The organism is Muricoccus nepalensis, from assembly GCF_006438825.1.
Classification (GTDB): domain Bacteria; phylum Pseudomonadota; class Alphaproteobacteria; order Acetobacterales; family Acetobacteraceae; genus Roseomonas; species Roseomonas nepalensis.
This window is the reverse complement of sequence record NZ_RCZP01000014.1, coordinates 55310-111123: the sequence shown is the minus strand read 5'-3', so window position 1 is coordinate 111123 and position 55814 is coordinate 55310. Positions and strand designations below refer to the sequence as shown.

Here is a 55814-nt window from a genome sequence, read left to right as displayed (position 1 = left end):
GCGCGTGCGGGCGTCGCGGTCCGCGCGGCCGACGCGGCGCATCTCGAGGCCGAAGGCCACGTTCTCGGCGACGCTCATGTGCGGGAACAGCGCGTAGGACTGGAACACCATCCCGGTGTCGCGCGCGTGGGGCGGCGCCCGCGTGACGTCCTTGCCCGCGATCAGCACCCGACCCGCGCTCGGCGGCACGAAGCCCGCGACCATGCGCAGCGTGGTGGTCTTGCCGCAGCCGGAGGGGCCGAGCAGCGCCACCATCTGGCCCTGCGGCACCTCGAGGTCGACGCGCTCGACCGCGACGGAGGCCCCGAAGCGCTTGCCGAGCGCGTCCAGCACGAGCTCGCCCATCAGCCCGCCCCTCCCCTCGCCCGCGCCGCCCTCATACCGTCCTCGCGATCGAGACGAAGCGGTCGGTGACGAGCATGAGCACGCCGACGAGCAGGATCTGCACGGTGGCGACCGCCGCCAGCGTTGGGTCCACCCGGAACTCGAGGTAGTTGAGCATCGCCACCGGGAGGGTCGTCCGGCCCGGCCCGACCAGCAAGAGGCTCAGCTCGAGATTCTCGAAGCTCTGGATGAAGGAGAAGAGGCAGGCGGCGATGATGCCGGGCCGCATCGCCGGCAGCGTGACGCGGCGGAACACCGTGAGCGGGCGCGCCCCGAGATTGGCCGCGGCCTCCTCCGCCGCGCGGTCCATGCCCTGCAGGCTGGCCGTCACAAGGCGCACGGTCCAGGGGATGGTGAGCAGGACATGCGCGGCGACCAGCCCCTCGAGGGTGGAGGTGATGTCCCGGTCGAGCCAGAACTCCGCGCGGAGGTAGAACATGTAGAGCGCGGTTCCCGCGACCACGCCCGGCACGGCGAGTGGCCCGAGCAGCAGCGTGGACAGCGCCGACCCGCCGCGCGGCCGCCCGCGCACGAGGGCGAAGGCGGCGGCCGTGCCGAGCGGCACGCCGACTGCCGCGGCGAGCAGGGCGACCTGCAGGCTCGTGCCGAAGCCGCGCGCGAATTCCTGCCGCTCCCAGGCGTTCACGTACCAGGCCAGGGTGAGGCCGGAGGGCGGGAAGGAGACGATCTCCTGGCGGAAGAGGCTGATGACCATGACCGTCAGCACCGGCGCCAGCATCAGCGCGAAGGCGGCGAGGACGAGGGCGCGGAAGGCCAAGCGGCCGGGCGAGGGCAGGATCAGCGGGCGCTCCACTTCATCGGTGACGGCTTGCCAGGCCGGAGCGCCGCCGTGCCCTCCCGCCGGCGGGGCGAGGGTTGCGGCGTCTCGTCGGTGTTCCGGCCCGTGATTCTCATGCCGCCCGCGTTGTAATCCCGGCGCGCGCCGGGTTCCAACCTCCCCTCGGTCCGTGGCCGCGCGCGGCGCCGGGCGCGCGCGCCGCCCGGGGGAGAATTTCGATCACGAAAACGCTATACATCGCGCGGAGGCCTCAGTATTTCAGCGGCCTGGTTGCTGAAGAAGCGCGCCTCGGTGCCGAGCGCTCGTCCGTTGTCAGCCCAAGTGAGGACGGAGACGTGTCAGCCTCGTTCGCCAGGGCCGGTGCCTTCCACCGTGGGTTGCAGACCTGTTCCGGCGCGGGCGTGGTGCGCCCCGACGGCTGGCGATGAGCGCGAATCCGTTGCTGCGGACGGGCGGGGTGCGGCGCGCCGCCGACGGGGCCGACGGCCCGGCCGCGGGGGCGCGGTCGCCGGGCGTCCGGCGGGCCCGCGTCCCCCGGGTGCGGCTCGCCTCGCTCCTGTTCCTGCTCGTTCTCGCCGTCCTGGTCCCGGCGCTCAGCCTGGGCGCGCTCGCGAGCTGGCACGCGGTCAAGGGGCAGCGCGCCGCGGCGGAGGGGCGGCTGAGCGACACGGCGCGCGCCCTCGCGCTCGCGCTCGACCGCGAGCTCGCCGGGCAGGCGGCGGCGCTCGTCTCCTTCGCGGCCTCCCCCGCCTTCGGGCCGGACCCCGCGGCGGGCAACTTCGCGGAGCTCGACCGGCACGCGCGCAACATCGCGCAGCGCATGAACCTGCCGATGTTCGTGGCCGAGCGCGGCGGGCGGATGATCCTCAACACCCGGCTGCCGCGCGGCGCCCCGCTGCCGAGCACCGGCGCGCCGGAGATGGTCGAGCAGGTCTTCGCCACCACCCGGCCCGCCGTCAGCAACCTCATGATCGGCGCCATCTCCGGGATGAAGCTCGTCTCGGTCGCGGCGCCGGTGACGGACGCGACGGGGCGCGTGGTCCTGGCGGTCGGCGGCGCGCTGCCGTCCGAGCGGCTGCGCGACCTGCTGATCGCGCAGCGCCTGCCCGCGGGCACCTTCGCGACCGTCTCCGACGCGCTGAACCTCGTCGTCGCCCGCTCAGACGACCAGCACGACGCGACGGTCGGCCAGCCCCTCGGCGCCGAGGGCGTGCGGGCCATGGAGGGCCATGGCGAGGGCATCTACCGGGCGCCCTCGGCCGACGGCGCGCTTCGCGTCCTCGCCTTCCACAAGCTGTCGGCGGCGCCGGGCTGGACCGTGTCCGTCGCGCAGCCCGCGGCGGCCTTCGACGCGGCCTGGCAGGCGCCGCTCGTCACGCTCGCCGTCGGCGGCACGGCGGCCCTGCTGCTGTCGGGCGTGCTCGCGCTGCTGGCCGCGCGCGGCATCCTCGTGCCGGTGGGCCGGCTGAACCGCTACGCGGCCGCGCTCGCGCGCGGGGACGCCACGGGCTCGGCCGCGACCATCCCGGAGGCCGGCATCGCGGAGCTGGAGACGCTGCGGCGCGGCTTCGCCGAGGCCGAGAGCGCCCTCGCCGCGCGCGAGACGGAGTTCCGGTCCCTCGTTCAGGCGAGCCCCATCGGCATCATCCGGTCGGACCTGGCCGGTGGCGTCCACGCGGCGAACGACGCCTTCCTCCAGATGGTCAGCCTCACGCGCGGGGAGCTGGAGGGCGGGCGGATCCGCTGGGACGAGATCACGCGGAAGGAGGACATGCCGGCGGACGAGCGCGCGATCGCCGAGGCGCTGGCGGACCCCGCCGGCCAGTGCCGGCCCTACGAGAAGGAGTACCTCCGGCCCGACGGCACGCGGGTGCCCGTGCTGCTCTCCTTCGTCATCCTCGACCGCGCGCGGGGCGAGACCGCCTGCTTCGTCGTGGACCTCACGGAGGTGCGGCGCGGCGAGGCGGCGCTCGGCGAGAGCGAGGCGCGGCTCCGCCTGGCGCAGGAGGCGGGGGGCGTCGGTGTCTGGGAGCGCGACCTCGCCACCGGCGAGCGCCGCTGGTCGCCCGGCACCTTCAAACTCTGGGGAGTCCCGCCGGAGGAGGTCGCGGCCGATGGCCGGCAGAGCTTCGACACCATTATGGACCGGGTGCATCCCGAGGACCGGGAGCGGCTCGCGGCCCATGCCGAGGCGGGCTCCGGGATCGTCGGGCCGCTGCCGGGCATCGAGTTCCGCGTGGGGACGGGGGAGGAGGCCCGCTGGATCGCTTCCGCCGGCGAGGGCGTCGCCGGCCCGGACGGGCGCCCCGTCCTGCAGCGCGGGGTGATGCGCGACGTCACCGCCCGCCGCCGGGCCGCGGTCGCGCTGTCGCGCCAGGCCGAGCGCCAGGCGCTCCTGCTGGAGGCGTCGAGCATCATCCTCGAGCCGCACCCGCGCACCGACGCCGCGCTGACGGAACGCCTCTTCGCGATGGTGGCGCCGCATCTCGGGGCCGACATCTGCTTCAACTACGCCGTCGAGGAGGAGGACGCGGGGCTGCGCCTGGTCGCGGCGCCCGGCCTTCCCGGGCGCTTCCTCGAGGCCTCGCGCCGGCTGCCCTTCGGCGGGTCCTTCTGCGGGGAGGTGGCGGCGCAGGGCGGGCCGGTCACGGCCGACGCCCAGCGGATCGCGGCCGACCCGCTCGGGAACTTCATCCGGCCCATCGGCATCACCGCCTACGCGGGCAGCCCGCTGATCGGCGCGGACGGGCGCCTGATCGGCACCCTCTCCTTCGCGAGCACCCGGCGCGAGGCCTTCGAGCCCGAGGACGTGGAGCTCCTGCACACCCTCGCGCACCTCGTCGCCCTCGCCTGGCAGCGCCGGCGGGCCGAGGCCGCGCTGGCGGCGAGCGAGGCCTTCGGCCGCAGCATCCTCGCCGGCACCTCGGACTGCATCGTCGTGCTCGACGCCGAGGCCCGCATCGCCTTCATGAACGAGGCGGGGCGCTGCCAGAAGGAGATCGACGACCTCTCGACCATCCTGGGCGAGCCCGTTGACGTCCTCTGGCCCGCGGAGTCCCAGGCGGCCGTCGCGGCCGCGATCGCGGAGGCGCGGGCCGGACGCGCGGGCCGCTACACCGCCTTCGGCCCGACGGCGAAGGGCGCCCCGAAGTGGTGGGACGTGACCGTCACCCCGCTGCCGGGCACCGGGGAGGCCGCGCCCCGGCTGCTCTCCGTCGCGCGCGACGTGACGGAGACCCGCCGCGCCGAGATCGCGCTGCGCGAGAGCGAGACGCGCTTCCGCGCCGCGGTGGAGGCGGTGAGCGGCATCGTCTGGACGAACAACGCGGTCGGCCAGATGGAGGGCGAGCAGCCCGCCTGGGCCGCGCTGACCGGCCAGACCCGCGCGGAGTACGAGGGCTACGGCTGGTCGCGCGCCGTGCACCCCGAGGACGCGCAGCCGACGATCGACGCCTGGGAGGCCGCGCTCGCCGCCCGTTCCCTCTTCGTCTTCGAGCACCGGGTCCGCTGCCGGGACGGCGCCTGGCGGCGCTTCGCCGTGCGGGCCGTCCCCGCCTTCGATCCCTCCGGGGAGATCCGCGAATGGGTGGGCGTCCACACCGACGTGACGGACCAGCGCGCGGCCGAGGCCGTCCTCGCGCGCTCGCGCGACGAGCTGGAGGCGCTGGTGCAGGAGCGGACGGCGGCGCTGGCGGACAGCGAGCGGCGCCTCGCCCAGGCCGCGCGGATGGAGGCGCTCGGGCGCCTGGCCGGGGGCATCGCGCACGACTTCAACAACGTCCTGCAGGCGGTGCAGGGCGGCGTCACCCTCGCCTCCCGCCGCCTCGGGCACGACCCGGAGGCGGCGCGCTCCTTCCTGTCGCTCGCCGCGGACGCCGCGGAGCGCGGCGCCTCCGTCACCGGGCGCCTGCTCGCCTTCTCCCGGCACAAGGAGCTCGCGGCGGCCCCGGTGGACCCGCTCGTCCTCCTCTCGGACATGGCGACGATGCTCCGCCCCACGCTCGGCCCCTCCGTGACGCTCCGGACGGTCGCGCCGGCCGCGGTGCCCTGCGCGATGGCCGACGCGGGGCAGCTCGAGGCCGCCCTCGTGAACCTCGTGACGAACGCGCGCGACGCGCTCGCCGGCGGCCAGGGCACGGTCGTCCTCGCGGCCGAGAGCGCGGCGGGCGGGCGCGCGGGCCTGCCGCCGGGCGGCTATGTCCGCCTCTCCGTGACCGACGACGGGGAGGGCATGACCGCCGACGTCCTCGCGCGCGTGACGGAGCCCTTCTTCACGACGAAGCCGAAGGGCAAGGGCACGGGCCTCGGCCTCGCCATGGCCCGCGCCTTCGCCGAGCAGTCCGGCGGCGCGCTGACGATCGAGAGCGTGCGCGGGCGCGGCACCACGGTCGCGCTGCTCCTGCCCGCCGCGGCGGAGCGCGCCGCGGGCGCGCCGGCCCCGGCGGGGACGGCCGTCGGCAGGCGCCGCGGCGCCCTCCTGCGCGTGCTCGTCGTCGACGACGAGGCCGACGTGCGCGCGACTCTGGCGGCGAGCTTCGCCGACGAGGGCCACCTGGTCGCGGAGGCCGAGGACGCGGCCGCCGCCCTCGCCCATCTCGACGCGGGGGGTGCGGTGGACGCGATCGTCACCGACCTCGCGATGCCCGGCGGGCTGGACGGCCTGGCCCTCGTCCACGCGGCGCGCGCCCGGCTGCCCGGCCTGCCCGCCGTGCTGGTGACGGGCCACACCGGCGACGCGGATCCCGCCGACGTCCGGCGGGCGACGGAGGAGGGACCGTTCACGCTCCTGCGCAAGCCGACCTCGCCGGCGGCCATCGAGGCGGCCATGCTCGCCCTCCTCGGCCAGGCGGCGCATCCCGGCGCCTGAGGCCGGGCGGCGCGCCAAGGGAGGGAGCCTCAGGCCGGGGGCGCGTTCTCCCGGCACCAGCGCGCCACCTCCGCGTGGGTGGCGAACCAGCAGCCGCCGCGGGCCTTCGCGTGCTCGACCAGGCGCTCCAGCACCGGCAGGCGGGAGCGGTGGCCGGAGACGTGCGGGTGGAGCGTCAGCAGGAAGAGCCCGCCCTCCTCCCAGGCGCCGTCGAACTCCGCCTTGAAGATCTCGAGCACCGCGGAGGGCGGCGTGTAGGGGCGGAGCGCGCTGAAGCGGACGAAGTTGTAGTAGACGGCGTCGTCGCGGATCCATTCCGGCGGCAGCTCGACGATCCCCGTCGGCTCGCCCTCCGCCACGAGCTCGTAGGGGTCGTCGTCGGCCATGAGGCTGCTGTCGTAGAGCAGGCCGAGCTCGCGGATGATGGGCAGGGTGTCGACGGAAAAGTCCCAGCTCGCCGTGCGGATGCCCACGGGGCGGGTGCCGGCGAGCCGCTCCAGCGTATCGGCCGCGCGGAAGGTGAGGTCGCGCTCGACGCCGGGGGGCAGGCGCGTGTTCGCCTCGTGGATCCAGGAGTGGATGCCGACCTCGTGCCCCGCGCCCGCGACGGCGCGGACCTCCTCGGGGTAGAGGAGGGCCGAGACCGCCGGGTAGAAGAAGCTCGCCGGGATCGCCTCGCGCTCCAGCAGGCGCAGGATGCGGGGCATCGCGCTCCGGTTGCCGTACTGGCCCTGGCTGATGCGCATCGGGCTCTCGTCGGCGTCGCGGAGCGGGATGGTGTCGTGGTCCGCGTCGAAGGAGACTGCGACGGCGCAGCGCGCCCCGCCCGGCCAGGCCCGCGGCGCCAGGCTCCGCCCGGCCCGCGCCCGCCCGACGATGCGGCGCCAGGTGGCCTCGGGCCAGGCCCAGGGCTCGCCCTCGGGATGGGGGGCGTCGGTCATGGCGGTCCTTTCGTCGTCCCCGCCCATCCTCCGGCGCGCCGCGGCCGAAGGCAACACGGCCCGGGCTTCCCAGGCGAGGCTTCCCAGGCCGGGCTTCCCAGGCCGCGCGTTTCCGGCAACCCTGGCGCGGTGGACGGGGGAGAGCGGATGCTGGAGGCGGAGGACGGGCCGATCCTGGTCTGGGGCGCGGGCGCGATCGGCGGGACGGTCGGCGCCTTCCTTCGCCGGGACGGCCTCGACGTCACCTTCGTGGACGTCGTGCCCGAGCACGTCGACGCCATCCGCGACCCGGCGCGCGGCCTGCGGATCACGGGGCCCGTCGCGTCCCTCGCCGTCTCCGCGCCGGCGATGCGGCCCGAGGAGGTGCGGGGGCTCTGGGACCGCGTGCTTCTCTGCGTGAAGGCGCACCACACAGAGGAGGCCTGCCGCGCCCTCGCGCCGCATCTCGCGCCCGGCGGCGTCGTGGTGTCGCTGCAGAACGGGCTCTGCGAGGCGGTGATCGCCGGGATCGTCGGGCGCGAGCGGACGATGGGCGCCTTCGTCAACTTCGGCGCGGACTACATCGAGCCCGGCCACGTCCTCCTCGGCAACCGCGCCGCGGTGGTGCTCGGCGAGCTCGACGGGCGCGAGACGCCGCGGCTGCGCGCGCTGCTCGAGACGCTCCGCCGCTTCGAGCCCGAGGCGATCCTGACTGACGACATCCACGCCTATCTCTGGGGCAAGCTGGCCTATGGGGCGATGCTCTTCGCCCAGGCGCTCGGCCAGTCCAGCATCGCCGACGCCTTCGCCCGGCCCGAGCTGGAGCTGGCCTTCCGGCGCCTGGGCGAGGAGGCGGTCGCGGTCGCCATCGCCGAGGGCGTGGCGCCCCGCGGCTTCAACGGCTTCGACCCCGAGGCCTTCCGCCCGGGCGCGCCGCCCGAGGCCGCGCGCGCCTCCATCGCGGCCATGGAGCGCTTCAACCGCGGCAGCGCGAAGACCCATTCGGGCATCTGGCGCGACCTCGCGGTCCGCCGGCGCCGCACGGAGGTGGACATGCAGGTCCTGCCCGTGATCGCGGCGGGCGAGGCGCACGGCCTCCCCTGCCCCGGCCTCCGCAAGCTCGCCGCGCTGATCCACGAGATCGAGGACGGCCGACGGCCGCTGGACGACGCCAACCTGCTGGAGCTAGTCCCGTGAACCTTCGCTTCGACGACGCCGTGGTGGCGGTGAGCGGCGCGGGGCACGGGCTGGGCCGCTGCATCGCGGAGAGCTTCGCGCGGCTCGGCGCGCGGGTCTGGGGCTGCGGCCCCGACGACGCCTCGATCGCGGAGGCGGCGCGCGCCGGCATCGCCATGGCCGCGGTGGACCTCGCCGACCGCCGCGCCGCGGCCGCCTGGATCGCGCGGGTAGAGCATGAGGCGGGCGGGCCGGTCTCGGTCCTCGTGAACAACGCGGGCGGGGTCGCGGGGCAGGTCTTCCAGCCCGTTGAGACCGTCTCCGACGAGGACTGGGACCGCGTCCTCGCCATCAACCTCAACGCCGCCTTCGCGCTCTGCCGCGCCGCGGCGCCCAGGATGAAGCGCGCCGGGCGCGGGCGCATCGTGAACATCTCCTCGGGCGCGGGGCTCCAGGCGTCGCTCACGGGAATCCAGAGCTACTGCAGCGCGAAGCACGCGGTGGTCGGGCTCACCCGGCAGCTCGCGCACGAGCTCGGCCCGCACGGGATCACGGTCAACAGCGTGGCGCCCGGCTTCATCCCCTCCAACCCCGCCAGCAACGCGCAGTGGGATGGCTACGGCGAGCAGGGGCAGCGCGACCTCGTCGCCCGCATCGCGCTCCGCCGCCTCGGGACGCCGCAGGACATCGCGGACGCGGTGCTGTTCTTCGCGGGGCCGCTTGCGGGCTTCGTCAACGGGCAGGTGCTGTCGGTGGACGGCGGGCGCTAGGCCCAGCCGTTATCGAGGAGGTCGCGCGTCTCCGCCACGGCGACCTCCCAGATTTGGAGCATCTCCTCGTCCGGCCGCTGGTAGAGACCGCCGAAGTTGCCGTCGCCGAGTTGCGCGCGAACGGCGTCGGGCGGCAGGGCGCGGAGGCGGTCGAGGTCCGTCATCGGCTTGCCCTCCGCGGGCGGCGGCGGCGCGCCGGCGAGGCGGGTCCAGGGAAAGTTCTCCATCCAGCTCGCGTGGCTCGCCACGGGGTCGGTGGCGTGGACGGCCGCCAGCGTCCGCGGCGCGCGCCACCAGTCGTGCCAGCGCGCGCGGCAATCCGGGTGCCCGCCCATGAACTCCTGCGTGGCGGCCGCGCCGGGCGCGTTGCCGCCGTGGCCGTTGCAGAGGAGGATGCGCCGGAAGCCCTGCGCGTAGAGCCCATCGAGGATCTCGGTGAGGATGGCGAGGTAGGTCCCGGCCCGCAGGCTCACCGTGCCCGGGTAGGCGGCGAAGGCGGGGGTGATGCCGTAGGCGAGCACGGGGAAGACCGGCACGCCGAGCGGCGCCGCCGCCTCGGCCGCCACGCGCTCGCCGAGGATGCTGTCCACGCTCAGGCTGAGGCCCGCGTGCTGCTCCGTGCTGCCGAGCGGCAGGACGCAACGATCGTCCCGCGCGAGCCAGTCCTCGGCCGCCCGCCAGTCCATCTCCGCGATCCGCATCCCCACCCCTCCCGTTGACGCCTGGCGAAGGCCCTACCTACCCTGCGGCGCCGCATCATCGGCGCGAGGGGGCGGCAGCGCCAGCCGCCTTGCGCGCCGCCCCGTCTCCAGCAAGGGTCGCCCCATGAACCGTCGCCAGCTCCTGTCGGCCAGCACGGCCGCCGCCCTTCTCCCGGGCCACCTCGCCCTCGCCCAGCCCGCCGCGGCCGGGCGGCAGCTCACGGTCGGCGTGCGCACGGGGCCGGAGAGCATCGACCCGCACTGGTCGACGCTCGGCGGCCATATCGAGGCGCTGCGGCACGTCTACGACAGCCTCGTTGCGCAGGACGAGAACCTCGTGCTCAAGCCGGGGCTGGCCACCTCCTGGCGCGCGGTGGACGAGACGACCTGGGAGTTCAAGCTCCGGGATGGCGTCACCTTCCACGACGGCTCGCCCTTCACGGCGGAGGACGTGAAGTTCTCCCTCGAGCGGATCCCGCAGGTGACGGGGCCGATGTCCATGACGCTCTACACCAAGCGCGCGAAGAGCGCGGAGGTGGTGGACCCGCTGACCGTCCGCTTCGTCACCGACGGCCCCGCGCCCACCCTGCCGAACGACTTCGCTCGGCTGATGATCGTCTCCCGCAAGATCGGCCCCGCGCCGCGGAACGAGGAGTTCAACGCCGGCACGGCCGCCATCGGCACCGGCCCCTTCCGCTACGTCCGCTGGGAGCCGCGCGGGGACCTCGTGCTGGAGCGCTTCGACGGCTGGTGGGGCCTGAAGGAGGGCGCGCCGCAGCCCTGGGCGCGGGTGATCCGGCGGGAGATCCCGAACGACGCGGCCCGCATCGCGGCGCTCAAGAGCGGCCAAGTGGACATGATCAACTACGTCCCGGCCACCGACGTCGCCTCCCTCCAGCGCGACCCGACCATGGACGTGGTGGTGGGCGACAGCGTCTACGTCTTCAACGTCTACTTCACCCTCGCCGAGAAGCTGCCGCGCCTGGCGAAGGTGGACGGCCGCGAGATCCCGGCCAACCCCTTCCGCGACCCCCGGGTGCGCGAGGCGATGGACCTCGCCATCGACCGCCGCGCCCTCTCCCGCGTGGTCTTCGAAGGGCTGGCCAAGCCCATGTCGCAGCTCATGCCCGACAGCTTCTTCGGCGCGAGCCCCAACCTGCCGGAGCGCCGGCCCGACCTCGCCCGCGCCCGCGCCCTGCTGGCCGAGGCCGGCTATCCCCGCGGCTTCGAGGTCGACTTCCACGCCACCAGCAACCGCCTGCCCGGCGACAGCGCGCTCTGCGAGGCGCTGGCGCAGCAGTGGTCGCGCGTCGGCGTGAAGGCGAACCCCAACGCGGTGACCGGCACGGTGTTCTTCCCGGCGAGCACGCGCGGCGAGTACAGCCTGCAGATGTCGGGCTGGGGCACGCTGACCGGCGAGGCCGCCTACACCTACGGCGCCATGATCCACGGACCCGATCCCTCGGTCGGGCTCGGCAACTTCAACCGCTCGGGCTACTCTAACCCCGAGGTGAACGCGCTGCTGCTGGACGGATCGCGCACGCTCGACGACGCGAAGCGGCGGGAGATGTTCGCGCGCGCCGCCGAGATCAGCATGCGCGAGCGCCCGATGCTGCCCATCGTCATGCCCCAGACCGTCTGGGCCATGGGCAAGAACAAGCTGTCCTTCACCCCCCGCGTGGACCAGGAGACGCTTGCCCATCTCGTCTCGCCGAAGGGCGCGTGACGGGATTCCTGCTAGGGCGGCTCGCCCAGGCCGTCCTCGTCATGCTCGTGATGTCGGTGCTCGTCTTCCTCGGCGTCTACGCCATCGGCAACCCGATCGACGTCCTCATTGACCCCGCTGCGACGCAGGCCATGCGCGCGGCGATCATCCGGCAATACGGCCTCGACCTGCCGCTGTGGCAGCAGTACGGGCACTTCCTCGGCAACGTGCTGCGGGGGGACTTCGGGAACAGCTTCGTGTTCCGCATCCCCGTCCTCTCGCTCATCCTCTCGCGCCTGCCGGCCACGCTTGAGCTCACGGTCGTGGCGCTGCTCATCGCGGCGGTGCTCGGCCTGCCGCTCGGGCTCTGGGCGGGGTACCGGCCGGACTCACGGCTCAGCAAGGCGATCATGGCCTTCTCCACGCTCGGCTTCTCCGTGCCCACCTTCTGGGTCGGGCTGCTGCTCATCCTCTTCTTTTCGGTCGAGATGCGCTGGCTGCCCTCCGGCGGACGCGGGCCGGCCGGGGCGCTCGGCCTCAGCCTCTGGACGCGGGAGGGCTGGACCTACCTGCTGCTGCCAGCGCTGAACCTATCCCTGTTCAAGCTCGGCCTCCTCATCCGCCTCGTGCGCGCGGGGACCGAGGAGGTGATGGGCAGCGAGCACGTCCGCTTCGCCCGCGCGCAGGGCCTGCCGGAGCGGCAGGTCGTGGGACTCCACGTGCTGAAGAACATCGGCATCCCGATCGTCACCGTGCTCGGCCTCGAGTTCGGCTCCACCATCGCCTTCGCGGTCGTGACGGAGACGGTGTTCAACTGGCCAGGGATGGGCAAGCTCGTCATCGAGAGCATCACCTCCCTCGACCGGCCGGTCATGGTGGCCTACCTCATCCTCGTCGTGCTGCTCTTCGTCATGATCAACCTCGCGGTGGAGCTGACCTACGGCTTCCTCGACCCGCGGGTGCGCACCCGATGAACCGCGAGGCGCTCCTCGACGGCTGGCGGGAGTACCGGCGCTCGCCGACGGCGGTGGTCGCCCTCGCCGTGGTGGTGGTGATCGCGGCCCTCGCGCTCCTCGCGCCCTGGATCGCGCCGCAGGACCCCTACGACCAGTCCGCGCTGGACTTGATGGACGCCAGACTGGAGCCGGGCAGCGTCGGGTCCGGCGAGTACGTGCACCTGCTCGGCACCGACAACGCGGGGCGGGACCTTCTCTCCGCGATCCTCTACGGGCTGCGGCTGAGCCTCTCCATCGCCGTCACGGCGGGGGCCGTCGCGCTGACGCTGGGGACGGCCATCGGCCTCACCGCGGCCTATTACGGCGGGTGGTTCGGCGCGGTGGCGATGCGGATCGTCGACCTGCAGCTCTCCCTGCCCGCCATCCTCCTCGCCCTCGTGCTCGTCGCCATGCTCGGGCAGGGCGTGCCGCAGCTCATGGCGGCGCTGGTGGCCGCGCAATACGCCTACTTCGCCCGCACGGCCTTCGGCGCGGCTTCGGCAGAGCGGCGGAAGGACTATGTCGAGGCCGCGCTCTCCACCCCCCTTTCGGGCCCGCGCGTGCTGCTGCGCCACCTCCTGCCGAACACGCTGCCGCCGCTGATCGTGGTGGTCACGGTGCAGGTCGCGACCGCCATCTCGCTGGAGGCCACGCTGAGCTTCCTCGGCCTCGGCCTGCCGGTCACGCGGCCCTCGCTCGGGCTGCTGATTGCCAACGGCTTCCAGTTCATGCTCTCGGGGCGCTACTGGATCTCGGTCTATCCGGGCATCGCGCTCATGGTGACGGTGCTGGCCATCAACCTCGTCGGCGACCAGCTCCGCCAGGTCATCAACCCGCGGCGGCGCCGGTGACGGAGGCGCCCGCGCTCGAGCTGCGCGACCTCCGCACCGAGTTCCCTGTGCGCGGCGGCGTCCTGCGGGCGGTGGACGGCGTCAGCCTGCGCGTCGAGCGTGGGCGCATCCTCGGCCTGGTGGGCGAGAGCGGTTCCGGCAAGTCGGTGACGGGCTTCTCCATCATCGGCCTCGTGGAGCCGCCCGGCCGCGTGGTGGGGGGAACGGTCCTGCTGGAAGGGCGGGAGATCTCCGGCCTGCCGCCGGCCGCGATGCGTCGCCTGCGGGGCGCGCGCGTGGCGATGGTGTTCCAGGACCCGCTGATGACGCTCAACCCCGTGCTGAAGGTTGGCACGCAGATGGCCGCGGCGGTGCGCGCCCACGACCGCGTCTCGCAGAGGGCCGCGCTCGACCGCGCGCGGGACGCGCTCGCCATTGTCGGCATCCCGAGCCCGGCCGAGCGGCTCGAGGCCTACCCGCATCAGCTCTCGGGCGGGATGCGACAGCGCGTGGCCATCGCGACGGCCCTGCTGCACCGCCCCGCCGCCATCATCGCGGACGAGCCGACCACCGCGCTCGACGTCTCGATCCAGGGGCAGATCCTGGCCGAGGTGCGCCGCCTCGCGGATGAGACCGGCACCGCCTTCCTCTGGATCACGCACGACCTTGCGGTGGTCTCCTCCCTCGCCGACGACGTCTGCGTGATGTACGCGGGGCGCGTGGTGGAGCGCGGGCCGGCGGCGCGCGTGATCGCCGCGCCGCGCCACCCCTACACCGCGGCCCTCATCGGCTCCATGCCCACGGGCCACGAGCCCGGCGCGCGGCTGCCGCAGCTGGTCTCGGGCAGCCCGCCGCGGGAGGCGGACGGCCGCCCCGATCCCGGCTGCTCCTTCCGCACCCGCTGCCCGCGCGCGGCGCCGGACTGCGCGCGGCCGCCGCCGGAGGTCTATTTCGGCGAGGGGCAGCTCGCCCTCTGCCACCACCCGCTCGGCGCCCCATCGTGATGCCGCTTCTCCGCGCGGAGGGCGTCACCAAGCGCTTCGTCCGGCCGGCGACGATCGGCGACCGGCTCGCGGGCCTCCTCGGCCGCGCCGGGCCGCGCGCCGTGCAGGCGGTCACGGCGGTGGACCTGACCATCGCGCGCGGCGAGGTGCTGGGGCTGGTCGGGGAGAGCGGCTGCGGCAAGTCCACGCTGGGCCGGATCGTGGCCGGCATTTACGAGCCGAGCGCGGGCACGGTGCTCTTCGACGGCGCGCCGGTCATGGCGGGGGGTCGCAAGCAAACTTTCCGCGTGCAGATGATCCACCAGGATCCCTTCGCGAGCCTCGATCCCCGCATGCGCGTGGGCGACACGGTCGCCGAGGGCCCGATCGCGCACGGACTCGTGCGGCGCGGCGAGGCCGACGCCTTCGTGGCCGCGATGCTGGAGCGCGTCGGCCTCGACCCCGCGCTGCGGCGCCGCTACCCGCACCAGTTCTCGGGCGGCCAGCGGCAGCGCGTGGCCATCGCCCGCGCCCTCGCCCTCGGCCCCGCCCTCCTCGTGCTCGACGAGCCCGTGGCCTCGCTCGACGTGTCGATCCAGGCGCAGGTGCTCAACCTCTTCGCGGATCTTCGCCGGGACCTCGGGCTGACCGGGCTCTTCATCTCGCACGACCTCGGCGTGGTCAGGCACGTGTCCGACCGCGTGGCCATCATGTATCTCGGCCGCATCGTCGAGCAGGCGCCGGGACGCACGCTCTACGAGGCGCCGGCGCATCCCTACACGCGATCGCTGCTCGACAGCGTGCCCAAGCTCGGGCGCGGGCGCGGCGCCTTCCGGCCGATCGCGGGCGAGATCCCCTCGCCGCTCGACCCGCCGAGCGGCTGCGCCTTCCATCCCCGCTGTCCCTTCGCCGGCCCGCGGTGCCGCGCGGAGATCCCGGCCCTGCTGCCGGTCCTCGAGGGGCAGGTCGCCGCGTGCCACCTCCACCACGGCGGCGTGGGCTGATCGCCGCGCGTCGCGGCCAGGCCCTGCGCGGGCGCCATTAGATCTGGCCGGGCTCCGGCACGAGTGTTAGCGTTTGATCAGGCGCGACGAAGGGCAAGGATCGCGCCGCAGCGGAGGACGTGCATGACGGAGAGCGGAGTTGGCGCCACGCGGCGCCGCGTGGTCGGCGCCCTGGCGAGCGCCTCGGCCCTGGCGGCCACGGGGATGGGCACGGCCCTCGCGCAGCCGGCCCGCCCGGGACCGCCGAGCACGATCACCACGCCGCCGCGCAGCTTCGCCCCCGACGCGCCGCCGACGACCTACTTCACCGACCCGGACGTGCTGAGCGTCGATCCCTCCTTCGACGCCTACGCCCAGCCGAACAGCGCGATCCAGCGACTCTGGACGGGCGCGCTGTGGATGGAGGGGCCGGCCTGGAACGCGCAGGGGCGCTACCTTCTCTGGAGCGACATCCCCAACAACCGCCAGCTCCGCTGGATTGAGGACAACGGGCGCGTCTCGGTCTTCCGCGCGCCCTCCAACAACAGCAACGGCAACACCTTCGACTTTCAGGGCCGCCAGATCTCGTGCGAGCACCTGACGCGCCGCGTCGTGCGCTACGAGCTCGACGGCTCCGTCACCGTGCTGGCGGACACCTTCGAGGGGAAGCGCCTCAACTCGCCCAACGACGCGGTGGCGCATCCCGACGGCAGCGTCTGGTTCACCGACCCGCCCTATGGCGGGCAGCTCTACGAGGGCGCGCCCGACGCCGCGGGCGGGCCGAGCAACGGCGGCGGCCGACTGAACCCGCGCCTCGGCCAGGCGGCCGGCATCGGCGCCGCGCGGCGAGAGCTGCCGACGAACGTCTACCGGCTCGACCCCTCCGGGCGCCTCGACCGCGTGCTCACGGAGGAGCAGGTGCCGGACCCGAACGGCCTTGCCTTCTCGCCGGACTACAAGCGCCTCTACGTCGCGAGCACCGGCAAGGGGCCGGGCGACACCGGTTCCGGCGGCAAGAGCGACATCCACGTCTTCGACGTCGGCGCCGACAACCGCCTCTCCAACGGGACGGTTTTCTCGGATTGCGTCGTGGACGGCGTGAAGTGCGGGCCGGACGGGCTGCGCTGCGACGTGGACGGGAACCTCTGGGCCTCCAGCAACGCGGGCCGCGCGGTCGGCTACAACGGCGTCACCGTCTGGAACCCGCAGGGCAAGCTCATCGGGCGCATCCGGCTGCCGGAGGTCTGCGGCAACCTCTGCTTCGGCGGGCCGAAGCGGAACCGCCTCTTCATGGCGGGCAGCCAGTCGCTCTACGCCGTCTTCGTCAACACGCAGGGCGCCGGCCCGGGCTGAGGCCCGGGCCAGGGCGCGCGGCTAGAGGGTCCAGCCGCCGTCGATGACGATCGCCTGCCCGGTCACGAAGGCGCTCTCGTCGGAGGCGAGGTAAACGGCCAGCGCCGCGATCTCCTCGGGGCTGCCGAGGCGCCCCACGGCCTGGCGGGCAACGAAGGCGGCGCGCGCCGCCTCCACGCTCCCGGCCGAGGCGGCGTTGGCCGCGATCCTCTCCCCGAGCGAGGGGGTGTCGACCGTGCCCGGGCAGATGCAGTTCAGCCGCACGCCGCGCGCGACCACGTCGACGGCCGCCGCCTTGGTCATGCCGACGATGGCCGCCTTCGTCGCGCCGTAGACGAAGCGGTTCGGCGCGGCCTTGGCGAAGCCCGCCGCGCTCGCGATGTTCACCACCGCCCCGCGCCCGCACTCGATCATCCCGGGGAGCGCGGCCGCCATGCCCTTCCAGGTCGAGCGGCAGTTGAGGGCGAAGGCGGCCTCCCACTCCGCGTCCGTGCAGGTGAGCGCCGTGTTCTGGTGCACGACGCCCGCGCAGTTCACGAGGATGTCGAGCGGCCCGCTCCCGGCGATCGCCCGCGCGAAGGCCTCGTCGTCGAGCACGTCGAGGACGCGGGTCTCGCAGCCCTCCAGGCCGGCGAGCCCGCCCGCGTCGCGGTCCGTCGCGACCACGCTGGCCCCCTCGCGCGCGAAGGCGGCGGCGATGGCGCGGCCGATGCCCTGCGCCGCCGCCGTGACGAAGGCGCGCTTCCCCTCCAGCCGGTTCGCCATGGATACTCGCTCCCTCCGTTGCGCAGGCAGTGTCTCACGCCCGCGCCGCGGTCAACAAGCCGCCCCAGGCGGCGCGCCGCTCAGGTCACGGCGCCGATGTGCCAGGGGACGAACTCGTTGTTGCCGTAGTCGAAGCCCTCGCTCAACGTCCTCTGGCCGGAGGCGACGGCCAGGACGAGCTCGAAGATGCGCTCCCCGGCCCGCTCGATGGTTTCCTCGCCCGCGACGATGCCGCCGCAGTCGATGTCCATGTCCTCCTCCATGTGCGCGTACATCTCGGTGTTGGTCGAGATCTTGATGCAGGGCGCGGGCTTGAACCCCGACACCGAGCCGCGCCCCGTGGTGAAGCAGATGACGTTGCAGCCGCCGGCGACCTGGCCCGTGACGGCGACGGGGTCGTAGCCGGGCGTGTCCATGAACACGAAGCCGGAGCGGTCGATCGGCTCGGCGTACTCGAAGACCGCCTCGAGCGGCATGGTCCCCCCCTTGGCGACCGCGCCGAGCGACTTCTCGAGGATCGTCGTGAGCCCCCCGGCCTTGTTGCCGTGGGACGGGTTGTTGTTCAGCTCGGCGCCGTTCTTCGCGGTGTAGTTCCGCCACCACTCGATGCGGTCGAGCAGCTTGCCGGCGACCGCGGGGCTCGTGGCGCGGCGCGTGAGGAGGTGCTCGGCGCCGTAGATCTCGGGCGTCTCGCTCAGCACCGCCGTGCCCCCGTGCCGCACGAGAAGGTCCGCCGCGTGGCCGAGCGCGGGGTTGGCCGAGATGCCGGAATAGCCGTCCGACCCGCCGCACTGCAGGGCGAGCTTCAGCTTCGACAGCGGCTGGGTGGTGCGCGCGACCGCGTTCACGGCCGGCAGCATGGCGCGGATCGCGGCCGACGCCGCCTCGATCGTGCGGCGCGTGCCCCCTTCCCGCTGGATCGTCATCGTCCGTAGGAAGGGCCCCTCCTCCAGCCCGTGGCGCTCGAGGATGGGCCCGATCTGGTTCGTCTCGCAGCCGAGCCCGATCATGAGGATGCCCCCGAAGTTCGGGTTGCGCGCGTAGCCGCCGAGGGTGCGGGTGAGAAGGTCGTAGCCCTCCCCCTTCGTCGTGAGCGCGCAGCCGCCCTCGTGGGTCAGGGCCACCACGCCGTCGACGTTCCCGAAGCCGTCGAGCTCCCCGCCGCGGCTGAAGCGGTCCGCGACGGCGCGCGCGACGGTGGCGGAGCAGTTCACGGAGGTGATGATGCCGATGTAGTTCCGCGTCCCGGCGGAGCCGTCCTCGCGCGCGTAGCCCTCGAAGGTCCGGCGCTCGGACTCGGGCAGGAGCGGCGTCGGGCGCGCGTCCGCGCAGAACTCGTGCACGAGGTCGCCGTCGCGCATGTCCATGTTGTGGAGGTGGACGTGCTCGCCCGGCGCGATGTCGGCGATCGCGACCCCGATGACCTGGCCGTATTTCCGCACGCTCTGGCCGGCGGCGATCGGCGCGACGGCCACCTTGTGCCCGCGCGGGACATCGGTCGCCGCGACCAGCCCGCCATGGCCGAGCGAGGCGCCGACCGCAACGCGGCTGCGGGCCACCGCGACGTTGTCGGCCGCGTTGAGGTGGATCACCGGCGGGGCAAGCGAGGAGGTCAGCATGGGGGGTGCTCCTGGAGCCTCGCCGGCACCCCTTCGTCGGGCCGGGGTCGGAGCGGCGTGGCCCCTGAAGAATGGAGCGCCGGCCGGCGCGGCGCCAGCCCCTCTCCCGTGGACACCGAGAGGCGCAGCAAGATTAACGGCCCTCCATGTTTCCGCCGGTCTTCCCGCAATGACGCCTGGACGCGTGGCCCGGGCCAGGCCGCTTGCAGAACATCCATCCCTGTGATGCACTTTGTTCCAAGGTGGTCGGCAGAACCGCAGGAGGAGAACGTGTTCGTGAATGAGAAGGTGATCTCTAGGCGCGCCCTCGCCATCGGCACCGGGGCGCTGCTCGCCGCCCCGCGCATCGCGTCGGCCGCCGATCCCATCAAGATCGGCTGCGTCTTCCCCTCCACCGGCCCCGCGGCGGAGGCCGGCAGCTTCCAGCTCAACGGCGCCCGGCTGGCCCTGCAGGCCGTGAACGAGAAGGGCGTGCTCGACCGGAAGATGGAGCTGGTCGTGGAGGACGACCAGACCACCAACCCGGGCGCCGTCCTCGCCTTCAGCCGGCTCTCGGCGCAGCGCGACATCGCGGCCTTCATCGGCTCCATCCGCAGCACGCAGGTCGACGCCATGGCGCCCGACGTGCTGAAGGCGGGCAAGCCGATGATGATCGGCGGCACCTCGCCCACCCTCACCCGCATGGGCAACCGCTGGCTCTTCCGCTGCCGGCCGAACGACAACTACTCGGGCAAGGTCATCGCCGAATACGGCGTGACGGACCTGCAGAAGCGGAAATGGGCCGTCGTCTACTCGACCGACGCCTTCGGCAGCAACGGCGCCAAGGCGCTGGAGGAGGCGCTGAAGGCGAAGGGCATCACGCCCGTGCTGATGCAGGGCTACACGAACCAGGCCTCGGACTACACGGCCGTGGTCCTCGCGGTCCGGCAGTCGGGCGCGGACGTGCTCGGCAGCTACTTCACCTTCGAGAACGACCTCGGCATCTTCGCCCGCCAGATCCGCCAGCTCGGCGTCCGCATCCCCTGGATCGGCTCGCCCTCCATCACGAACACGACGGCGCTGAGCCTCGCCGGCCCCGCGCTCTTCGGCACCTTCGGCGTCGCCGACTTCGCGGTGGACGCGACGCCCGCCAGCAAGGACTTCGCCACCCGCTACGAGGCCGCCTACAAGAAGATGGCGGACAACCAGTCCTCCTGGACCTTCGACGCGGTGAACCTCCTCGCCCTCGCGATCAACACCGCCGGCAGCACCGACCCCGAGAAGATCCGCACCGCCCTGCTCGGCATCCGCGGCTACGCGGGTGCGGAGGGCGAGTACAACTTCGACGCGAACGGCGACGGGCTGCGCGGCTACAACATCGTGCGCAACGACGCCGGGAAGATCGTCTTCATCCGCCGGATCGACGTGCAGGAATGAGGGGCGCGCGGGCGGGCCGCACCCGCGTGGACGGAGGGCGGGCCGGTGCTTGAGCTCGTCCCCCAGCTTCTTTTCACCGGCCTCGGCATCGGCGCCATCTACGCGCTCGTGGCCCTCGGCTTCGTGCTGCTCATCCGCGCCGCCAACGTCGTGAATTTTGCCCAGGGCGAGTTCAGCATGCTCGGCGCCTACATGATGGTCGTGCTGCTGAGCATCCTCGGCCTGCCCTACTTCGTGGCCATCCCGCTCGCGGTCGTCGGGATGGCCGCCTTCGGCATCCTCTTCGCGGGCGCGACCTACTGGCCACTCCGACACCGCGGGCAGCTTCCGGTCATCATCAGCACAATCGGCGCGAGCATCTTCCTCTCGAACATCGTGCTCGCGACCTATGGCCCGAGTCCCGAGGTCCTGCCGGGCCTCTTCGACAGCCCGGGCCTCGAGATCGGCGGCGTGTTCATGGACAGCCAGTACCTTGCGATCATCGTGATCACCGCGCTGCTGGTGCTGCTGCAGTTCCTCATCTTCGAGAAGACGCTTCTCGGCAAGAAGCTGCAGGCGACCAGCCAGGACAAGGAGATGGCGAGCCTGCTCGGCATCCCCGTCGCGGTCATGGTGCTCATCACCTTCGGCTACAGCGCGGCGCTCGGGGGCATCGCCGGCGTGCTGGTGGCGCCCATCCTTTTCGTCTCGGTCGGAATGGGGGCGCTCATCTCCCTCAAGGCCTTCGCGGCCAACATCATCGGCGGCTTCGGGAACATCCCCGGCGCCATCCTCGGGGGGCTGGCGCTGGGCGTCGTCGAGACCTTCGGCGCCGCCTTCATCTCGGTGCCCTACAAGGACGCGATCGCCTTCGCCCTCCTCCTCCTGTTCCTCCTGATCCGGCCGCAGGGCTTGTTCGGCGAGAAGATCTCGGAGAAGGCATGAGCAGCACCGCCGAAGCCGCGGCCGCCCCGGCCACCCTCTCGGTGCCGAGCGCGCGGGCCTGGCGGGGGCTTCCCTCCCTCGCCCTCGCGATCGTCGCCGTCCTCGTCGCCTCCTCCTTCGCGCCGACCTCCGGCTACATCCTCAACATGGTCATGCAGGCCGCGACCTACGCGATCGGGGTCGCGGGGCTGGTCGTGGTGCTCGGCTACTGCGGGCAGATCTCGCTCGCGCAGGCGGCCTTCTTCGGCCTCGGCGCCTACGGCGTCGGCATCGGCGCGACGGACTATGGGCTGCCCTTCCTCGTCGCGCTGCTCATCGGCGTGGGCGTCGCCACCGGCTTCGGCATCGCCCTCGGCCTAGCCAGCCTCCGCCTCGGCGGGCACTACCTCGCCATGGTCACGATCAGCTTCCAGCAGATCGTGACGCTGGTGCTCACGAACTGGATCGGCCTCACCCACGGGCCGGACGGCATCAAGTCCATCCCGCGCCCGTCCTTCCCGGGGCTGCACCTCGACCGCGGCGACCACTACCTCGCGCTCTGCCTCGTGGTCCTCATGGTCGTCACCTGGTACGCCTGGCGCCTCAAAACGAGCCGGCTCGGGCGCGCCATGCAGGCGGTGCGCGACAACGAGATCGCGGCCAGCACCTGCGGGATCGACGTCTTCCGCACGAAGGTCCTCGCCTTCGGGATCAGCGCGCTGCTCGGCGGCCTGGGCGGCGGGCTCTTCGCCGGCGCCTTCGCCTATATCAGCCCCGACCAGTTCGCCTTCGGCGAAAGCATCGTGCTGCTGACCATGGCGCTGCTGGGCGGCGTGCAGTCGCCCTTCGGCGCGCTGCTCGGCACGACGCTCCTCGTGCTGCTGCCCGAGTGGCTCCGCTTCCTCAAGAACATCTACCTTGCGGTCTATGGCGCGGCGGTCATCCTCATCATGGTCTTCCTGCCGGACGGCCTCTGGGGCCTCGTCACCAACCGCCTCCGCCGCGCGACCCCGATCGAGGGCACGGTGCCGCCGCTGCCGCTCCTCAGCCAGCGCGCCTCCGCCTCCGGCGAGCCCGCGCTCGAGATCGCGGGGCTGGCCAAGCACTTCGGCGGGCTCAAGGCGCTGGATGGCGTGGACCTGACCGTGCGGCGCGGGGCGGTCCACGCGCTGATCGGGCCGAACGGGTCGGGCAAGACGACCTTCATCAACGTCGCGACCGGCCTCTACCGGCCGACGGCCGGGCGGATCCGCCTCGCTGGGCAGGACCTCACGGCCGCGGCGCCGCACGAGCGCACCCGGCGCGGCCTCGCCCGCACCTTCCAGAACATCCGCGTCTTCCGCGGCATGACGGTGCTCGAGAACGTCATGATCGGCGCGGAGCGGCCGGGGAACGACATCGCCGAGCAGCCGGCGGCGGTGGTCGGCCGCGCCCTGGCCGCGCTCGACTTCGTGGGGCTGCGGGGCGACGCCAACCGCCTCGTCGGCACCCTCTCCTACGGGCACCAGCGCTACGTCGAGATCGCGCGCGCCCTCGCGGGCAACCCCCACGTCCTGCTGCTGGACGAGCCGGCCGCGGGGCTCAACATGACGGAGAAGGGGGAGCTTGGCGCCCTGCTCCGCCGCCTCAAGGGCCATGGACTGACCATCCTCATCGTCGACCACGACATGAACCTCGTGGAGCAGGTGGCGGACCACATCACCGTGCTCAACTTCGGCCGCCGCATCGCCGATGGCAGCCCGCGCGACGTCCTCTCCGACCCGGACGTCATCGCGGCCTATCTGGGGGAGCCGAGAGAGAATGCCCTTGCTTGAGATCGCAGACCTCCGCGCGCGCTACGGCGCGGCGGACGTCCTCAAGGGCCTCAGCCTCACCGTCGCGGAGGGGGAGATCGTCGCGCTCCTCGGCAGCAACGGGGCAGGCAAGAGCACGACGCTCCGCTCCATCAGCGGCCTTGTCCCGAACCTCTCGGGCTCGCTCGTCTTCGACGGCCGGTCGCTCATCGGCCTCAAGCCGGAGGCGATCGTCCGCCTCGGCATCGCGCACGTGCCCGAGGGGCGCCGCGTCTTCCCGGGCCTGACGGTGCGGGAGAACATCCTTCTCGGCGGCAGCAACCGCCGGGGCGTGCCGCGCCGCCAGCTCGAGCGCGAGACGGACGACATGTTCAACTTCTTCCCCGACCTCCGGCGCCTGGAGCACGCGCTCGGCTGGACGCTCTCGGGCGGGCAGCTCCAGATGGTGGCGGTCGCGCGCGGGATGATGGCCAAGCCCCGCATGCTGCTGCTCGACGAGCCGAGCCTCGGCCTCGCCCCGCTCATCGTGCAGCAGGTCTTCCGCATCATCGCCTCGATCCGCGAGCTCGGCACCACCGTGCTGCTGGTCGAGCAGAACGCCCACATGGCGCTCTCCGTCGCGGACCGGGGCTACGTGCTCGAGACCGGCTCGCTCCTCGTCAGCGGCAAGCCGGACGAGCTCTGGAGCAACCCCGAGGTCCGCGCGGCCTATCTCGGCGGGCTCGCCGGGGGCACGGGCGCGACGGCCGAGGCGGAGCGCGCGCAGCCCTGAGGGGGCGCCGGGCGGTGCCCCCTCCCCTTGCCGGTCAGCCCTGGCGGGTTGCCGGCGGGGCCTGCACGGCCACGAAGGCCGGCTGCCCGTCGCGGATCACCCCCAGCGCCACCGCGCCGCCGTTGCTCCGCAGCGCGTCGCGGATCGCGGCGACGGCGGCCGCCGGGTCGCGCACGGGCTTGCCGCCCACGGCCGTGATCACGTCCGCCTCGCGCAGCCCGGCCTCGGCCGCGGGGCTGTCGGGCGCGACGTTGGCGACGACCGCGCCCTCCGTGCCCGGCGGCAGGTCGAGCCCCGCGCGCTGCGCCTCGGCGACGGAGGCGAGGCCGAGGCCCAGCCGCGGGCCGGCCGCCGCTTGCGCGCCCTCCTCGCCGCCGGCCGCGCCCGTCCCGTCGCGCAGCGCCGCGACGCGGACCGGCATCCGCACCTCCTGCCCCTCGCGCCGCGTGGTCAGCACGGTCTCCGCGCCGTTCCGCAGGTCGCCGACGGCGCGCGCCAGGTCGCGCGGGCTGCGGATCGGGGTGTCGCCGAGCCCGGTCACGACGTCGCCGGGGCGAAGGCCCGCGCGGGCGGCGGGGCTGTCGCCCTCCACCTTCGCCACCAGCGCGCCCTCGGCCCGCGGCAGGCGCAGCGCCCGCGCCATGGTGGGGTCGACCGGCTGCGTCGTCGCGCCCAGGAAGCCGCGCTCCACCCGCCCGTGCTCCTTCAGCTGGGCCACGACATGGCCGACGAGGTTGGAGGGGATCGCGAAGCCGATGCCGATCGAGCCGCCGGAGGGGCTGAAGATCGCCGTGTTCACGCCGATGACGGAGCCGTCGAGCGAGAAGAGCGGCCCGCCCGAGTTGCCGCGGTTGATCGGCGCGTCGATCTGCAGGAAGTCGTCGTAGGGCCCGCTGTGGATGTCGCGGCCGCGCGCCGAGACGATGCCGGCCGTCACCGTGCCGCCAAGGCCGTAGGGGTTGCCCACCGCGACCACCCAGTCGCCCGGCCGGGCCGCGTCGGAGTTGCCGAGGTTGAGGAAGGGCAACGGCGCGCCCGCGTCGACGCGCAGCAGGGCGAGGTCCGTCCGCGGGTCGCGCCCGACGATGCGGGCGGGCAGCTCGCGCCCGTCGTCGAGCGTCACCTTCACCTGCGTCGCGCCGTCGACGACGTGGTTGTTGGTGACGATGCTACCCTCCGCGTCCACGATGAAGCCGGAGCCCAGCGCCTGCATCTGCCCGCCGCCCCGCTGCTGCGGGCCGCGCTTCGCGTCGCCCCCGCCCTCGCCGAAATAGCGGCGGAACATGCGGTCCTGCTGGGAGCCGTCGGGGAAGGGCGAGGAGGCGGCCTCGGGCTGCGCGCGCTCGGTCGCGGTGATGGTCACGACGGCCGGGCGGACGCGGGCGACGAGGTCGCCGAAGCCGGGCAGCGCGACGGCGGGGGCGGCGACGGCGGGCTGGCCGGTCGCGGCTCCCTCGGCGAAGGCGGGCACGGGCAGCCAGCCGGCCGCGCCGGAGAGGGCGGTGCCCGCGAGCAGGAAGGCCGCGAGGGCGGCGCCGCGGCGGCGGGAGGGGGTCGACATGGGGCGTGTCTCCAGGAGGGGCGGCGGAGGAGCCCGCCGTTCTCTCCCCAATCTCGGCGCGCGCCCCTGGAGGTTCGCCGACAGGATCATGAAGAAGGTTTCAGAATTGCCGGCCGCTCCCCCGGCGTCAGCGCGAGGGTGGCGCGCAGCCCCTTGCCGCCCGGCCCCTCGCCGAGCGACAGCGCGCCCCCGTGCAGCCCCGCCACCGCCGCGACGAGCGAGAGGCCGAGCCCCGTGCCCGGCGTGCCCCGGCTGCGGTCGAGGCGGTAGAAGCGCCGGACCACCCGCTGCCGCTCCTCGGCCGGGATGCCCGGCCCCTCGTCCTCGACCTCCAGCGCCGCGCCGGGGCGGAGGCGGACGCGGATCCGCCCCTCCCCGTGGGCGAGGCTGTTGTCGAGGAGGTTCGCGACGGCCTGGCGGAGCAGCGGCGCGCTGCCCTCGATGACCTGGCCCGGCGCCACCTCCGCCTCGAGCGCCCGCCCCGCCTCCTCCGCCACGGGCGCGTAGGCCTCGGCCACCGCGGCGACGAGGGCGGAGAGGTCGACCGGCGCGAAGCCCTCCCGCCCCGCCCCGGCCTCGGCCCGCGCGATGCGGAGCAGGGCGGCGAAGGTGGCGAGGATGCCGTCGAGCTCCCCGATCGCGCCCTCCAGCGCTGCCTCGTCCGCGGCCGGGTCGCGCGCCCGCGCCAGCGCCGCCTCCAGCCGCTGGCGGAGGCGCGAGAGGGGCGAGCGGAGGTCGTGCGCGACGTCGTCCGTCACCTGCCGCACCTCGGCCACCAGCGTCTCGATCCGGGCGAGCATGGCGTTGATCGTGACCGCCAGCCGGTCGAACTCATCGCCCCGGCCGCTCTCCGGCAGGCGGCGCGCGAGGTCGCCGGCCATGACCGCGCGCGCGGCGCCGCTGATGCCCGCCAGCCGCCGCTCCAGCCGGCTGGCGAGGAGAAACCCGAGGCCGAGCGCCACCAGCGCCGCGACCCCGCCCGCGACCGGCGGCGTCCAGGCCAGGGCGGTGGCCGCGCGGTCGACCGAGGAGAGGTCGGCCGCGACGATGAGGTTCGCCCCGCCGGGCAGCACCGCGCCGAGCGCCCGCAGCGGCACCTCCCCCTCCCCCTGCCGCCAGGTGGCGAAGCCGCGCAGCACCGTGGGCGCGGCCGGCAGGCGCCCCGCGATGGGCCGGCCGTCCGCCGCCTGCAGCAGCACGAGGAGCGGGCCCGGGCGGCGGGAGGTGATCTCGGCCACCTCCGACAGGCCGCGCAGGCCGAAGGTCTCGTAGTCCCGCAGCAGCCCCTCCGCCTCGGCGGCGAGGACGAGGTCGAGCTGCTGGCGCAGCGCTGCCTGCGCGCGAAGCCAGCCCCAGCCGGCGCCGAGGAGGGAGGTGAGGAGCACCACCACCGCCATGGCGAGGGCGACGCGCGGCGCGAAGCTGCGCAGGCGGATCATCGGGGGGCCGCGCCGCCGGGCGGGGCGGCGGGGCCGAGGACGTAGCCCGCGCCGCGCACCGTGCGGATCATCGGCGCCTCGCCCGCGGCCTCGAGCTTGCGGCGCAGGCGGCTGACATGCACGTCCACCACGTTCGTCGTGGGGTCGAAGGAGAAGTCCCAGACCTTCTCCAGCAGCATGGTGCGCGTCAGCACCGCGCCGGGGTGGCGCATCATGTACTCGAGGAGGCGGAACTCGGTCGGCAGGAGCTCGACCCTGCGCCCGCCGCGCTCGGCCGCGCGCCGGAGCAGGTCGAGCCGGAGGTCGCCGACCGCGAGCTCCCGCTCCTCCGCCTGGGCCGCGGGGCGGCGGGCGAGCGCCCGGATCCGCGCCCGCAGCTCCGAGAAGGCGAAGGGCTTGGCGAGGTAGTCGTCCGCCCCGGCCTCCAGCCCCTCCACCCGCCGGTCGACCTCGCCAAGGGCGGTGAGGAGGAGGACCGGGGTGGTGATGGAGGAGGCGCGGAGCGCGCGCAGGATCGCGAGGCCGTCGGGGCCCGGCAGCATCCGGTCGGTGACGATGACGTCGAAGGGCTCGTTCAGGGCCAGGAAGAGCCCGTCCTTCCCGTTGCGGGCGACGTCCACGACGTGCCCCTCCTCCCCCAGCCCGCCCGCGACGTAGTCGGCGGTCGCGGCGTCGTCCTCGATCAGCAGGATTCGCACCGTGCCCCGTCCCCTCCTTCGCGGGGCCGCGCCGGGCCCCCGTTGCGACCGCCGCTCATCGCCCCCTCCCGCCGCGCCCGGGAAGAAGGTCCCCGGCGCGCGCGCCTGGCAAGCCGTCCCTCGCGCGGGGACGCGCGCTTGCAATCCCGGCCGAAGGTTTACAAAACGCTACCAAAACGACCACACTTTGTCAGAATACCTCACGATTTCGCGAGCTTATGAATTGACAATAGCAATCGGAAAGGAAAAACCTCTTCATAACAACGGGGATTGGGGGATACTTGAAGTGGACACACAACTGGACTGCAGGCCCGACGCGCTTCGGGCCGCGCGGCCGGCTGCCGAGGCGCCGACTCTGCCGCCGCTGCCGGAGGGATGGGTCTGCGGCCGCCGCTGCGACGTCGGCGGGCCGGTCGACCACCCCGTCACCGTTGACCTCGTGCTGATGCACCCGCGGGCGGGCATCGCGCTCATCGACCTGACGGACACCACCCAGGACGCCGAGGGCTTCCTGCGCGAGCGGCTGGAGGAGACGGGCTTCGACCGGATCTTCAACGGCCACCTGCCCATCGTCCACGGCACGCTCCAGCCCGCCGACCTGCCGCGCCTGATCGACCTTCTCGCGGTCGCCTTCGCCGACCTGGCGCCGCTCACCATCGGCGGCGGCGAGGCCTGGGTGCGGACCCTCGAGCGGACGATCGTCCCGGGCGACCGCGTCTGGACCGACAACCTCGAGGGCCGGCCGCGCGGCTGGCGCGCCGACGACGCCGAGGAGTTCGAGGAGATCCCCGCCGAGCCGGCGCCGCCGCGGACGTCGCGCCTGGCCGCCCTCGGCCGCCCGGTCCTGGAGGCGACGGCCGCCCTGCGCGGCGCGCTCCGCACCCCCATCCGCCCCGCGGTGGACCGGGTGACGGTGCGGACGCTGGGCCTGCTGGCCGACGGCATCGACGCCGCCCGGAACGCGGCCGACGGCGCGGGCCACCGCCCCTGGCGCCGCTGGGCCCTCCTGGGCACGGCGGGGCTGGCCGCGCTGGCGCTGGTGACCGCGAACCTGTCCGGCGGCCCCGCCGAGGCGCCCGCCGCCCCGCCGGTCGCCGCCGCGCCCGCCCCGGCGGTGGAGCCGCTCGCCGCCGCCGCGCCGGCGCCGGAGGAGACGATCTCGGCCGCCGGTGCCGCCGGGATCGCGACGGTGGCGGCTCTGGCCGCGGTGCCGGCGGTGCAGGCGATGACCGCGCCCGCGCCCCGCGCCGTCTCCTTCTCGCCGCCCCGGCCGACCGTCGCCGAGGGGCGCCGCGAGGCCCGGCGCGCGCGGCGCTCCGCGGCCCGCCAGGCCCAGGCGCCGGCCCGCACGCCGCCGCGCGAGGCCCGCGGCCGGTAGCCGCGCCCACCGGGCCGGGACCTCAGGACTCCTCGATGGCGTCCACCCGGTCCGGGTAGAAGGCGAGGTGCCCCGCGATGGCGGAGACCGCCGGGAAGGGCGCCTCGTAGCTCCAGACCGCGTCCGCCGCGCGGCGGCCGCCGGCCTTGAGGGAGAAGTAGGAGGCGTCGCCCTTGTAGGGGCAGTGCGTCGTCCGCGCCGACGGCTCGAACAGCGCCATCGCCGCGTCCTCGCGCGGGATGTAGTGGACCGGCGGGAGCGAGGCCTCCCGCAGGGTGAGGGAGCGGGTGGTCTCCGCGACTACCTCGCCGCCGAGAAGGACGCGGAGGCGCCGCGGGTTCGGCGTGATGGTGATCGGGTGGTCGGCGCCCGGGGTCTTCATGGCGGCGGGTCTCCTCCTTGCGCGGTGCGCGGCGGCCGATCATGGGCCGGATCGGCGGCGCTGGCACGCGCCTCCTCCACCCCGTCGTTCCGGGGCGCGTCATCGAGGAAAGTTGACGCGCCCTCCTCGTATCGAAGCGGTAGCGATGCGGCGCCGAGATGGGGAAACGCGACGCATGTCCGGGATGACGCTCTGGGGCTTCGATGGCTCGACTTATGTGCGAACGGTCAAGATGCTCCTTGCCGAGAAGGGCGCCACGGACTTCCGGCAGGAGCCGGTGAACGTGCTGGCGGGCGAGCCGAAGAGCCCCGAGCACCTCGCGCGCCATCCCTTCGGCAAGGTCCCCGTGCTCGACCACGACGGCCTCCGCATCCTCGAGACCTCGGCCATCACGCGCTACCTGAACGACGTCCTGCCGGGCCCCTCGCTCGTGCCCGGGACGCCGAGGGACCGCGCGCGCATGGACATGACGATCGGCCTCGTCGATTCCTACGGCTACGGCGCGCTGGTCGGGGGCGTCGCGGCCTATCACCTCTTCCCGGATTTCGTGGGCGGGAAGAACGAGGAGGCGCGCCGCCAGGGCATCGAGAACGGCCGGAAGGTCCTCGACCACGCGATGCGGACGCGCGGCGATTCGCCGTTCATCGCGGGCGCGCTCAGCCTCGCCGACCTCTACCTCGCGCCCATCCTCTTCTACGTCTCCCTCACCCCCGACAAGGACGCGCTGTTCGGCGGCCCGGGCTTCGCGGAGTGGTGGGAGCGCGTGCAGGCCCTGCCGAGCTACCGCGCGACCCAGCCGAACCTCGGCTAGGGCCGGGAGCGCCCCCGGTGCCGATCCGAAACCGATTGGCGCCGGGCGGCGCGCCGGAATAGGCTCGGCGCGAGAAGAACGGGCGGAGGAAGACGATGACCTGGCCGATCCTGGCGCGCCGCGCCGCGCTGCTCTCGGGGCTCGCGGCCCTCGCTGCGCCGGCGGCCCTCGCGGCCGACCCGCCGGCGCCCCGCCGCGCCTCCTGGACCGCGCGCGACTTCCGCTTCCACACCGGCGAGACGATGCCGGAGCTTCGCCTGCACTACACGACGATCGGCGATCCCTCGGGGCTGCCCGTGCTCGTGCTGCACGGCACCGCGGGCTCGGCGCGCAGCCTCATCACGCCGGGCTTCGCGGGCGTGCTCTTCGGCCCCGGCCAGCCGCTGGACGCGAGCCGCTACTTCATCATCCTGCCGGACGCGCTCGGCGCCGGGGATTCAGCCAAGCCGTCCGACGGGATGCGCGCCGCCTTCCCGCGCTACAACTACGCCGACATGGTGCAGGCGCAGTACCGGCTGGTGACGGAGGGGCTGGGGATCCGCCACCTGCGCGTCGTGCTCGGGAACTCCATGGGCGGCATGCACGCCTGGGTCTGGGCCGTCACCCACCCGGACTTCATGGACGCGGTCGTGCCGCTGGCTTCGCAGCCGACGGAGATGTCGAGCCGCAACTGGATGTTGCGGCGCCTGCTGGTGGAGAGCATCCGGCAGGACCCCGCCTACCGCGACGGGAACTACACGGAGCAGCCGGCCTCGCTGCACCTGGCGAACGTCTTCTACTCCACCGCGACGAACGGCGGCACGCTGAACTACCAGGCGACGGTGCCCACCCGCGCCGCCGCGGACCAGCTCGTGGAGCGGCGCCTCGCCGCGCCCGCGCCGCTCGACGCGAACGACTTCGTCTACCAGTGGGACGCCTCGCGCGACTACAACCCGGCCCCCCAGCTCGAGCGCATCCGCGCGCGCGTGCTGGCCGTGAACGCCGCCGACGACGAGCGCAACCCGCCGGAGACGGGCGTGATGCAGGCGGCCATGGCACGCATCCCCGGCGCCCGCTTCCACCTCATCCCCGCGAGCGAGGAGACCGCGGGGCACGGCACCACCGGCAACGCGCGCTTCTGGAGCGAGGAGCTGCGCGCCTTCCTCGAGGGCCTTCCGCCGCCGCGGGCCGTCGCTCAGTAGGAGCGCGGCAGGCCGAGCACCTTCTCGGCGATGAAGCACATGATGAGCTGCGTGCTGACAGGCGCGATCCGCATGAGCATCGCCTCCCGCATGTAGCGCTCGACGTGGTACTCCTTGGCATAGCCGAAGCCGCCGTGGCTCAGCACCGCGTTCTCGCAGGCGCGGAAGCCGGCCTCGCCCGCGAGGTACTTCGCCGCGTTCGACTCCGCGCCGCAGGGCAGGCCCTGGTCGTAGCGCCAGGCCGCCTGCATCACCATCAGCCGTGCCGCCTCCAGCTCCATCCAGCACTTGGCGAGCGGGTGCTGCACGCCCTGGTTCTGCCCGATGGGCCGGTCGAAGACCACGCGCTCCTTCGCGTAGTCGGCGGCGCGGCGGAGGGCGGCGTGGCCGAGGCCGATGGCGGCGGCGGCGATCAGCACCCGCTCCGGGTTCATCCCGTGCAGGATGGTGCGGAAGCCCTGCCCCTCCTCGCCGATGAGGTCGTCGGCGGGAACCGGGAGGTTGTCGATGAAGAGCTCGTTCGAGTCGACGGCCTTGCGGCCCATCTTCTCGATCTCGCGCACGTCGACGTAGCGCCGGTCGAGGTCGGTGTAGAAGAGGCTCAGCCCCTCCGTCGGCCGCGACACCTCCTCGATCGGCGTCGTGCGCGCGAGGAGGAGGATCTTCTCCGTCACCTGCGCGGTCGAGATCCAGACCTTGCGTCCCGTCACGACGTAGCCGTTGCCCTCGCGGCGCGCGAAGGTCTTCAGCCGCGTGGTGTCGAGGCCGGTGTTCGGCTCGGTCACCCCGAAGCAGGCCTTCTCGCGCCCGGCGATCAGCGGCGGCAGGATGCGACGCTTCTGCTCATCGGTGCCGAAGACGACCACGGGGTTGAGGCCGAAGATGTTCATGTGGATGGCGGAGACGCCGCTCATCCCCGCGCCGGACTCGCTGATCGCCTGCACCATCAGCGCCGCCTCCGCGATGCCGAGGCCGGCGCCGCCGTATTCCTCGGGCATGCAGATGCCGAGCCACCCGGCCTCGGCGATGGCCGCGTGGAAGTCGAGCGGGAACTCGCCGCTGCGGTCGCGCCGGAGCCAGTAGTCGGCGTCGAACCGGGCGCAGACGCGGGCCACGCCGTCGCGGATGGCCTCCTGCTCGGGCGAGAGGGCGAAGTTCATGGCGCTGCCTTGTGCGATGGAGGGGTTGGGGCGCGTCCTGCGGTCAACGGCCCGGCGCGTCCGGCGATCAACGTCCCGGCGCGTCCCGCCATTAGCGTCCCGGCGCGTCCCGCACCATCGGCACGAAGGCCTCGAGCAGCCGCGGCATCTCCTCGGCCGGCACCGGCATCTGGTCGCGCGAGAGGGTCAGGCTGTCGAGGAAGCGGCCGGCACGGGTGTAGAGGGTGATCTCCAGCGCCTCGCCGACCACCTCGGGCCGGCAGACCACCTCCTCGTCCGGCACCTCCCGGCGCGCGGTCTCGACGAAGTCGCGGATCTCCTCGATCCCGCCGGTGTCGATCCCGGCCTCGCCGATGAAGTCGTCGATCTCGGCCACGACCTCGGAGGGCGGCACGAGGGCGAGCGGCACGCAGCCCTCCACCGCCTCGGAGACCGCCATACGCCAGCGGTCGAAGCCGGTGCGGAAGGCCATCTCCTCCGGCGTCTCTTCCTCCGGGCCGTCGGCGTCGTCGCCCTCCGGCGCGGGGGGCAGCCCGTTCGCGGCCAGCTCCTCCCAGCTCGGCAGCGCCCAGTCCACCTGCAGGCCGAGCAGGACGCCGAAGCCCCGCTCCTGCAAGGACGCCGGGTCGGCGGGGGGAAGCTCCGCCGGCTCACGCCCCTCGGCCAGGCTCGCCAGCGCCCGGCGCAGGGCGGTGGCCTCGATCTCCCCGAAGCTGTCTGGGGATCGCCATTCCGGCAGGAAGCGCACCTCCAGCGCCTCGCCCAGCAGGCCTGAGGCGAGGAGGCTGCCGCCCAGCGAGGCCGCGTCCGGCAGGGCGCCGGGCGGGAGCGCCACCGGCAGCGCCACGAGCTCCGCCCAGCCCGAGGGGCCGACCGCCGCCCCTTCGGCGATCTGCAGCAGCTCGAGGTCGAGGTCGTCGGCCGCCTCCTCCCCGTAGCGGTCGGCCACCTTGCGGACGGCGAGCGCCAGCACGCCCTGGCGCCCCTCGGCCAGCAGCCGCTCCGCCATCAGGCGGAAGGCGCGGTCGTCCTCGCCGGCGAAGGCGCGCATCAGCCGCTCGGCCGGCGAGAGCGAGGCGCCGCCGGCCGGGGGCGCCTCCCGCGGCCCTGCCTTGCGCGGGTCGAGGCCGAGCGCCGCCAGCGCGGCCGCGCCGCGGAGAAGCCCGTCGCGGCGGCGCCAGGCGAGGCGGTTCGCGGGGGTGTCGGGGCGGCCGTCCATCCAGCGCCGGAAGCTCGCGCGATCGGCCACCTGCACCAGCACCTCCACGCCCTCCTCCGCCATGGCCGCCGCGACGGCGCGGTTCACGGCGGCAACGGCCGCGAGGTCGGCCTCGCCGGGGCGGAAGGTGTCGAGCGTCTCCGCGTCGGGGTAGTGGGTGATGATCACCGCGGAGAGGTCCGGGGCGAGCTCGCGCGCGAGCGCCTCCGCCGCGGCGGCCTTGGCCCCCGGCCCGTCGGGTCGTCGCGGAGCGGTCACGGCGCGTCCCCGTCCCAGGCCGGGTTGACGAAGGGGGACGGCGCGCCGAGCTGCCGGCGCGCCGCCGCGTATTCCTCCCGCAGCCGGGCGACGAGCGCCCCGGCGGGCTCCACCGATCGCACCGCGCCGATGCCCTGGCCGGAGCCCCAGATGTCCTTCCAGCGCTTCGTCCGGTTGCCGCCGAAGTCCATCGCGGCCGGGTCGTGCGCCGCCAGGTTGTCGGGGTCGAGCCCCGCCCGCACGAGGGAGGGGCGCAGGTAGTTGCCGTGCACGCCCGTGATGAGGTTCGTGTAGACGATGTCCGACGCCCCGTGGTCGACGATCATCCGCTTGTGCCCCTCCTCCGCCCGCGCCTCGGCGGTCGCGATGAAGGCGCTGCCCACGTAGCCGAAATCGGCCCCCATCGCCTCGGCGGCCAGCACCGAGCGGCCGTGGGCGATCGCGCCCGAGAGCGCGAGCGGCCCGTCGAACCATTCGCGGGTCTCGGCGACGAGCGCGAAGGGCGAGAGGCTGCCGGCGTGCCCGCCCGCCCCCGCCGCCACCAGCACAAGCCCGTCCGCACCCTTCTCGACGGCCTTCCGCGCGAAGGTCTGGTTGATGACGTCGTGCAGGACGTGGCCGCCATAGGCGTGCACCGCTTGGTTCACCTCTGGCCGCGCGCCGAGGGAGGTGATGACGATCGGCACGCGGTGGCGCACCACCACGCCGAGGTCGTGCTCCAGCCGGTCGTTGGAGCGGTGGACGATGAGGTTGATGGCGTAGGGCGCGGCGGGGCGGGCGGGGTTGTCGCGGTCGTGCGCCGCCAGCCGCTCCTCGATCTCGCAGAGCCACTCGTCGAGCTGCGACGCGGGGCGGGCGTTGAGCGACGGCATGGCGCCGACGATCCCCGCCCGGCACTGCGCGACGACGAGGTCGGGCACCGAGATGATGAACAGCGGCGAGGCGATCACCGGGAGCGAGAGCCGGCCCCGCAGCCGGTCGCGCAGCGTGGCGGCGGGCGCCGCCGCGGGCGGCCTGTCGAGCGTGGCACCGGCTTCCATCCTGGACCCTCCGTCGGGCCGCCCTCGCGCGGGGCCGCCCCTTCCGGGGCAGCATAGGGCCGGACGCGCCGCGCGTCCCACCCCCGGCGCCGGCCCGCGGGCGCCCTCAAGCTTCCGTGCGGCGGCACGCCGCGGCGCGGGGCCCGGCGGAGGCCGGCGCGCCGGGCGGCGAACTGGGCTAGGCTTCCCCCGTCAGGGAGGATTCGCCCATGCCGGTGTCCGGCACCTTCATCGTCTTCGCCGTCATCCTCGTCCTCGCCCTCGTCACCGCCGCCAAGGGCATCCGCACCGTGCCGCAGGGCGAGGTCTGGACGGTGGAGCGCTTCGGCCGCTTCACCACCCTCCTCCAGCCCGGGCTGAACTTCATCATCCCCTACGTGGACGCCATCGGCCGCCGCATGAACGTGCAGGAGGTCGTGCTCGACATCCCCGAGCAGGTGGTGATCACGCGCGACAACGCCTCGGTCGCGGTGGACGGCATCGTCTACTACCGCGTGATGGAGCCGGCGAAGGCCGCCTACCAGGTCCAGGACCTGCAGCAGGCGCTGACCGCGCTCTCCATGACGAACATCCGCTCCGTCATCGGCGAGATGGACCTCGACCAGACCCTCTCCTCGCGCGAGCGGATCAACACCGCGCTCCTCGTCACGCTCGACGGCGCGACCGAGCCCTGGGGCGTGAAGGTCAGCCGGGTCGAGATCCGCAAGATCGAGCCGCCCGAGAACCTCATCCGCGCCATGAACCTCCAGATGACCGCCGAGCGCGAGCGGCGCGCGACCGTGGTGCAGGCCGAGGGCGCGAAGGCCGCGCTGGTGCTGCAGGCCGAAGGGCGCCGCGAGGCCGCCTTCCGCGACGCCGAGGCGCGCGAGCGCTCCGCCCAGGCGGAAGCGACGGCCACCCGCATGGTCGCGGAGGCCGCGAGCGGCGCGGGCGGCGACGCGCTGCGCTACTTCGTCGCCCAGAGCTACGTCACGGCCTTCCAGGCCATCGCCGCCAGCCCCTCGTCCCGCCTCGTCATCGTGCCGATGGAGGCCGCGGGCCTCGCGGGCGGGGTGACCGCGGCGCTCGAGCTTCTCCGCGACGGCACGGGCGGCGGCATGTCCCCCGGGGTCGCCGCGGGCCGCGCCGCGCCGCCGCCGCCCTCCCGCCCGCCCGGCTTCGCGCCGCCGCCGCCCGCGGGGACGGCCGAGGCGCGCTCGGTGCCGCGCACGGGGGCCGGTCCTTGGACATCTGGCTGATCTGGGTCCTCGCCGGCCTGCTCCTGCTCGGGGCGGAGCTGCTGCTGCCGGGCATCTTCCTTCTCTGGGCGGGGCTGGCGTCCGTCGGCACGGGGCTGGCCTGGCTTGCCCTCGCACCGGGCTTCCCGGCCGCGGTCGTCATCTTCGTCGCCCTGATGGCGGCGGGCGTCGCGCTCGGCCTCCGCCGCCGCGGGGCGGGCGCTTCCTCGCTGAACACCCCGGAGGCCGGGCTGGCCGGGCGGGAGGGACGGGTCCTCGCCGCCGACGAGACGGGGCTCCGCGTGCGGATCGGCGACAGCGACTGGTCCGCCCGCCCCGCCGCCGGCGCGCGGCTCCCGGCCGGCACCGCCGTGCGGGTGGAGGCGGTGGAGGGCACGGTGCTGGTGGTGCGCGCCCTGGACTGAGGCGGCGGCCCGGCCGCGGGCCTCCCCGGCAACCCCCCGCGGCGCCGGGGGTTCGTGGGGGGTGCCCCGCCGAGGAGACGACGCGTGCCCGACGACCCTCACACCCTTCCCGCCGACGAGCCGCTGGGCCGCCTGGAGCCCGTCGCCCATTTCAGCGGCCCCATGCCGACGGGCGTCACCGTCTCGCGCGCCGGGCGGATCTTCGTGAACTTTCCCAAATGGGGCGATGCCGTCGAGTTCACCGTCGCGGAGCTCCGGGACGGCGAGGCCGTGGCCTACCCCGACCTCGCCACCAACGCGCCCGGCGAGGACGACCCCGCCTCCGGCCTCGTCTCCGTGCAGAGCGTGGTGGTGGACCCCGCGGACCGGCTGTGGATCCTCGACACGGGCAGCCCGATGTTCGCGCCGACGCGGCCCGGCGGGCCGAAGCTCGTCTGCGTGGACCTAGCGACGGACCGGGTGGTCAAGCGCATCCTCTTTCCCGCCGACGTCGCGCTGCCCACCACCTACCTCAACGACGTGCGCTTCGACCTCCGCCGCGGGGCGGAGGGGATCGCCTACATCACGGACAGCGCGGATAGCGGGCCGAACGGGATCATCGTGGTCGACCTCGCGACCGGAAACAGCTGGCGCCGCCTGCACGACCACCCCAGCACCAAGGCCGAGCCGCCCGAGCGCTTCCTGCCGGTGGTGGAGGGCCGACCGCTGATGGAGCGCGAGCCGGGCAAGCCGCCGAAGCCCGTCACCATGGGGGCGGACGGCATCGCGCTCTCCGCGGACGGATCGCGCCTCTTCTACTGCCCGCTCGCCAGCCGCCGCCTCTACAGCGTCGCGACCGACGCGCTGGCGGACGCGCATCTGAGCGAGAGCGGCGTCGCCGCGACGGTGCGGGACGAGGGCGACAAGGGCGGCGGCGCGGACGGGCTGGAGGCGGACGCCGAGGGCCGCCTCTACGCCACGAGCTACGAGCACGACGCCGTCCTGCGCCGCTCCGCCGAGGGCGCCTGGGAGACGGTCGCCCACGACCCCCGCCTCCTCTGGCCCGACACCCTGTCCCTCGCGGCGGACGGCTACCTCTACGTCACCGCGAACCAGCTTCACCGCCAGGCGAAGTACCAGGGCGGCGAGGACCGGCGGCACAAGCCCTACACCCTCTTCCGGGTGCGGGTGGACGCGACCCCCGTCTGGCTTCGCTGAGGCGGGCCTCCAACCCTCCGCGCGGCCCCGCGTTGGGAGAGGAGCAAGGAAGGAAGCCGGAGATGACCGCGAGACCGCCGGAGGGACCGAAGGCCGACTTCGACGCGGAGGGCGCCTCCGAGGCCCCGATCCCCCGCCCACCCTCCGCGAAGGAGGTGGACCGCATCAGCGAGGCCCAGGGCCTGATCACCGACGAGTGGACGGGCGAGCCCGGCGACGGCAGCCCCGGCAACGACCCGCCGCCCGCCAAGACCTAGCCGCCCGGGCTTGAAGCCCGCCCTCCGCCGTTTCATATCGCCGCCAGTCCATGACCTGACGACTGGAGGTTGCTTGTGAGCGAGACGGTGGAGCGCCACGAATTCGGCGCCGAGGTCGGGCGCCTGCTGGACCTGGTGGTCCATGCCCTCTACTCCGACCGCGAGATCTTCCTGCGCGAGCTGGTGGCCAACGCGGCCGACGCCGTGGACCGCCGCCGCTTCGAGGCGCTGACCGGCGCCATCCCCGCTGTGCCCGAGGGCGGCGCCGTGCGCGTCGTGCCGGACAAGGAGGCGCGCACCCTCACCATCGCCGACCCCGGCATCGGCATGACGAAGGCCGAGCTCGCGACCAATCTCGGCACCATCGCCCGCTCGGGCACCCGCGCCTTCACGCAGTCCCTCGCGGAGGCGCCAGCCGGCGACCGACCGAGCCTGATCGGCCAGTTCGGCGTCGGCTTCTACTCCGCCTTCATGGTGGCCGACCGCGTCGAGGTCACGTCGCGCAAGGCCGGCGCCGAGGAGGCCTGGAGCTGGGCCTCCGAGGGGCGCGGCGACTTCACCCTCTCCGCCGCCACCCGCGAGGAGCCGGGCACGAGCATCGTCCTGCACCTGAAGGAGGACGCGGCCGACTACCTCGAGCCCTTCCGGCTGAAGTCGATCATCCGCAAGTGGGCGGACCACATCACCATCCCCATCACCGTCGCGCGCGACGGGACGGACGAGCCCGCCAACGAGGGCACGGCCCTCTGGCGGAAGCCGAAGTCCGACATCACGCCCGAGAGCTACACCGAGTTCTACCGCCACCTCGGCCACGTCTTCGACGAGCCCTGGGCGACGCTGCACTGGACCGCCGAGGGCGCGATCGACTTCACCGCCCTTCTCTTTATCCCCGGCATGAAGCCCTTCGAGGCCGTGGAGGGCGAGCGCGAGAGCCGGGTGCGCCTGCACGTCCGCCGCATGTTCATCACCGACGAGGCCGGGCTGCTTCCGAACTGGCTCCGCTTCGTCCACGGCGTGGTGGACACCGAGGACCTGCCGCTGAACGTCTCCCGCGAGATGCTCCAGGCGACCCCCGTCCTCGCCCGCATCCGCCGCGCCGTCACCAACCGCGTGATCTCGGAGCTGAAGACGCGCGCGAAGGAGGCGGAGGACTACGCCAAGTTCTGGGAGAACTTCGGCACCGTCCTGAAGGAGGGGCTCTTCGACAGCCCCGAGCATTCCAAGGACATCGCCCAGCTCCTCCGCTTCCGCTCCTCCGCGGTCGAGGGCTGGACCTCGCTCGCCGACTACGTCTCCCGCATGAAGGAGGGGCAGGAGGCGATCTACGTCCTCGCCGGCGACGCGCCCGAGGCGCTCGCGAAGTCGCCCCAGCTCGAGGGCTTCCGCGCCCGGGGCGTGGAGGTGCTGCTGCTGTCGGACCAGATCGACGCCTTCTGGCCGGAGCGGCTGGACCGCTTCGAGGAGAAGCCGATCCGCAGCGTGACGCAGGGCAACGTGGACCTCTCCAAGGTTGCGGCGCCCGAGGGCGCGCTGGAGGAGGCGGCCGATGTCTCCCGCCTTCTTCCGCTGCTCAAGGACGCGCTGAAGGACCAGGTCTCCGAGGTGCGCGCGACCGACCGGCTCGTCGGCAGCCCCGTGGTCCTCGCCGCCGCGGAAGGCGGGCCGGACCTGCAGATGCAGCGCCTGCTCGCCCGCGCCGGCCGCGGCCTCGGCGCCGGCCTGCCCGTGCTGGAGGTCAACCCGCGCCACCCGCTGGTGCGCGCCCTGGCCACAAAGGCCGCGGGCGACGCCCCGCTCGAGGACGCGGCGGGGCTGCTGCTCGACCTCGCCCGCGTGCAGGACGGCGACAGCCCGCGCGACCCCGCCGCCTTCGCGCGGCGCGTCGCGGAATCCTTCGCCGCCAGCCTCGGCTGAGGCGCATCCCGGGACCGCGGCGCGCCGCGGTCCCGCCATCACGGGGGCACCGCATGGACGACGAGGACGACGCGCCCCCGCCGCCGGGCCTGCCCCGCGGCAAGTTCTACATGACCCCGGCCGGCGAGGCCGCGCTGAAGGCCGAGTACGAGTCCTTCAAGGCGGAGCGCCACCGCGTCGTCGAGATCGTCTCCTGGGCCGCCGGCAACGGCGACCGCAGCGAGAATGCCGACTACAAGGAGGGCAAGCGCCGGTTGCGCGAGATCGACCGGCGCCTCCGCTACCTCGGCCACCGCCTCCAGGCGGCCGAGGTGGTGGACCCGGCCGCGCAGCGGCAGCGCGACCGCGTCTTCTTCGGCGCCACCGTCACCTACCTCAACGAGCGCGACGAGAGCGCCCGCGTGACCATCGTCGGCGAGGACGAGGCGGACATGGCCGCGGGCAAGATCAGCATCGCCTCCCCCATGGCCCTTGCCCTGCTGCGCGCCCGCGTGGGCGACGAGGTGACGGTGCGCACCCCGGCGGGACCCTCCTCGGTCGAGATCACCGCGATCCGCTACCCCGGCTAATCCGCCTCCCAGCCGATCGCGCGGCGGAGGAAGGCCGCGCCCAGCGCCGCGAAGCCCGCGACCTCCGCGTTGTCCTTCCCGTAGCCATGGCCGCCCGCGGCGGGCTCGTGGAAGAGGGCGGGGTAGCCCAGGGCCTGGAGCTTCGCCGCCATCTTGCGGGCGTGGCCGGGGTGCACGCGGTCGTCGCGCCGCGTCGTCGCCAGCAGGATCGGCGGGTAGGCGCGCCCCGGCTCCGCGACGTGGTAGGCGGAGAGGTGCTGGAGGAATTCCCAGTCCTCGGGCCTGTCGGGGTCGCCGTACTCCGCGATCCAGCTCGCCCCCGCCAGCAGCTTGCTGTAGCGGCGCATGTCGATGAGCGGGATCGTGCAGAACAGCGCGCCGAAGCGCTCCGGGTAGCGCGTGAGCATGTTCGCGATCAGCAGCCCGCCGTTCGACCCGCCCTCCGCCGCGATGCGCCCGGGCCGCGTGACGCCGCGGCGCACGAGGTCCGCCGCGACCGCCGCGAAGTCGTCGTGCGACAGGCGCTTCCTCTCGCGCCGCCCCGCCTCGTGCCAGCGCGTGCCGAACTCGCCGCCGCCGCGGATGCTCGCCACCACCGTGGTCCCGCCCCGCTCCAGCCAGAGCTTGCCCTGCATCCCCTGGTAGGTCGGCAGGCGGGAGAGGCGGAACCCGCCATAGCCTGTCATGTGCACCGGCGCCTCGCCGGTCTCCCCGGCCGGCCCGGTCTGGACGTAGGGGATGCGCTCCCCGTCCACCGAGACCGCCTCGTGCCGCGTGACCACGAGCCCCGCCGCGTCATAGGTGGCCGAGGATCGCCGCAGCAGCGCCGGGGTGGAGAGGCCCGTGTCCGTCAGAAGAAGGCTCGGCGGCGTCACCGGGTCCTCGAACTGCGCGAGGAGGCTTCCGTCAGATTCCTCCGCCTCGGTATCGAGCGGCCAGAGATGCGCGACCCCCGTTTCCGGCAGCCCCTGCAACTCGGCGGATGCCCAGTCGCCGGGGGTGATGACGGTGAAGACCGGCCGCAGCTCGTCGAGCACCGAGACGACGAGCCGCCCGTCGCACCAGAAGAAACCCTGCAGTGCCCGCCGCTCGTCGGGCTGGAAGAGGGTGCGGAAGTCCCGCGATCCCGCCAGGAAGTCGTCGAGCCCGATGCCGAGCAGCGTGTCGGCCGCGCGCGTCGCGCCGCCGACGGACCACTCGCCGCGCGGCCGCACCGCCAGCCAGCCGCGCTGCCACCGGAACCCGGCGTCGAGCGGCAGGTCGATCGCGCGCCGCGGCCCCGCGCGGTCGCCGAGATGGACGGTGGTCTCGTAGAAGCCGATCTGGTCGGTGAAGACGAGGCGGCCCGGCGTCTCGCGGTCCACCCCGCCCCAGGCGCCCATGTGCCCGGGGTCGCACTCGAAGAGGACCGGCGCGGCCAGCGGGTCGGTGCCGCGCGACCAGAGCCGGACGGTGCGCGCGTAGCCGGAGCGGGTCGCCATCCCCTCCCCCAGCGCGGAGGAGACCAGCAGCGTGTCCCGGTCCACCCAGTCGGCGCCCCCCTTCGCCTCCGGCAGCACGAAGCCGCCGGGCACGAAGCGGCGCTCGGCGGGGCTGAACTCGCGCAGCACCGTGGCGTCGCCGCCGCCGCGGGAGAGGCTCAGCAGGGCGAGGTCGTGCCCGTCCGGCAGCGTCGTCGCGCCGCCCCAGACCCAGTCCTCCCCCTCCTCCCGGGCCAGGGCGTCGAGGTCGAGCAGCACGTCCCAGTCGGGCGCGGCGCCGCGGTAGGAATCGAGCGTCGTCCGCCGCCAGACGCCGCGCGGCTGCCCCGCGTCCTGCCAGAAGTTGTAGAGCCAGCCGCCGCGCCGGGTGACGAAGGGCAGCTTGTCCGGGCGGTCCAGCACGCGCCGCACGGCGTCCCGCTCGGCCTCGAAGCGGGCATCGGCCAGGCGCGCCAGGGTCGCCGCGTTCTGCGCCTCCACCCAGGCAAGGGCGCGCTCCCCCTCCACCTCCTCCAGCCAGAGCCAGGGGTCGTCGTCCGGCGCGGCGAGGGTGGGGCGGGGGTCGGCGGGATGGGGCATGCGGCACTCCTGGGAGGGGGCGGGCGGGCGGCCCGGCGCGCCCGCCCGGCAACGCGGTCGGCGGAAGGTCAGTCGAGGGTGACCCCGATGGCGCGCACCACCTCCGCCCAGCGGCGGGTCTCGTTCGCGACATAGGCGGCGGCGGCCTCCAGGCTGCCGCCCATGGGGTCGAAGCCCACGGCCTCCAGGCGCCGGCGCGTCTCGGGATCGGCGAGGGCGAGATCGACGTCGGCGTTCGCCTTGGCCAGGATCGCGCCCGGCGTGGCCGCGGGGAAGAACATCGCCGTCCAGGTCACGTCGTCGAAGCCGGGAAAGCCCCGCTCCTCCAGCGTCGGCACCTCCGGCAGGGCGGCGGAGCGGCGCGCGCCGGTCACGGCCAGGCCGCGCACCCCGCCCTGGCGCACCATCTCCATCGCCGCCGGCAGGGCGACGCTGGCCAGCTCGAGCTGCCCGCCGAGCACGGCCGTCAGCGCCGGCCCGGCGCCGGTGAAGGGCACGTGCTGGGCGTCCACCCGCGCCAGCAGGCGGAACAGCCGCTCGGCCGAGAGATGGGGCGTGGTGCCCACCCCCGCGGTGCCGAAGTTGACGGGCTGGCGGCGGGCGAGCGCGACCAGCGCGGCGACATCGGCCGCGGGGGAGTCCGCGCGGACGACGAGGATGTTCGGCGTGGAGGCCATCAGCGCCGCGGGCGCCAGCTCCTCCGGCCGGTAGCCGGCGTTGCGCGTGAGGCTCGGGTTCACCGCGAAGGCGCTGGTGGTGACGAGCGCCGTCGCCCCGTCCGGCCGCGCCCGCGCGACGAGCTGGGCGCCGATGTTGCCCCCGGCGCCCGCGCGGTTCTCGATCACCGCCGCCTGGCCCCAGATCTGGGAGAGGCGGTCGCCCACGATCCGCGCCACGAGGTCCGCCGGCCCCGCGGGCGCGAAGGCGACGGCCAGGCGCACCGGGCGGTCGGGCCAAGCGGCGGGGGCCTGGGCGCGGGCCGCGGCCGGGACCAGCCCGGCGCCCGCCGCGGCCAGGAGGACCCGCCGGCCGGGGCCCTCACCCCGCGGCATGGGGCGTCTCCGTCAGGGCGTCGCGGTTCGCCAGCAGGTGCTCGGCCGCCTCCAGCCGCGTCCCGGTCCAGACGTCGGTCGCGGCCTTCACCCGGCGCATGATCTCGTCGAAGACCCAGGCGCCGGCGGGGCGGCCGTAGACATGGGTGTGGATGGTGACGTCGAGCATCACCGACCGCGTCTCGCGCTCGCGCATGGCGGCGAAGGCGTCCTCGAACTGCTCGAGCATGGCGCGGGCGTTGTTGCCGTAGCGAATGGCGCTCGGCAGGTCGTTCACGTCCATGATGAGGGGGATGGCGACGATCTCCGCGCCGCCCTCCCGCGCGAGGTAGGGCAGGTCGTCGTCGTTGCAGTCGCCGTGGTGGAGGTAGCCGGCCTCCGCGAGCAGGCGGGCGTGGATGGGGCTGCCCGTGCCGCGCGGGCTGATCCAGCCGCGCGGCGCCTCGCCGGTGACGTCGGCGATGAGGCCGGTGGTGCGGCGGATGTTCTCCCGCTGCCCCGCCTCGTCCAGGTAGACGGGGATCACGTCCATCCCGTAGGAGTGCGCGACCACCTCGTGGCCGCCCCGGTGGATGGCGCGCACGGTGTCCGGCCACTTCTCGGCCAGCACCCCGTTGGTCATGACGCTCGTGCGCAGGCCGTTCCGCGCGGCCACCTCCAGCGCCCGCCAGATGCCGCGCGTCGCGCCGTAGAGGCCCCAGCTCGCGGCGTTGGCGTCGAAGAAGCCGGGCCTCAGCGGGTTGCCCATGGGGCCGATGCCCGGCACCTGCCCCTCCGACCAGCCCTCGTAGGCGATGTTGAAGACGATGCCGACGCGCGCACCGCCGGGCCAGCGGAAGGCGGCGCCGGCGCGGAGCGCGGCAGGGGCGGGTTGGTTCACGGTGGCGTCTCCAGGGCGGCGTCCGGGCCGGCGACGCGCCGCGCGACGGCGCGCGTCGGCGGCGTCGCGCGCGCGCTCGTTCTCGTTCAATCGCTTAGCGAGGCTAGGCGCGGGGGCGGGGCGCGGCAAGGCGCGGCGGGCCGGTCGCTCGGCCGTGACCGGGGGCGCCGTCACATTCAGGCGGGGTGCCCCGCCCTCGCCTCCCGCGCGGCGCCCCGGCCCGTTAAGTGCCTCGCGACCCCGCCCCCCGGGCCCGGGGATGCTCCGACCCCCCTCAGAGGCAGCACAGCATGGCAAACCAGACGCGCAGCGGCGCCCCCCCCGGCGGCCGCCCCGCCGCCGCGGGCGGGCCCTCCCCCTCCCCCGCCGCGCCCCCGGGCCTCTTCGGCCTCTCCTGGCCGATCCTGGCCGCGGCCGGCGGCTTCCTCGTCCTGCTCATCCTCGGCTGGTCCATGGCGGTCTCCCGCGGGAACCGGCTGGAGGTGGCCGAGGCCGCGCGGCGGGGGCAGGCGACGCGGCTGGCGGAGCTGGACGGCACCCTGTCGCGCGAGCGCCAGGCGAACGGCGACCTCGCGGCCGTGACCGGGCGTGCCGAGGCCGCCCGGGCCGCCCTCGCCCAGGCGGAGGCCCGCAACCGCGACCTCGCCGCCGCCGCCGAGGGCGCCCAGGCGCGGCTCGCCGAGGTCACCCCCCAGGTCACCGCCGCCGAGGCGCGGCTGGCCGAGCTGGCCGCCGCCGCCCGCGCGACCGAGGGCCAGGTGAACGAGCTCCGGCAGGGCGCGCAGGCCGCGGCCGCCGGGCTCGATCAGGCGCGGGCGGCGGTCGCGGAGGCGGAGGCCGCGCTGGCCCAGCGGCGCGCGGAGGTATCCTCCCTCGCGGCCCAGCAGGAGGCCGCCGCCAACGGGCTCCGCGCCGCCGAGGCCCGCGCGGCCGAGCTGACCGCGACGGCCGAGGCCGCCCAGGGGCGCGTCGCCGCCCTCGTCGCCGAGGCGGGGCGCGCGCAGGAGGGGCTGACGACGAACCAGGCGGCGATCGCGGGGGCCGAGGGCCGCGCCCGCCAGCTCGCCGAGGGCATCGCGGCCGCCGAGGCCGCCCTCGCCGCCCGCCAGAACGACCTCGCCGGGGCGGAGGCGCGGCTGGGCGAGCTGAACCGCACGACCGAGGCCGCGGCCGGGGCGCTGCGCGAGGCCCAGGCGCGCGTCGCCGAGGCCACCGCCGCCGCCACCGCGGCCGAGGGCCGGCTGGGCGAGCTGCGCACCGCCGCCGAGGCGATCGGCCCGGCCGAGGCGCGCTTGGCCGAGCTGAACCGCGGCCTTGAGGAGGCTCGCTCGGCCGCCGAGGCGGCGCGTCAGGAGGCGACCACCCTCGGGGAGCGCGCGGCCGCCCTGCGCAGCCAAGTCAGCGAGGCGGAGGCCGCCCTGGCCGGCCGCCAGCAGGCGCTCGCCGAGGCGGACCGCCGCCTGGCGGGGCTGCGCGAGGCCGCGACGGCCGCGGAGGGCGACCTCGCCGCCCGCCGGAAGGAGGTGGAGGACACCACCGCCCGCAACGCCGAGCTGGGGCGCGGCATCGAGGAGGCGACGGCCCGGCTCCGGGCCCTGGAGGGCCGCTCGACCTCGCTCGAGGCGGATGTCTCGACCGCCACCAGCGGTCTCGAGCGGCTTCGCGCGGAGGCGGCGGGGCTGACGGAGCAGGTGGGCCAGCGGCGGCAGGAGCTGTCGGCGCTGGAGGCCGGGGTGGCCCGGCTCCGGGCCGCCCCGCCGGCGCCCGAGCCGGCCGCGCCCGCTCCGGAGGCGGCGCCCGCCCCCGAGGACGCGCCCGCCCCCGCGGCGCCCCGCTGACGCCGGGCGGGCCGGGGCGGAGGACCCGCCCCGGCCCGCGGCCCGTGCGCAGGGGCAGAAACCAGGATTCGGAGAGGTGAGCACCATGCAGCAGGACCGTTTCCCCGATCTCGTCGCGCGGGCCGGGCGCCTCGGCGCGCGGCTGCGGGAGAGGGGCGAGACCGTGGCGGTCGCGGAGTCCTCAACCGGCGGGCTGATCGCCGCGGCGCTCCTCGCGCAGGCCGGCGCCAGCGCCTACTTCCTCGGCGGGGGCGTGATCTACACGGCCGCGGCGCGCAGTGCCCTGCTCGGGCTCTCGGCCACCGACCTTGAGGGGATGCGCCCCTCCTCGGAAGCCTACGCGCGGCTTCTCGCGGAGCGGGCGCGCGGGCGCCTCGGCGCGGACTGGGGACTGGGCGAGACAGGCGCCGCGGGGCCGGAGGGCAACCGCTACGGCGACCCGCCCGGGCATTGCTGCCTCGCCATTGCCGGCCCGGTGGACCTCGTGCGGACGATCGGCACGGGCGGGGGCAACAGGCTGGCGAACATGCAGGCCTTCGCCGCGGCGGCGCTCGACCTTCTCGGCGAGGCGATCGGCGCGCCGGGCTGCTGAGCGGAGCCGGACGCGGGAACGGGCGGCCGCGGGGCCGCCCGTCGACCTAGCGGCGGCTCAGAGGGGGCCGCTGGGGGTGCTTGACCCGCTTCCCGAGCTCGGCGGGGCCGAGGGGAAGGCGGTGGGAGCGGCCGGCGTCGTCCCGGTTGCCGGCTGCCCCGTGGCTTGCTGGCCTGCGGGACCGCCGGGCGCCTCGCGGCCCGGCTCCGCGGCGCCGAGCCCGCGCCGGGCCTCCTCCGTGACGCCGCGCACCGTGTCCCGGGCCGCCTCCGCCGCGCGGCCGGCGGCGGTGCCGATCACGTCGCCCACGGAATCCGCCGTCAGCCCGTCCTTGCTCAGCTTCTCCTTCGAGATGGCGTAGGTATCGGCCGCGACCGCCTGCGCCCGGCCGATCCCCTGGCCGGCCACCTCCGCCGCCCGCTCCAGGCCCTGCTGGGCCAGGGTGCCGGCGCGGTCGGTCAACTCGTCGCTCGTCCGGCCCATCAGCTCGTCCTCGGTCCGCGTGCGCGGCAGGACCGCGCCCAGGGCGGCGCCGATCGCGAGGCCGAGGGCGCCGAGCAGCAGGGGCTGCTCCTCGGCCATGCGGCTCCAGCCGCGGCGGGCCGAGGAGGCCAGGGCCTCCGTTCCGGCGGAGCCCGTCTCCGCCGCGCGGCCCGCCGTGTCGCGGGCGCGGTGGAGAAGATGGTCCGCCGTGCCCGCGGCGCTCGAGGCGGCGTCCGAGACCCCGCCCGCGAGGCGCGAGGCGGCGTCGGCCGCGCCCGAGGCGGCGCTGGAGACCGCCTCCGCCGCGCGGGAGGCGGCGTCGCGCGCCCGGTCGGCCAGGTCGCCGGCCGTGTCGCCGAGGGAGGCCATGCCCTCGCGCGCGCCTTCCGCCAGGCCCGAGACCCGCGCCCGGCTGCTGGCCCGCGGGGCCCCGGCTCCGGCCCCGTAGTCCGCGGCGGCCGCGTCTTCGGCGGCGGGATAGTCCGTGAAGCGGGCCGCGCGCGGGTCGCCGGCCACGGGCGGCGGCAGGGCGAGCATCTCTCCCCGGCCGGGGGAGGACTTCCGGTCGCCGCCGAGGAGCAGCCAGCCCACGCCGAGACCGACCAGCGCCACCGGCAGGGGGTTGTCCCGCACGGAGGTGCCGAAGTTCCGCATGAAGTCCGCGCCGCCCGAGCCGCGGGCGTAGTCCACGAGCTGGTCCACCATCTGGCCCGGCGACATCCGGTCGCGCAGCGCCTCTATGGTCTCGGTCACCCGGGCGCGGGTCTGCTCGACCTCGCTCTCGATCTCGCTGGCCGACTTGCTGCCGGGATCCATGCTCTTGTCCATGCTCTTGTCCGTGCCGCTCACCGCACCGTCTCCTTCGCCGCCGCCGCGTCGCGCGAGAGCTGGTGGACCGTCCGCTCGGGAGTCAGGTTCCCGGCCTTCAGGGCCTTCAGCCCGCTCTGCAGCATGATGTAGCCGATCAGCGCCACCACCACGGCGACGATGAGGCCCGCCACCGGGGCCGAGAGCCCAAGGGTGACAAGGAAGGCGACCACCGCCTCGAGCAGGATGACGAGGGAGGCGAGGAGCAGCACGCCGCCGACCGCAATGCCGCCGGCCGCGGCCCCGGCCTTGGTCACCTTCTCGCTCATCTCCGCGCGGGCGAGCTGGACCTCCTTGCGGACGAGGGTGGTGGTCTGCTGGACGAGGTCCCCGAGCAGGTCGGGGACCGAGCGGTTGACGTCGGACATCACGCGGTCCTCCCCGTCTCGGTGCCCGCGGAGACCGTGGAGGCGTTGTCGGGCACCGGCGGGATGGTCGCGACCTCCGGGCCGGCGGAGGGATCGACCGGCATGGAGCCCGGCTGCGCGTCGCCCGCCCGGTGCGCGACGGCGCCGCCGAGGCTGGCCGCCGCTATGGTGGCGGGGTGGCTGCGGTGGGACGCCGTGATGGCGGCGCCGACCTCGGGCACCCAGCCCGGCGCGCCACTGGCCGTGGTGTGGCTAGGGCCGTTGTCCGCGACCGCGGGATGGTGGGGGTTCACGTCCGGAAGGGTCATGCGGCCCGTGCCGGGGAGCGTCCCGCGCGCCGCCGTGTCCTGGCCGGCACCGGCGGGTGACGCCTCCGCCGAGCTCTTGGCGAAGCGCGAGATGGCGAAGCCGGCGACGAGGGCGGCCCCGAAGAAGGCGCCGGGCTGGCGGCGCGCGAAGCCGCCGATCTCGTTGATCAGGTCGCCCACGCTCCGCTCGCGCAGCGCGGCCGAGACGCCCTCGACCGACTCCGCGGCGGCGCGGACGTGGCGGGCGATCTCCGGGGAGGAACCCTCGAGGTCGTCCGCGACGTGGCGCACGGCCTGGGCGAGGCCCTGCGCGCGCTCGGCCCCGATCGCCTTGCCCTGCTCGGCGAGGTCCTCGGCGCGCCCGCGGGCGGCGTCGGCGATGTCCGCCCCCTGGGCCTTGGCCTCGTCGAGGACGGAGCCCGCCTGGCGGCCCAGCTCGTCCTTCGCCTCGGCGGCCTTGGCGCCGGCCTCCGAGGCCGCGGCGCGGAGGTCGTCACGCGCCTCTTGCAGGGGTCGCTGCCCGGCGTGGTCCGTGGCCAGACCGTCTCTCGACAGATCGCTCATTCGCCCAGTCTCCCCGTGATCGGCCGGTCCCGCGCGAGGCGCGACGGACGCTTGCCGGGGGGACGACGCCCCGCCGGCCACGTCCTCAGAACCGCGAAGCCGGGAAATGGTTCCATCGGCCGCAACGGCGGCCGGCGGCGGCGTCAGTTGCCCGCGGGGGCCCCGCGCAGGGCGCGCCAGAAGCGCCGCGTGCCCGCCACCTGCTGGCGCCACCAGCCGCCCCGGACGAGCTCCGCCGGCGCCTCGGGGTCGCCGGTCCGGGGGAAGACGTCGCGGCGGAAGTCGCCGGTGCGGAAGACCATGTCCCAGAGGGGGAAGAGGACCGCGAAGTTGCGCCCCTCCTCCCCGGCCGAGAGGACGCCGTGGTGCAGGCGGTGGAAGCGGGGCGAGACGAGGAGCCGCTCGCCCACGCGCCCGAAGGAGAGGCGGACGTTCGCGTGGGACAGGCTCTCGGCCACGCGCAGGACGAGGACGATGAGCGGGAACTGCCCGGGCGGCACGCCGATGAGCAGCGCGAGGCCGCCGAACCACAGCGCCGCGATCATGTCGTCGATGACGTGGTTCCGATCGTCCGTCCAGAAGGTCATCTTCTCCTGGGCATGGTGGATGGAGTGGAGCGCCCACCACCAGGGGAGCCGGTGCTGCAGCCGGTGGCGCCAGTACTCGCCGAAGTCGAGGACGAGGATGTAGACGAGGAAGGCGGCGAGCGGCCGGCTCTCCAGCGCCGGCACCAGCGTCTCGAGATTGGGCGCGACCCAGCCGAGATCGGCGACAAGGCCCGCGACCTGCGCCTGCACGCCCGCGAGGATGACGAAGGCCATCAGCGGCAGCACGCCGAGGCGGGAGAGGAGCGTGTAGGCGATGTCGGTCCCCACCACGCGCCGGTCCTCCCAGCGCTCCACCGGCCGCCAGGCCTCGAGCGGGCGGCAGACGGCGTAGACGACCAGCACCTGCACGAAGCCGAAGACGAAGAAGTCCATCCAGGAGAAGGCGTCCTCCGCCCATTCCATCATGCCGAGCGCGTAGAGCGCGGGCTGGACGGCCGACTGGAAGAGCCAGCTCGTGAAGGAGTCGTAGAGCCGGGTCGCGGCGTCGAGCATCAGCGGCGGCCCTCGGCCGGAAGGGTGGCGAAGCAGAAGCCGCGCTCCTGCAGGCCCGCGATCAGGGGCTCGAGGATGCCGGCGAAGGGCTCGCGGCGGCTGCGGACGCCCCAGTGCATGATCAGGACCTCCCCGTCGCGGATCCTGGCGAGGTTGCGGTCGAGCAGCGCCCGGTTTGGGTGGGTGGAGGCGTCCAGCTCGTCGCCGAGGAAGCCGTTGGCGGTCCAGCCCTGGTGGGTCAGCCCGCATTGCCGGGCCATGGCGATGGCGCCCGGCGTGGTGCGCCCGCCCGGGGCGCGCCAGAGCGGCAGCACGGTCGCCTCCGGCACCATGGCGCGCAGCGCCTGGACCGGCCGCTCCAGCTCGGCGCAGAGGGCGGCGTTGTCCAGCACCTCCGCCCCCTCCCCCCCGCGGGAGGCGTAGCGGGTGCGGCCTGGGGCGGGGTCGCCCGCGAAGTACCAGTGGCGCCAGGTGTGGCTCGCGAAGACATGGCCCTCCGCCGCCCGCGCCCGCCAGAAGGGCGCCCAGGCCGGGGAGAGGGTGCGGTCGCCGCGGGCCGTCGGCTCGTCGGCCACGAAGAGGGTGGCGCGGACGTGGCGGCGGCGGAGGATGGCGGCGATCTCCTCCGCCTCGCGCGACCAGCCGGTGTCGATGGTGAGGTAGAGGGTGCCGCGGCAGGTCCCCGCCGCCGCCGGCAGGGCGATCAGCGCGGCCATTCCCGCGAGGAGGAGCCGCCGCAAGCTAGCGCGCGGCCGTCGCATCGGCGCGGGGCGCCAGGTTGCGCGCCTGGAAGAGGATGCCGTGCGGGGAGCGGCCGACCGGGGCGGTCGAGACCTCCCCCGTCTCCGGGTCCAGCAGCCCGACTTGGCGCGCCCAGCGGAGCGTGGTCCAGAGGCGGCCGCGCTCGTCGAAGGAGATGCAGTCCGGCCCGCCCGGCACCTCGTAGACGCGCATGATGTCGAGCGTCGCGGGGTCGAGCGCGGTGATGCGGCTGTCCACGCGGCTGGTCACGTAGATCGGCCCGCCGCCGGGGGACGGGAACAGCGCGTGCGCGCCCCGCCCGACCTTGATGGTGCGCTCCACGCGCCGGGCCTCGGGATCGACGACCGCGACGTGGTCGGACCCCATGACGCCGATGAGGAGCTTGCCGTTGTGCCAGATGATGCCGGCCGGCTCCCGCCCGACCTGGAGCGTCCAGGCGACCTGGCGCGTCTCGAGGTCGATGGCGGCGATGGAGCGGCTGCCCTGGACCGTGACGTAGGCGAGCTTGCTGTCCGGCCGGTAGGCGATGTGGCTGGGCATGTCGCCCGGCTTCACGCGGCCGAGGAGGCTGAGCGACGCCGTGCCCGCCTCCCAGGCGTAGATGTCCACCTGGTCGCGGCGCAGGCCGGTCACGACCAGCGTCTTGCCGTCCGGGCTGAACTCGAGGTTGTAGGGGTTGGCGATCCGCTCCCGCTTGCGCAGCTCGCCGGTCGCGGGGTCGATGAAGAGGATCTCGTTCCCCCCGGAATCCCCGACCAGCAGCACGTCCCGCGCCGGGGAGAGGACGAGGTGGTGGGGCTCGCGCAGCACCGGAATCTGGCGCAGCTCCGTCCGCGTCGCGACGTCCAGGACCTGGATGCCGGGGTCCATGGAGTTCACGACGAAGAGGACCTCGGCCCGCGCTTCCGGAAAGCTCCAGCCGCAGAGAAGGGGCAGCGCGAGGAGGAAGCGGCGCATGAAGGATGGGCTCCGGGCCGGGTGCGGGAAGGCGTGCGGGCGGGCCGGCTCAGCGCCGGACCCCGCGCGGCGCCTCCCCGTCTAGCACGGGGCGGCGCCGCGGGCACGCATGGGGCGCGCGAATTGGGGCGGAAATCGGCGCCCCGGCTACTCGACGCCCGCGCCGCCCTCGTCCGTCGGGTGGAAGCTGAGGGAGACGCCGTTCATGCAGTAGCGCTGCCCCGTGGGGCGCGGCCCGTCCGGGAAGACGTGGCCGAGATGGCCGCCGCAGGTCGCGCAGTGCACCTCGGTCCGCGTCATGAAGAAGGCGCGGTCGGTCTTGGTGCGGATCGCCCCCTCGATCGGCTTCCAGAAGGAGGGCCAGCCGGTGCCGCTCTCGAACTTCGTGTCGCTGGTGAAGAGCGGCGACTGGCAGCCCGCGCAATGGAAGACCCCGTCGCGCTTCTCGGCGTTCAGGGGGCTGGTGCCGGCGCGCTCGGTGCCGTGCTGGCGGAGGACCTTGAAGGCATCGGGCGCGAGGCTCGCCCGCCACTCCGCCTCGCTGCGCTGGACCTGGTACTCGTCGTCGCTCATGCCGCGCGCTCCTTCAGGCGATGGGCGAAGCCCTTGCGGAACTTGGCCACCTTCGGCGCCACCACGGCGCGGCAGTAGCCAGACCAGGGGTTCCGGTTGAAGTAGTCCTGGTGCTCGGCCTCGGCGGTCCAGAAGACCGGCGCGGGGGCGAGCTCCGTCACGACCTTGCCGTCGTAGAGGCCCTCGCGCTCGACCTCGGCGATCACCTCGCGCGCGGTCGCCTCCTGCTGCGGGCCGTCGAAGAAGATCGCGCTGCGGTACTGCGGCCCGACATCGGCGCCTTGGCGGTCCTTCGTGGTGGGGTCGTGGATCGTGAAGAAGATCCGCAGGATGTCCGCGTAGGAGACCACGGCGGGGTCGAAGACCACGCGCACCACCTCGGCGTGCCCGGTCCGCTTGCCGCAGACCTGCTCGTAGGTGGGGTTGTCGACGTGGCCGCCGGCGTAGCCGGACAGCACCTCGGAGACGCCGGTCAGGTTGCGGTAGACGGCGTCGAGGCACCAGAAGCAGCCGCCGCCGAGGAGGGCGACCTCGGAGCCGGGAGGGGGGGAGGAGGGGGTCTGCGTCATGCCGGGGATATGGTGATTCCGGGCCGGGACACCAAGGCGCCGCCCCGGGCTCCCTCCCCCCTTTGCCCTCCGGCGCGCGCCGGTCCAGTTTGCGCGGCGATGACCTTTCCCGCCCCCCACCCGGCCCCTTTCCCGGCGGCCGCGCCCGAATCCCTCGGCTTCGACCCCGCGAGGCTCGCCGAGGCCGTCGCCTTCGCCGAGGCCCACGAGACCCCCTTCCCCCGCGACCTCCTCGCCCACCTCGAGGGCGGGCATTTCGAGCCCGCGCCGGACAACGAGGTGCTCGGCCCCGTCCAGTCCCGCGGCGCGCCCAACGGGCTGATCCTGCGGGACGGCGTCGTCGCCGCGCGATGGGGCGACACGCGGCAGGCGGACATGACCTTCTCGGTCGCCAAGTCCTGCCTTTCGGTCCTGGCCGGGATCGCCCATGGCGACGGGCTGATCCCCGACCTCGACGCCCGGGTCTCGGACAGCGTGGACGACCCCGCCTTCGACGGCCCGCGCAACGCCGCCATCACTTGGCGGATGCTGCTGCAGCAGACGAGCGAGTGGGAGGGCACGCTCTTCGGCAAGGAGGACCGCATCGACCGCGGCCGCGACCTCGCGAGCGAGGGGAAGAAGCCCAAGGGCTGGCCGCGCCCGCTGGCCGAGCCCGGGCAGCACTGGGAGTACAACGACGTCCGCGTGAACGTCCTCTCCCTCGCCCTGCTGCGCCGCTTCGGCCGCGCGCTTCCCGAGGTCTGGCTCGAGCGGGTGATGGAGCCGATCGGCGCCTCGCCGGACTGGCGCTGGGAGGGCTACCGGACCTCCGTCGTCGACCTCGGCGGCGAGCCCGTGGTCTCCGTGCCCGGCGGCGGGCACTGGGGTGGCGGCATCGTCACCCACGCGGAGGACCAGGCGCGGCTCGGCCTGCTGATGCTCAACGACGGCGTCTGGAACGGGCGCCGCCTGCTACCGGAGGGCTGGGTCGCGGCCTCGGGCGAGCCGGTGGCGCTGCACCCGGACTACGGGCTGCTGTGGTGGCTGAATCGCAGCGGCCGCTTCCCGGCGGCGGACCGGGCGAGCCTGCTCGCCGTCGGCGCGGGCGGGAACACGGTCTGGATCGAGCCCTCCAGCCGCGTGGTCGCCGTCTTCCGCTGGCTGCACCCGGAGGCGCTGCCGGGGATGATCGCCCACGTCGTCGGCGCCCGCGGCGCCTGAGGGGCCAGGACCATGCACGCCGAGATCCACGCCGAGACCCTCACCCTCGACACCCATGTCGACATCCCCTGGCCGGAGATGGTCGACCCGCGGGGCGAGACGCAGCGCAACGTCGACTTCGCCCGGATGAAGGCGGGCGGGCTGAAGGCGGTGGTCTTCATCGCCTACACGCCCCAGGGCCCGCGCACCCCGGAGGACCACGCCGAGGCCGGGGCGCGCGCCGAGGCCATGCTCCGCCACATCCGCGACACCGCCCACGGGCAGGGCCGCCGCATCGTGACGCGCGTGGCCGAGCTGGAGGAGGCCAACGCGCGCGGCGCCACGGCCGTGCTGCTGGCGGTGGAGAACGGCAACGCCATGGGGCACGACCTCTCGCGCCTGGCGCTCTGGCGCGGGCTGGGGGCGATCTACCTCACCCTCACCCATGACGGGCACAACGACCTCGCGGACGCGGCCCGCCCGCGCCGCGATCGGCCGGAGCCGCCCGCGCTGCACGGCGGGCTCTCGGCGCTCGGGCGGCGGGCGGTGGAGGAGATGAACCGGCTGGGGATGCTGGTCGACGTCTCCCACGCCTCCCGCGATTCCATGATGCAGGCGGTGGCGTGCTCCCGCGCGCCCATCGTCGCGACCCACGCCTGCTGCGCCGCGCTGCGCGACCACCCGCGCAACCTCGACGACGGGCAGCTCGACGCGCTGCGGGACTCCGGCGGGCTGATCCAGATCACGGCAGTGCCCGCCTTCCTGCGCGCGCCCGGGCCGGACGGGCGGTTCAGCGCGAGCGTCGAGGACATCGCCGACCACGTGGACCACGCCGTGCGCCGGATCGGCCTCGCCCATGTCGGGCTGTCCTCCGACTTCGACGGCGGCGGGGGCGTCACGGGCTGGATGCACGCCGGGGAGACCGGGGGGCTCACCGAGGCCCTGCACCGCCGCGGCTACGACCGGGCGGCAATCGGCGCGCTCTGGGCCGGCAACTTCCTCCGCGTCTGGCGGCGGGCGGAGGAGGTCGCGGCGGAAGGGTTCTAAGGGCGTTTCAGCCCGAGACCGGGACGGGCAGGCCGGATGACGCGGCCTCGTGGTCATCAACCGTCGCTTCCCGGCGCCCCAGCGGCACGACCCGCTCGATCTCGGCCAGCAGGGCCTCGCGGGTGAGCGGCTTCGACAGGTAGCCGTTCATCCCGGCCGCCCGGCAGGCCTGGCC

General features: G+C 74.6%; 51 protein-coding genes (2 of these 51 running past the window's edge). 26 read left to right on the top strand and 25 right to left on the bottom strand.

Going from position 1 to position 55814, the window contains the following annotated elements:
* Together EAH89_RS15540 and EAH89_RS15535 are read right to left on the bottom strand one after the other, a co-directional pair.
* Positions 1-345, bottom strand: partial view of an ABC transporter ATP-binding protein gene (locus tag EAH89_RS15540; protein WP_140884605.1) — the 5' end (the start) only. The gene continues 726 nt to the left of window position 1, outside the view; 345 of the gene's 1071 nt are visible here — the first part of the coding sequence; the start codon lies at positions 343-345; its stop codon lies beyond the left edge, outside the window.
* A 31-nt stretch (positions 346-376) separates the two neighbouring features.
* Positions 377-1198 (bottom strand): ABC transporter permease, encoded by an 822-nt coding sequence (locus tag EAH89_RS15535; RefSeq protein WP_241667039.1) that lies wholly within the window; start codon positions 1196-1198, stop codon positions 377-379.
* Positions 1199-1607: 409 nt separating this feature from the next.
* Here EAH89_RS15535 and EAH89_RS15530 point away from each other — a divergent pair, with 409 nt between their 5' ends.
* A complete protein-coding gene (locus EAH89_RS15530; RefSeq protein ID WP_140884604.1) occupies positions 1608-6050 on the top strand; it encodes a PAS domain S-box protein in 4443 nt (1480 codons plus the stop codon).
* 29 nt (positions 6051-6079) lie between these two features.
* Here the strand turns inward: EAH89_RS15530 and EAH89_RS15525 are convergent, their stop codons facing one another.
* Positions 6080-6991 (bottom strand): polysaccharide deacetylase family protein, encoded by a 912-nt coding sequence (locus tag EAH89_RS15525; protein WP_140884603.1) that lies wholly within the window; start codon positions 6989-6991, stop codon positions 6080-6082.
* A gap of 147 nt (positions 6992-7138) precedes the next feature.
* Here EAH89_RS15525 and EAH89_RS15520 point away from each other — a divergent pair, with 147 nt between their 5' ends.
* Both EAH89_RS15520 and EAH89_RS15515 read left to right on the top strand, forming a co-directional pair.
* A complete protein-coding gene (locus EAH89_RS15520; RefSeq protein ID WP_140884602.1) occupies positions 7139-8167 on the top strand; it encodes a ketopantoate reductase family protein in 1029 nt (342 codons plus the stop codon).
* Positions 8164-8916 carry an SDR family NAD(P)-dependent oxidoreductase gene (locus EAH89_RS15515; RefSeq protein WP_140884601.1) on the top strand — a complete coding sequence of 251 codons (753 nt, stop codon included), beginning with the start codon at positions 8164-8166 and terminating at the stop codon, positions 8914-8916. Before EAH89_RS15520 ends, EAH89_RS15515 begins: the two co-directional genes overlap by 4 nt.
* Here EAH89_RS15515 and EAH89_RS15510 read toward each other — a convergent pair.
* A complete protein-coding gene (locus EAH89_RS15510; protein ID WP_140884600.1) occupies positions 8913-9617 on the bottom strand; it encodes a creatininase family protein in 705 nt (234 codons plus the stop codon). The two genes, EAH89_RS15515 and EAH89_RS15510, sit on opposite strands and share 4 nt — an antisense overlap.
* 124 nt (positions 9618-9741) lie before the next feature.
* Here EAH89_RS15510 and EAH89_RS15505 point away from each other — a divergent pair, with 124 nt between their 5' ends.
* The 6 genes from EAH89_RS15505 to EAH89_RS15480 all read left to right on the top strand — a co-directional run bounded on the left by EAH89_RS15505 (position 9742) and on the right by EAH89_RS15480 (position 16466).
* The gene (locus EAH89_RS15505; RefSeq protein WP_140884599.1) at positions 9742-11343 is read left to right on the top strand and encodes an ABC transporter substrate-binding protein; all 1602 of its coding nucleotides are present in this window, start codon (positions 9742-9744) and stop codon (positions 11341-11343) included.
* A complete protein-coding gene (locus EAH89_RS15500) occupies positions 11340-12296 on the top strand; it encodes an ABC transporter permease (protein ID WP_140884598.1) in 957 nt (318 codons plus the stop codon). Before EAH89_RS15505 ends, EAH89_RS15500 begins: the two co-directional genes overlap by 4 nt.
* Entirely contained in the window at positions 12293-13168 is an 876-nt protein-coding gene (locus tag EAH89_RS15495) for an ABC transporter permease (protein WP_140884597.1), read from the top strand. Before EAH89_RS15500 ends, EAH89_RS15495 begins: the two co-directional genes overlap by 4 nt.
* Positions 13165-14151: an ABC transporter ATP-binding protein gene (locus EAH89_RS15490; protein ID WP_140884596.1), complete on the top strand. Its 987-nt coding sequence runs from the start codon at positions 13165-13167 to the stop codon at positions 14149-14151. Before EAH89_RS15495 ends, EAH89_RS15490 begins: the two co-directional genes overlap by 4 nt.
* The gene (locus EAH89_RS15485) at positions 14151-15134 is read left to right on the top strand and encodes an ABC transporter ATP-binding protein (protein ID WP_140884619.1); all 984 of its coding nucleotides are present in this window, start codon (positions 14151-14153) and stop codon (positions 15132-15134) included. Before EAH89_RS15490 ends, EAH89_RS15485 begins: the two co-directional genes overlap by 1 nt.
* 123 nt (positions 15135-15257) lie before the next feature.
* The gene (locus EAH89_RS15480; protein ID WP_140884595.1) at positions 15258-16466 is read left to right on the top strand and encodes an SMP-30/gluconolactonase/LRE family protein; all 1209 of its coding nucleotides are present in this window, start codon (positions 15258-15260) and stop codon (positions 16464-16466) included.
* Between the two features lie 21 nt (positions 16467-16487).
* Here the strand turns inward: EAH89_RS15480 and EAH89_RS15475 are convergent, their stop codons facing one another.
* Both EAH89_RS15475 and EAH89_RS15470 read right to left on the bottom strand, forming a co-directional pair.
* On the bottom strand, positions 16488-17231 hold the full coding sequence (locus tag EAH89_RS15475) for an SDR family oxidoreductase (protein WP_140884594.1): 744 nt from the start codon (positions 17229-17231) through the stop codon (positions 16488-16490).
* 80 nt (positions 17232-17311) lie between these two features.
* Positions 17312-18850: a UxaA family hydrolase gene (locus EAH89_RS15470; RefSeq protein ID WP_140884593.1), complete on the bottom strand. Its 1539-nt coding sequence runs from the start codon at positions 18848-18850 to the stop codon at positions 17312-17314.
* A gap of 276 nt (positions 18851-19126) precedes the next feature.
* Between EAH89_RS15470 and EAH89_RS15465 the strand changes: the two genes are divergently transcribed.
* The 4 genes from EAH89_RS15465 to EAH89_RS15450 are packed head-to-tail and all read left to right on the top strand — an operon-like array spanning position 19127 to position 23734.
* The gene (locus EAH89_RS15465) at positions 19127-20266 is read left to right on the top strand and encodes an ABC transporter substrate-binding protein (RefSeq protein ID WP_206667567.1); all 1140 of its coding nucleotides are present in this window, start codon (positions 19127-19129) and stop codon (positions 20264-20266) included.
* Positions 20267-20311: 45 nt separating this feature from the next.
* Entirely contained in the window at positions 20312-21190 is an 879-nt protein-coding gene (locus tag EAH89_RS15460) for a branched-chain amino acid ABC transporter permease (protein WP_140884591.1), read from the top strand.
* A complete protein-coding gene (locus EAH89_RS15455) occupies positions 21187-22983 on the top strand; it encodes a branched-chain amino acid ABC transporter ATP-binding protein/permease (RefSeq protein WP_140884590.1) in 1797 nt (598 codons plus the stop codon). Before EAH89_RS15460 ends, EAH89_RS15455 begins: the two co-directional genes overlap by 4 nt.
* Positions 22970-23734, top strand: coding sequence for an ABC transporter ATP-binding protein (locus tag EAH89_RS15450; RefSeq protein WP_140884589.1), 765 nt, complete (start codon positions 22970-22972; stop codon positions 23732-23734). The genes EAH89_RS15455 and EAH89_RS15450 overlap by 14 nt, the downstream gene beginning before the upstream one ends.
* Positions 23735-23768: 34 nt before the next feature.
* Here EAH89_RS15450 and EAH89_RS15445 read toward each other — a convergent pair whose 3' ends face one another.
* The 3 genes from EAH89_RS15445 to EAH89_RS15435 all read right to left on the bottom strand — a co-directional run bounded on the left by EAH89_RS15445 (position 23769) and on the right by EAH89_RS15435 (position 27432).
* Positions 23769-25295: a trypsin-like peptidase domain-containing protein gene (locus EAH89_RS15445; RefSeq protein WP_140884588.1), complete on the bottom strand. Its 1527-nt coding sequence runs from the start codon at positions 25293-25295 to the stop codon at positions 23769-23771.
* A gap of 86 nt (positions 25296-25381) precedes the next feature.
* On the bottom strand, positions 25382-26734 hold the full coding sequence (locus tag EAH89_RS15440; protein ID WP_140884587.1) for a sensor histidine kinase: 1353 nt from the start codon (positions 26732-26734) through the stop codon (positions 25382-25384).
* Positions 26731-27432, bottom strand: coding sequence for a response regulator transcription factor (locus EAH89_RS15435; RefSeq protein WP_140884586.1), 702 nt, complete (start codon positions 27430-27432; stop codon positions 26731-26733). Before EAH89_RS15435 ends, EAH89_RS15440 begins: the two co-directional genes overlap by 4 nt.
* A 286-nt stretch (positions 27433-27718) precedes the next feature.
* On the opposite strand from EAH89_RS15435, the gene EAH89_RS15430 reads away from it, so the two are divergent.
* Complete coding sequence (locus tag EAH89_RS15430) at positions 27719-28810, top strand: hypothetical protein (RefSeq protein WP_140884585.1); 1092 nt, start codon at positions 27719-27721, stop codon at positions 28808-28810.
* Between the two features lie 22 nt (positions 28811-28832).
* On the opposite strand, the gene EAH89_RS15425 is transcribed toward EAH89_RS15430, so the two are convergent.
* Positions 28833-29192: a DUF427 domain-containing protein gene (locus EAH89_RS15425; RefSeq protein ID WP_140884584.1), complete on the bottom strand. Its 360-nt coding sequence runs from the start codon at positions 29190-29192 to the stop codon at positions 28833-28835.
* Positions 29193-29367: 175 nt separating this feature from the next.
* On the opposite strand from EAH89_RS15425, the gene EAH89_RS15420 reads away from it, so the two are divergent.
* Both EAH89_RS15420 and EAH89_RS15415 read left to right on the top strand, forming a co-directional pair.
* Positions 29368-30003, top strand: a complete 636-nt coding sequence (locus EAH89_RS15420) for a glutathione S-transferase family protein (RefSeq protein WP_162861321.1) — start codon at positions 29368-29370, stop codon at positions 30001-30003.
* 95 nt (positions 30004-30098) lie between these two features.
* On the top strand, positions 30099-31184 hold the full coding sequence (locus EAH89_RS15415; protein ID WP_140884583.1) for an alpha/beta fold hydrolase: 1086 nt from the start codon (positions 30099-30101) through the stop codon (positions 31182-31184).
* Here the strand turns inward: EAH89_RS15415 and EAH89_RS15410 are convergent.
* The 3 genes from EAH89_RS15410 to EAH89_RS15400 all read right to left on the bottom strand — a co-directional run bounded on the left by EAH89_RS15410 (position 31178) and on the right by EAH89_RS15400 (position 34861).
* The gene (locus EAH89_RS15410) at positions 31178-32344 is read right to left on the bottom strand and encodes an acyl-CoA dehydrogenase family protein (protein WP_140884582.1); all 1167 of its coding nucleotides are present in this window, start codon (positions 32342-32344) and stop codon (positions 31178-31180) included. The two genes, EAH89_RS15415 and EAH89_RS15410, sit on opposite strands and share 7 nt — an antisense overlap.
* A 91-nt stretch (positions 32345-32435) precedes the next feature.
* The gene (locus tag EAH89_RS15405) at positions 32436-33821 is read right to left on the bottom strand and encodes a hypothetical protein (RefSeq protein ID WP_140884581.1); all 1386 of its coding nucleotides are present in this window, start codon (positions 33819-33821) and stop codon (positions 32436-32438) included.
* Complete coding sequence (locus EAH89_RS15400) at positions 33818-34861, bottom strand: NAD(P)H-dependent flavin oxidoreductase (protein ID WP_140884580.1); 1044 nt, start codon at positions 34859-34861, stop codon at positions 33818-33820. The genes EAH89_RS15405 and EAH89_RS15400 overlap by 4 nt, the downstream gene beginning before the upstream one ends.
* A gap of 209 nt (positions 34862-35070) precedes the next feature.
* On the opposite strand from EAH89_RS15400, the gene EAH89_RS15395 reads away from it, so the two are divergent.
* The 6 genes from EAH89_RS15395 (at position 35071) to greB (ending at position 40440) form a co-directional block, all read left to right on the top strand.
* Positions 35071-36099, top strand: coding sequence for an SPFH domain-containing protein (locus EAH89_RS15395; RefSeq protein WP_140884579.1), 1029 nt, complete (start codon positions 35071-35073; stop codon positions 36097-36099).
* On the top strand, positions 36084-36503 hold the full coding sequence (locus tag EAH89_RS15390; RefSeq protein ID WP_140884578.1) for an NfeD family protein: 420 nt from the start codon (positions 36084-36086) through the stop codon (positions 36501-36503). The genes EAH89_RS15395 and EAH89_RS15390 overlap by 16 nt, the downstream gene beginning before the upstream one ends.
* Positions 36504-36587: 84 nt before the next feature.
* Entirely contained in the window at positions 36588-37700 is a 1113-nt protein-coding gene (locus EAH89_RS15385; RefSeq protein WP_206667565.1) for an L-dopachrome tautomerase-related protein, read from the top strand.
* 62 nt (positions 37701-37762) lie between these two features.
* The gene (locus tag EAH89_RS15380; RefSeq protein WP_140884577.1) at positions 37763-37957 is read left to right on the top strand and encodes a hypothetical protein; all 195 of its coding nucleotides are present in this window, start codon (positions 37763-37765) and stop codon (positions 37955-37957) included.
* A gap of 75 nt (positions 37958-38032) precedes the next feature.
* Positions 38033-39871: a molecular chaperone HtpG gene (htpG, locus tag EAH89_RS15375; protein WP_140884576.1), complete on the top strand. Its 1839-nt coding sequence runs from the start codon at positions 38033-38035 to the stop codon at positions 39869-39871.
* 53 nt (positions 39872-39924) lie between these two features.
* The gene (greB, locus tag EAH89_RS15370) at positions 39925-40440 is read left to right on the top strand and encodes a transcription elongation factor GreB (protein WP_140884575.1); all 516 of its coding nucleotides are present in this window, start codon (positions 39925-39927) and stop codon (positions 40438-40440) included.
* Here the strand turns inward: greB and EAH89_RS15365 are convergent.
* From EAH89_RS15365 to EAH89_RS15355, 3 genes are all read right to left on the bottom strand, one after another.
* Positions 40437-42500 (bottom strand): prolyl oligopeptidase family serine peptidase, encoded by a 2064-nt coding sequence (locus tag EAH89_RS15365; protein WP_140884574.1) that lies wholly within the window; start codon positions 42498-42500, stop codon positions 40437-40439. The genes greB and EAH89_RS15365 overlap by 4 nt on opposite strands.
* A gap of 68 nt (positions 42501-42568) precedes the next feature.
* The gene (locus EAH89_RS15360) at positions 42569-43552 is read right to left on the bottom strand and encodes a tripartite tricarboxylate transporter substrate-binding protein (RefSeq protein ID WP_140884573.1); all 984 of its coding nucleotides are present in this window, start codon (positions 43550-43552) and stop codon (positions 42569-42571) included.
* Positions 43539-44432, bottom strand: coding sequence for a polysaccharide deacetylase family protein (locus tag EAH89_RS15355; protein WP_140884572.1), 894 nt, complete (start codon positions 44430-44432; stop codon positions 43539-43541). The genes EAH89_RS15360 and EAH89_RS15355 overlap by 14 nt, the downstream gene beginning before the upstream one ends.
* A gap of 290 nt (positions 44433-44722) precedes the next feature.
* On the opposite strand from EAH89_RS15355, the gene EAH89_RS31970 reads away from it, so the two are divergent.
* Together EAH89_RS31970 and EAH89_RS15345 are read left to right on the top strand one after the other, a co-directional pair.
* Positions 44723-46270 (top strand): coiled-coil domain-containing protein, encoded by a 1548-nt coding sequence (locus EAH89_RS31970; protein WP_140884571.1) that lies wholly within the window; start codon positions 44723-44725, stop codon positions 46268-46270.
* A gap of 85 nt (positions 46271-46355) precedes the next feature.
* Positions 46356-46862, top strand: coding sequence for a CinA family protein (locus EAH89_RS15345; RefSeq protein ID WP_140884616.1), 507 nt, complete (start codon positions 46356-46358; stop codon positions 46860-46862).
* Positions 46863-46919: 57 nt separating this feature from the next.
* On the opposite strand, the gene EAH89_RS15340 is transcribed toward EAH89_RS15345, so the two are convergent.
* The 8 genes from EAH89_RS15340 to msrA all read right to left on the bottom strand — a co-directional run bounded on the left by EAH89_RS15340 (position 46920) and on the right by msrA (position 53413).
* Positions 46920-48194 carry a DUF3618 domain-containing protein gene (locus EAH89_RS15340; RefSeq protein ID WP_140884570.1) on the bottom strand — a complete coding sequence of 425 codons (1275 nt, stop codon included), beginning with the start codon at positions 48192-48194 and terminating at the stop codon, positions 46920-46922.
* Positions 48191-48580, bottom strand: a complete 390-nt coding sequence (locus EAH89_RS15335; RefSeq protein WP_140884569.1) for a phage holin family protein — start codon at positions 48578-48580, stop codon at positions 48191-48193. The genes EAH89_RS15340 and EAH89_RS15335 overlap by 4 nt, the downstream gene beginning before the upstream one ends.
* Positions 48580-49452: a hypothetical protein gene (locus EAH89_RS15330; protein ID WP_140884568.1), complete on the bottom strand. Its 873-nt coding sequence runs from the start codon at positions 49450-49452 to the stop codon at positions 48580-48582. The genes EAH89_RS15335 and EAH89_RS15330 overlap by 1 nt, the downstream gene beginning before the upstream one ends.
* A 143-nt stretch (positions 49453-49595) precedes the next feature.
* Positions 49596-50552, bottom strand: coding sequence for a sterol desaturase family protein (locus EAH89_RS15325; RefSeq protein WP_140884567.1), 957 nt, complete (start codon positions 50550-50552; stop codon positions 49596-49598).
* Positions 50552-51292 carry a polysaccharide deacetylase family protein gene (locus tag EAH89_RS15320; protein WP_241667038.1) on the bottom strand — a complete coding sequence of 247 codons (741 nt, stop codon included), beginning with the start codon at positions 51290-51292 and terminating at the stop codon, positions 50552-50554. The genes EAH89_RS15325 and EAH89_RS15320 overlap by 1 nt, the downstream gene beginning before the upstream one ends.
* A gap of 1 nt (position 51293) precedes the next feature.
* Positions 51294-52271 (bottom strand): YncE family protein, encoded by a 978-nt coding sequence (locus EAH89_RS15315; protein ID WP_140884565.1) that lies wholly within the window; start codon positions 52269-52271, stop codon positions 51294-51296.
* A gap of 147 nt (positions 52272-52418) precedes the next feature.
* The gene (msrB, locus tag EAH89_RS15310; protein WP_140884564.1) at positions 52419-52844 is read right to left on the bottom strand and encodes a peptide-methionine (R)-S-oxide reductase MsrB; all 426 of its coding nucleotides are present in this window, start codon (positions 52842-52844) and stop codon (positions 52419-52421) included.
* Positions 52841-53413: a peptide-methionine (S)-S-oxide reductase MsrA gene (gene msrA / locus EAH89_RS15305; RefSeq protein WP_140884563.1), complete on the bottom strand. Its 573-nt coding sequence runs from the start codon at positions 53411-53413 to the stop codon at positions 52841-52843. Before msrA ends, msrB begins: the two co-directional genes overlap by 4 nt.
* A 99-nt stretch (positions 53414-53512) precedes the next feature.
* Here msrA and EAH89_RS15300 point away from each other — a divergent pair, with 99 nt between their 5' ends.
* Positions 53513-54613 carry a serine hydrolase domain-containing protein gene (locus EAH89_RS15300; protein ID WP_140884562.1) on the top strand — a complete coding sequence of 367 codons (1101 nt, stop codon included), beginning with the start codon at positions 53513-53515 and terminating at the stop codon, positions 54611-54613.
* A gap of 12 nt (positions 54614-54625) precedes the next feature.
* Positions 54626-55639 (top strand): dipeptidase, encoded by a 1014-nt coding sequence (locus EAH89_RS15295; protein WP_140884561.1) that lies wholly within the window; start codon positions 54626-54628, stop codon positions 55637-55639.
* 7 nt (positions 55640-55646) lie between these two features.
* On the opposite strand, the gene EAH89_RS33090 is transcribed toward EAH89_RS15295, so the two are convergent.
* A protein-coding gene (locus tag EAH89_RS33090; RefSeq protein WP_140884560.1) for a hybrid sensor histidine kinase/response regulator crosses the window boundary here: on the bottom strand, positions 55647-55814 show its final stretch. It continues 2505 nt past the right edge of the window; only the last 168 of its 2673 coding nucleotides appear in the window; the start codon falls outside the window, past its right edge; it ends in the stop codon at positions 55647-55649.

Coding starts and splice junctions, on each gene's coding strand:
- EAH89_RS15530 (WP_140884604.1), top strand. CDS start 1,608: ATGAGCGCGAATCCGTTGCTGCGGACGGGCGGGGTGCGGCGCGCCGCC.
- EAH89_RS15525 (WP_140884603.1), bottom strand. CDS start 6,991: ATGACCGACGCCCCCCATCCCGAGGGCGAGCCCTGGGCCTGGCCCGAG.
- EAH89_RS15520 (WP_140884602.1), top strand. CDS start 7,139: ATGCTGGAGGCGGAGGACGGGCCGATCCTGGTCTGGGGCGCGGGCGCG.
- EAH89_RS15510 (WP_140884600.1), bottom strand. CDS start 9,617: ATGCGGATCGCGGAGATGGACTGGCGGGCGGCCGAGGACTGGCTCGCG.
- EAH89_RS15505 (WP_140884599.1), top strand. CDS start 9,742: ATGAACCGTCGCCAGCTCCTGTCGGCCAGCACGGCCGCCGCCCTTCTC.
- EAH89_RS15495 (WP_140884597.1), top strand. CDS start 12,293: ATGAACCGCGAGGCGCTCCTCGACGGCTGGCGGGAGTACCGGCGCTCG.
- EAH89_RS15485 (WP_140884619.1), top strand. CDS start 14,151: ATGCCGCTTCTCCGCGCGGAGGGCGTCACCAAGCGCTTCGTCCGGCCG.
- EAH89_RS15480 (WP_140884595.1), top strand. CDS start 15,258: ATGACGGAGAGCGGAGTTGGCGCCACGCGGCGCCGCGTGGTCGGCGCC.
- EAH89_RS15475 (WP_140884594.1), bottom strand. CDS start 17,231: ATGGCGAACCGGCTGGAGGGGAAGCGCGCCTTCGTCACGGCGGCGGCG.
- EAH89_RS15470 (WP_140884593.1), bottom strand. CDS start 18,850: ATGCTGACCTCCTCGCTTGCCCCGCCGGTGATCCACCTCAACGCGGCC.
- EAH89_RS15455 (WP_140884590.1), top strand. CDS start 21,187: ATGAGCAGCACCGCCGAAGCCGCGGCCGCCCCGGCCACCCTCTCGGTG.
- EAH89_RS15450 (WP_140884589.1), top strand. CDS start 22,970: ATGCCCTTGCTTGAGATCGCAGACCTCCGCGCGCGCTACGGCGCGGCG.
- EAH89_RS15445 (WP_140884588.1), bottom strand. CDS start 25,295: ATGTCGACCCCCTCCCGCCGCCGCGGCGCCGCCCTCGCGGCCTTCCTG.
- EAH89_RS15440 (WP_140884587.1), bottom strand. CDS start 26,734: ATGATCCGCCTGCGCAGCTTCGCGCCGCGCGTCGCCCTCGCCATGGCG.
- EAH89_RS15425 (WP_140884584.1), bottom strand. CDS start 29,192: ATGAAGACCCCGGGCGCCGACCACCCGATCACCATCACGCCGAACCCG.
- EAH89_RS15420 (WP_162861321.1), top strand. CDS start 29,368: ATGTCCGGGATGACGCTCTGGGGCTTCGATGGCTCGACTTATGTGCGA.
- EAH89_RS15415 (WP_140884583.1), top strand. CDS start 30,099: ATGACCTGGCCGATCCTGGCGCGCCGCGCCGCGCTGCTCTCGGGGCTC.
- EAH89_RS15410 (WP_140884582.1), bottom strand. CDS start 32,344: ATGAACTTCGCCCTCTCGCCCGAGCAGGAGGCCATCCGCGACGGCGTG.
- EAH89_RS15400 (WP_140884580.1), bottom strand. CDS start 34,861: ATGGAAGCCGGTGCCACGCTCGACAGGCCGCCCGCGGCGGCGCCCGCC.
- EAH89_RS15395 (WP_140884579.1), top strand. CDS start 35,071: ATGCCGGTGTCCGGCACCTTCATCGTCTTCGCCGTCATCCTCGTCCTC.
- EAH89_RS15380 (WP_140884577.1), top strand. CDS start 37,763: ATGACCGCGAGACCGCCGGAGGGACCGAAGGCCGACTTCGACGCGGAG.
- greB (WP_140884575.1), top strand. CDS start 39,925: ATGGACGACGAGGACGACGCGCCCCCGCCGCCGGGCCTGCCCCGCGGC.
- EAH89_RS15365 (WP_140884574.1), bottom strand. CDS start 42,500: ATGCCCCATCCCGCCGACCCCCGCCCCACCCTCGCCGCGCCGGACGAC.
- EAH89_RS15360 (WP_140884573.1), bottom strand. CDS start 43,552: ATGCCGCGGGGTGAGGGCCCCGGCCGGCGGGTCCTCCTGGCCGCGGCG.
- EAH89_RS31970 (WP_140884571.1), top strand. CDS start 44,723: ATGGCAAACCAGACGCGCAGCGGCGCCCCCCCCGGCGGCCGCCCCGCC.
- EAH89_RS15345 (WP_140884616.1), top strand. CDS start 46,356: ATGCAGCAGGACCGTTTCCCCGATCTCGTCGCGCGGGCCGGGCGCCTC.
- EAH89_RS15335 (WP_140884569.1), bottom strand. CDS start 48,580: ATGTCCGACGTCAACCGCTCGGTCCCCGACCTGCTCGGGGACCTCGTC.
- EAH89_RS15330 (WP_140884568.1), bottom strand. CDS start 49,452: ATGAGCGATCTGTCGAGAGACGGTCTGGCCACGGACCACGCCGGGCAG.
- EAH89_RS15325 (WP_140884567.1), bottom strand. CDS start 50,552: ATGCTCGACGCCGCGACCCGGCTCTACGACTCCTTCACGAGCTGGCTC.
- EAH89_RS15315 (WP_140884565.1), bottom strand. CDS start 52,271: ATGCGCCGCTTCCTCCTCGCGCTGCCCCTTCTCTGCGGCTGGAGCTTT.
- msrB (WP_140884564.1), bottom strand. CDS start 52,844: ATGAGCGACGACGAGTACCAGGTCCAGCGCAGCGAGGCGGAGTGGCGG.
- msrA (WP_140884563.1), bottom strand. CDS start 53,413: ATGACGCAGACCCCCTCCTCCCCCCCTCCCGGCTCCGAGGTCGCCCTC.
- EAH89_RS15300 (WP_140884562.1), top strand. CDS start 53,513: ATGACCTTTCCCGCCCCCCACCCGGCCCCTTTCCCGGCGGCCGCGCCC.
- EAH89_RS15295 (WP_140884561.1), top strand. CDS start 54,626: ATGCACGCCGAGATCCACGCCGAGACCCTCACCCTCGACACCCATGTC.